At 62.0% G+C, this 57,437-nt stretch carries 52 protein-coding genes and 1 pseudogene (1 of these 53 running past the window's edge); 24 read left to right on the top strand and 29 right to left on the bottom strand.

The window, feature by feature from the left end; translation table 11 throughout:
* The 9 genes from NZ453_RS20960 to NZ453_RS20920 form a co-directional block, all read right to left on the bottom strand.
* Positions 1 to 2,015, bottom strand: the 5' portion of a protein-coding gene (locus NZ453_RS20960) for an EAL domain-containing protein (protein ID WP_263772906.1). Its footprint begins 199 nt before the window's first position; the window shows 2,015 of its 2,214 coding nt (coding positions 1-2,015); its start codon is at positions 2,013 to 2,015; its stop codon lies off the left edge, out of view.
* Between the two features lie 24 nt (positions 2,016 to 2,039).
* Positions 2,040 to 3,659, bottom strand: coding sequence for a sensor histidine kinase (locus NZ453_RS20955; protein ID WP_263772904.1), 1,620 nt, complete (start codon positions 3,657 to 3,659; stop codon positions 2,040 to 2,042).
* On the bottom strand, positions 3,659 to 4,468 hold the full coding sequence (locus NZ453_RS20950; RefSeq protein WP_263772903.1) for a substrate-binding periplasmic protein: 810 nt from the start codon (positions 4,466 to 4,468) through the stop codon (positions 3,659 to 3,661). The genes NZ453_RS20955 and NZ453_RS20950 overlap by 1 nt, the downstream gene beginning before the upstream one ends.
* A gap of 293 nt (positions 4,469 to 4,761) precedes the next feature.
* On the bottom strand, positions 4,762 to 6,381 hold the full coding sequence (locus tag NZ453_RS20945) for a methyl-accepting chemotaxis protein (RefSeq protein WP_263772902.1): 1,620 nt from the start codon (positions 6,379 to 6,381) through the stop codon (positions 4,762 to 4,764).
* A gap of 159 nt (positions 6,382 to 6,540) precedes the next feature.
* Positions 6,541 to 8,517 carry a nitric oxide reductase activation protein NorD gene (locus NZ453_RS20940; RefSeq protein WP_263772900.1) on the bottom strand — a complete coding sequence of 659 codons (1,977 nt, stop codon included), beginning with the start codon at positions 8,515 to 8,517 and terminating at the stop codon, positions 6,541 to 6,543.
* 4 nt (positions 8,518 to 8,521) lie between these two features.
* Positions 8,522 to 9,331 carry a CbbQ/NirQ/NorQ/GpvN family protein gene (locus NZ453_RS20935; RefSeq protein ID WP_338051220.1) on the bottom strand — a complete coding sequence of 270 codons (810 nt, stop codon included), beginning with the start codon at positions 9,329 to 9,331 and terminating at the stop codon, positions 8,522 to 8,524.
* A gap of 3 nt (positions 9,332 to 9,334) precedes the next feature.
* Positions 9,335 to 10,732, bottom strand: a complete 1,398-nt coding sequence (locus NZ453_RS20930) for a cbb3-type cytochrome c oxidase subunit I (protein ID WP_263772898.1) — start codon at positions 10,730 to 10,732, stop codon at positions 9,335 to 9,337.
* Between the two features lie 53 nt (positions 10,733 to 10,785).
* Positions 10,786 to 11,649, bottom strand: a complete 864-nt coding sequence (locus NZ453_RS20925; RefSeq protein WP_263772897.1) for a c-type cytochrome — start codon at positions 11,647 to 11,649, stop codon at positions 10,786 to 10,788.
* Positions 11,650 to 11,662: 13 nt separating this feature from the next.
* On the bottom strand, positions 11,663 to 11,896 hold the full coding sequence (locus NZ453_RS20920; protein WP_263772896.1) for a hypothetical protein: 234 nt from the start codon (positions 11,894 to 11,896) through the stop codon (positions 11,663 to 11,665).
* A gap of 499 nt (positions 11,897 to 12,395) precedes the next feature.
* Between NZ453_RS20920 and NZ453_RS20915 the strand changes: the two genes are divergently transcribed.
* Positions 12,396 to 13,271 (top strand): DMT family transporter, encoded by an 876-nt coding sequence (locus tag NZ453_RS20915; protein WP_263772895.1) that lies wholly within the window; start codon positions 12,396 to 12,398, stop codon positions 13,269 to 13,271.
* Positions 13,272 to 13,613: 342 nt separating this feature from the next.
* On the opposite strand, the pseudogene NZ453_RS20910 reads toward NZ453_RS20915, so the two are convergent.
* Positions 13,614 to 14,054, bottom strand: a pseudogene (locus NZ453_RS20910) (alpha/beta hydrolase); the annotation flags it as partial.
* 222 nt (positions 14,055 to 14,276) lie between these two features.
* A complete protein-coding gene (locus NZ453_RS20905; RefSeq protein WP_263772894.1) occupies positions 14,277 to 14,651 on the bottom strand; it encodes a DUF2784 domain-containing protein in 375 nt (124 codons plus the stop codon).
* A gap of 386 nt (positions 14,652 to 15,037) precedes the next feature.
* Here NZ453_RS20905 and egtD point away from each other — a divergent pair, with 386 nt between their 5' ends.
* The 19 genes from egtD to NZ453_RS20810 all read left to right on the top strand — a co-directional run bounded on the left by egtD (position 15,038) and on the right by NZ453_RS20810 (position 39,617).
* On the top strand, positions 15,038 to 15,928 hold the full coding sequence (egtD, locus tag NZ453_RS20900) for an L-histidine N(alpha)-methyltransferase (RefSeq protein WP_263772911.1): 891 nt from the start codon (positions 15,038 to 15,040) through the stop codon (positions 15,926 to 15,928).
* Between the two features lie 14 nt (positions 15,929 to 15,942).
* Complete coding sequence (egtB, locus tag NZ453_RS20895) at positions 15,943 to 17,190, top strand: ergothioneine biosynthesis protein EgtB (protein ID WP_263772892.1); 1,248 nt, start codon at positions 15,943 to 15,945, stop codon at positions 17,188 to 17,190.
* A gap of 243 nt (positions 17,191 to 17,433) precedes the next feature.
* Positions 17,434 to 18,351 (top strand): GntR family transcriptional regulator, encoded by a 918-nt coding sequence (locus NZ453_RS20890; protein ID WP_263772890.1) that lies wholly within the window; start codon positions 17,434 to 17,436, stop codon positions 18,349 to 18,351.
* Between the two features lie 243 nt (positions 18,352 to 18,594).
* Positions 18,595 to 19,008: an Hpt domain-containing protein gene (locus NZ453_RS20885; RefSeq protein ID WP_263772889.1), complete on the top strand. Its 414-nt coding sequence runs from the start codon at positions 18,595 to 18,597 to the stop codon at positions 19,006 to 19,008.
* Between the two features lie 102 nt (positions 19,009 to 19,110).
* Complete coding sequence (locus tag NZ453_RS20880) at positions 19,111 to 20,238, top strand: response regulator (protein WP_263772888.1); 1,128 nt, start codon at positions 19,111 to 19,113, stop codon at positions 20,236 to 20,238.
* Between the two features lie 22 nt (positions 20,239 to 20,260).
* Complete coding sequence (locus tag NZ453_RS20875; protein ID WP_263772887.1) at positions 20,261 to 20,854, top strand: chemotaxis protein CheD; 594 nt, start codon at positions 20,261 to 20,263, stop codon at positions 20,852 to 20,854.
* Positions 20,854 to 21,663 carry a CheR family methyltransferase gene (locus tag NZ453_RS20870; RefSeq protein WP_263772886.1) on the top strand — a complete coding sequence of 270 codons (810 nt, stop codon included), beginning with the start codon at positions 20,854 to 20,856 and terminating at the stop codon, positions 21,661 to 21,663. The genes NZ453_RS20875 and NZ453_RS20870 overlap by 1 nt, the downstream gene beginning before the upstream one ends.
* Entirely contained in the window at positions 21,660 to 22,181 is a 522-nt protein-coding gene (locus NZ453_RS20865) for a chemotaxis protein CheD (protein WP_263772885.1), read from the top strand. The genes NZ453_RS20870 and NZ453_RS20865 overlap by 4 nt, the downstream gene beginning before the upstream one ends.
* Positions 22,174 to 22,920, top strand: a complete 747-nt coding sequence (locus tag NZ453_RS20860; protein WP_338051216.1) for a chemotaxis protein CheB — start codon at positions 22,174 to 22,176, stop codon at positions 22,918 to 22,920. The genes NZ453_RS20865 and NZ453_RS20860 overlap by 8 nt, the downstream gene beginning before the upstream one ends.
* A complete protein-coding gene (locus NZ453_RS20855; RefSeq protein ID WP_263772884.1) occupies positions 22,920 to 23,756 on the top strand; it encodes an HDOD domain-containing protein in 837 nt (278 codons plus the stop codon). Before NZ453_RS20860 ends, NZ453_RS20855 begins: the two co-directional genes overlap by 1 nt.
* Positions 23,757 to 23,954: 198 nt before the next feature.
* The gene (locus NZ453_RS20850) at positions 23,955 to 24,320 is read left to right on the top strand and encodes a response regulator (protein ID WP_263772883.1); all 366 of its coding nucleotides are present in this window, start codon (positions 23,955 to 23,957) and stop codon (positions 24,318 to 24,320) included.
* Between the two features lie 97 nt (positions 24,321 to 24,417).
* The gene (locus tag NZ453_RS20845; protein WP_263772882.1) at positions 24,418 to 24,723 is read left to right on the top strand and encodes an STAS domain-containing protein; all 306 of its coding nucleotides are present in this window, start codon (positions 24,418 to 24,420) and stop codon (positions 24,721 to 24,723) included.
* A 34-nt stretch (positions 24,724 to 24,757) separates the two neighbouring features.
* A complete protein-coding gene (locus NZ453_RS20840) occupies positions 24,758 to 27,025 on the top strand; it encodes a chemotaxis protein CheA (protein ID WP_263772881.1) in 2,268 nt (755 codons plus the stop codon).
* A gap of 87 nt (positions 27,026 to 27,112) precedes the next feature.
* Entirely contained in the window at positions 27,113 to 28,741 is a 1,629-nt protein-coding gene (locus NZ453_RS20835) for a methyl-accepting chemotaxis protein (protein WP_263772880.1), read from the top strand.
* A gap of 8 nt (positions 28,742 to 28,749) precedes the next feature.
* Positions 28,750 to 29,331, top strand: a complete 582-nt coding sequence (locus NZ453_RS20830) for a chemotaxis protein CheW (protein ID WP_263772879.1) — start codon at positions 28,750 to 28,752, stop codon at positions 29,329 to 29,331.
* Between the two features lie 306 nt (positions 29,332 to 29,637).
* The gene (locus tag NZ453_RS20825; protein WP_263772878.1) at positions 29,638 to 31,254 is read left to right on the top strand and encodes a methyl-accepting chemotaxis protein; all 1,617 of its coding nucleotides are present in this window, start codon (positions 29,638 to 29,640) and stop codon (positions 31,252 to 31,254) included.
* A gap of 161 nt (positions 31,255 to 31,415) precedes the next feature.
* Positions 31,416 to 33,455, top strand: a complete 2,040-nt coding sequence (locus NZ453_RS20820) for a methyl-accepting chemotaxis protein (protein ID WP_263772877.1) — start codon at positions 31,416 to 31,418, stop codon at positions 33,453 to 33,455.
* Between the two features lie 12 nt (positions 33,456 to 33,467).
* A complete protein-coding gene (locus NZ453_RS20815) occupies positions 33,468 to 34,769 on the top strand; it encodes an HD domain-containing phosphohydrolase (protein ID WP_263772876.1) in 1,302 nt (433 codons plus the stop codon).
* 72 nt (positions 34,770 to 34,841) lie between these two features.
* The gene (locus NZ453_RS20810) at positions 34,842 to 39,617 is read left to right on the top strand and encodes a PAS domain S-box protein (RefSeq protein ID WP_263772875.1); all 4,776 of its coding nucleotides are present in this window, start codon (positions 34,842 to 34,844) and stop codon (positions 39,615 to 39,617) included.
* A gap of 117 nt (positions 39,618 to 39,734) precedes the next feature.
* Here the strand turns inward: NZ453_RS20810 and NZ453_RS20805 are convergent, their stop codons facing one another.
* Both NZ453_RS20805 and NZ453_RS20800 read right to left on the bottom strand, forming a co-directional pair.
* Entirely contained in the window at positions 39,735 to 40,394 is a 660-nt protein-coding gene (locus tag NZ453_RS20805; protein WP_263772874.1) for a response regulator transcription factor, read from the bottom strand.
* Positions 40,395 to 40,967: 573 nt separating this feature from the next.
* Positions 40,968 to 41,399 (bottom strand): hypothetical protein, encoded by a 432-nt coding sequence (locus NZ453_RS20800; RefSeq protein WP_263772872.1) that lies wholly within the window; start codon positions 41,397 to 41,399, stop codon positions 40,968 to 40,970.
* Between the two features lie 246 nt (positions 41,400 to 41,645).
* Between NZ453_RS20800 and NZ453_RS20795 the strand changes: the two genes are divergently transcribed.
* Positions 41,646 to 42,386 (top strand): response regulator, encoded by a 741-nt coding sequence (locus tag NZ453_RS20795; protein ID WP_263772870.1) that lies wholly within the window; start codon positions 41,646 to 41,648, stop codon positions 42,384 to 42,386.
* Positions 42,383 to 43,828 (top strand): ATP-binding protein, encoded by a 1,446-nt coding sequence (locus tag NZ453_RS20790; RefSeq protein WP_263772869.1) that lies wholly within the window; start codon positions 42,383 to 42,385, stop codon positions 43,826 to 43,828. Before NZ453_RS20795 ends, NZ453_RS20790 begins: the two co-directional genes overlap by 4 nt.
* 118 nt (positions 43,829 to 43,946) lie before the next feature.
* Here the strand turns inward: NZ453_RS20790 and NZ453_RS20785 are convergent, their stop codons facing one another.
* The 11 genes from NZ453_RS20785 to NZ453_RS20735 all read right to left on the bottom strand — a co-directional run bounded on the left by NZ453_RS20785 (position 43,947) and on the right by NZ453_RS20735 (position 52,239).
* Positions 43,947 to 44,177, bottom strand: coding sequence for a thioredoxin family protein (locus NZ453_RS20785; protein WP_263772868.1), 231 nt, complete (start codon positions 44,175 to 44,177; stop codon positions 43,947 to 43,949).
* 99 nt (positions 44,178 to 44,276) lie between these two features.
* Positions 44,277 to 45,056 carry a pyrroline-5-carboxylate reductase family protein gene (locus NZ453_RS20780; protein ID WP_263772867.1) on the bottom strand — a complete coding sequence of 260 codons (780 nt, stop codon included), beginning with the start codon at positions 45,054 to 45,056 and terminating at the stop codon, positions 44,277 to 44,279.
* A gap of 51 nt (positions 45,057 to 45,107) precedes the next feature.
* Positions 45,108 to 46,175, bottom strand: coding sequence for a permease (locus NZ453_RS20775; protein WP_263772866.1), 1,068 nt, complete (start codon positions 46,173 to 46,175; stop codon positions 45,108 to 45,110).
* 214 nt (positions 46,176 to 46,389) lie between these two features.
* Complete coding sequence (gene trxC / locus NZ453_RS20770; RefSeq protein ID WP_263772864.1) at positions 46,390 to 46,833, bottom strand: thioredoxin TrxC; 444 nt, start codon at positions 46,831 to 46,833, stop codon at positions 46,390 to 46,392.
* 191 nt (positions 46,834 to 47,024) lie between these two features.
* Positions 47,025 to 47,732, bottom strand: a complete 708-nt coding sequence (locus NZ453_RS20765; protein ID WP_263772862.1) for a hypothetical protein — start codon at positions 47,730 to 47,732, stop codon at positions 47,025 to 47,027.
* 37 nt (positions 47,733 to 47,769) lie between these two features.
* A complete protein-coding gene (locus NZ453_RS20760; RefSeq protein ID WP_263772861.1) occupies positions 47,770 to 48,276 on the bottom strand; it encodes a hypothetical protein in 507 nt (168 codons plus the stop codon).
* Between the two features lie 212 nt (positions 48,277 to 48,488).
* Entirely contained in the window at positions 48,489 to 49,082 is a 594-nt protein-coding gene (sigZ, locus tag NZ453_RS20755) for an RNA polymerase sigma factor SigZ (RefSeq protein WP_263772860.1), read from the bottom strand.
* Positions 49,083 to 49,113: 31 nt separating this feature from the next.
* Positions 49,114 to 49,362: a carboxymuconolactone decarboxylase family protein gene (locus NZ453_RS20750; RefSeq protein ID WP_263772859.1), complete on the bottom strand. Its 249-nt coding sequence runs from the start codon at positions 49,360 to 49,362 to the stop codon at positions 49,114 to 49,116.
* A 13-nt stretch (positions 49,363 to 49,375) separates the two neighbouring features.
* A complete protein-coding gene (locus NZ453_RS20745; RefSeq protein ID WP_263772858.1) occupies positions 49,376 to 49,921 on the bottom strand; it encodes a putative zinc-binding protein in 546 nt (181 codons plus the stop codon).
* A 173-nt stretch (positions 49,922 to 50,094) separates the two neighbouring features.
* The gene (locus tag NZ453_RS20740) at positions 50,095 to 50,928 is read right to left on the bottom strand and encodes a DUF6282 family protein (protein WP_263772857.1); all 834 of its coding nucleotides are present in this window, start codon (positions 50,926 to 50,928) and stop codon (positions 50,095 to 50,097) included.
* 9 nt (positions 50,929 to 50,937) lie between these two features.
* Positions 50,938 to 52,239, bottom strand: a complete 1,302-nt coding sequence (locus tag NZ453_RS20735; RefSeq protein WP_263772856.1) for an SLC13 family permease — start codon at positions 52,237 to 52,239, stop codon at positions 50,938 to 50,940.
* 280 nt (positions 52,240 to 52,519) lie between these two features.
* Here NZ453_RS20735 and NZ453_RS20730 point away from each other — a divergent pair, with 280 nt between their 5' ends.
* Positions 52,520 to 53,257: a GntR family transcriptional regulator gene (locus tag NZ453_RS20730; RefSeq protein WP_263772855.1), complete on the top strand. Its 738-nt coding sequence runs from the start codon at positions 52,520 to 52,522 to the stop codon at positions 53,255 to 53,257.
* Between the two features lie 44 nt (positions 53,258 to 53,301).
* Here the strand turns inward: NZ453_RS20730 and NZ453_RS20725 are convergent, their stop codons facing one another.
* From NZ453_RS20725 to NZ453_RS20705, 5 genes are read right to left on the bottom strand one after another with little or no spacing between them, the layout of a single operon-like run.
* Positions 53,302 to 53,874: an RNA polymerase sigma factor gene (locus NZ453_RS20725; protein WP_263772854.1), complete on the bottom strand. Its 573-nt coding sequence runs from the start codon at positions 53,872 to 53,874 to the stop codon at positions 53,302 to 53,304.
* Entirely contained in the window at positions 53,871 to 54,320 is a 450-nt protein-coding gene (gene arsN2 / locus NZ453_RS20720; RefSeq protein ID WP_263772852.1) for an arsenic resistance N-acetyltransferase ArsN2, read from the bottom strand. Before arsN2 ends, NZ453_RS20725 begins: the two co-directional genes overlap by 4 nt.
* Complete coding sequence (gene arsB / locus NZ453_RS20715; RefSeq protein ID WP_263772851.1) at positions 54,301 to 55,374, bottom strand: ACR3 family arsenite efflux transporter; 1,074 nt, start codon at positions 55,372 to 55,374, stop codon at positions 54,301 to 54,303. Before arsB ends, arsN2 begins: the two co-directional genes overlap by 20 nt.
* Complete coding sequence (locus tag NZ453_RS20710) at positions 55,371 to 55,883, bottom strand: arsenate reductase ArsC (RefSeq protein WP_263772850.1); 513 nt, start codon at positions 55,881 to 55,883, stop codon at positions 55,371 to 55,373. The genes arsB and NZ453_RS20710 overlap by 4 nt, the downstream gene beginning before the upstream one ends.
* Positions 55,880 to 56,197: an ArsR/SmtB family transcription factor gene (locus NZ453_RS20705; RefSeq protein ID WP_263772849.1), complete on the bottom strand. Its 318-nt coding sequence runs from the start codon at positions 56,195 to 56,197 to the stop codon at positions 55,880 to 55,882. Before NZ453_RS20705 ends, NZ453_RS20710 begins: the two co-directional genes overlap by 4 nt.
* A gap of 305 nt (positions 56,198 to 56,502) precedes the next feature.
* Between NZ453_RS20705 and NZ453_RS20700 the strand changes: the two genes are divergently transcribed.
* Positions 56,503 to 57,123, top strand: a complete 621-nt coding sequence (locus tag NZ453_RS20700; RefSeq protein ID WP_263772848.1) for a hypothetical protein — start codon at positions 56,503 to 56,505, stop codon at positions 57,121 to 57,123.
* Positions 57,124 to 57,437 lie beyond the last annotated feature (314 nt).

The raw sequence follows: 57,437 nt of genomic DNA, 5'->3' as shown, positions 1-57,437 counted from the left end.
TCACGGCTTTCCGCCCCGCTGATGAATGAGCGGTCGATCTTCAGACGGTCAACATTGAGCTGCCGAACAATATTGAGCGAGGAATAACCCGTGCCGAAATCGTCGATCGAAACCGCGATACCGGCGCCACGCACGGCAGTGAGCTTTTTCACGATCAACTTGATGTTGTCGATAGCCACCGATTCCGTCAGTTCGATCTCAAGCATCCCTGGAAGCGTGCCGAATTCCCGGGCGATTGACACGAGCTTCTCGACGAAATCAGGTTCACGGAATTGCACATGAGAGACATTGATCGCCATGCGCAGACCGGGGTATCCGGAAAGGGCGAGTTGCCGCTGGAACTGCAGGGCCGTGCGCACGACCCATTCGCCGATCGGCACCATCAGACCGGATTGTTCTGCGATGGGAATAAATGTGTCCGGCGGGATAAATTCGCCCTGCTCGGTACGCCAACGAAGCAAGGCTTCGGCACCAACGATTCGCCCACTGGTCAACTCAACGACCGGCTGGTAGACGAGGAACAGCCGCTCCGCCGAAAAGCTCAGACGCAGCCGGTTCAACATTTGCATTCGTGCCCGCGCCGCGGCGGCATGCGCCGCTTCAAAATAAAGAGCCTTGCCGCGGTTGAATGACTTCGCCTGTTTCAATGCAATGCTGGCGTTTTTCAGAAGCTCCACGGCCTTTTCCCGATCCTCGTCCAACCGCAATAGTCCGGTCGTGGCGGACAGGCGCAGTTTTTCGCCGACAATCTCGTACGGCGACAAGAAAACGGCCTCAATGGCGCCGGTGTTCACCTCGTCGTGTGCGCCGAGAATGCCGAACACATCGTTGCCAATACGCGCTATTTCCACTGCGGTGGAGAAACTCTCGCGCAGGCGCTGAGCTACCGCCTTGAGTACCGCGTCGCCAAATTCCTGATCGAGCACGCTATTGATGTCGGCAAAGCCGTCAATATCGATCAAGGCCAGCACGTCGGCCTCAGGCCCCCGCTGGTTTATGCGGGCGACAAAGCTGTTTCGGTTCGGCAGCTTCAATAACGAGTCTTCATAGGCGAGATCGGATATGCGCTTGAGCAGCACCGTGTTGTCGAAAGCGACCGCGATATTGCTGCAGAAAAGCCCAAGCAATTCCAGATCGACGTTGCTCAATTGGTGGTCGACATCGACAAAGGCCGCAATAGATCCACCGTCGGAGGCACTGAAAAACAGGCGTGTCGTTTGACCAAAATGATGTCGGCGGTCAGTCAGCGATCTTTCGAGTTCGACCCGTACCCGTTGATCAGGAACGCTTGCCAGCGACATGCCTATCCATTGCGAGTAACGGCCGGCAGCGGCAAGGATATAGGGAGATTCCCCAGAATGGCCATCGCTGGAATTGGCGGCTGCGCAAACGACGCCCTCTTCGGGAACGGAGAGCAGTGCGCACAATTGCGTGACGATGCCCTCGGCGAAACGCTGCAGTCCCTTAGGCTGGCTCAGATCGGTGCTCGCGGCGACGATCATTTCCAGACCGCGACGATTGGCCTCGAGCTGGTGAATCTGCCAATAGGAGCGGACGGCCACGGTCAGGCTCGTAAACAAGCGGACGCGAGTTAACTCCGATTTCGTCTTGTAATCGTTGATATCGAAAGCTCGGATGGTGTCGATTTCCGGCGCATAGCCAGGCTGACCCGTGCGCAGAATGACACGCAATGCGTGATTGCCTAGTTCTTCCCGCACATAACGGACGAATTGCAGACCGGCATCCGGCGTTTCCATCACCACGTCGAGCAACACGACAGCCAGGTCATCGTGTTGCTCGACACAAAGACGAGCCTGTTGCGCGGAATAGGCGTGGAGGAATTCGACGGTGCGGCCCTCGATAACTACGCCGCTCAACGCAATCTCGGTCGCCTTGTGGACGTCCGGCTCATCATCGACGATGAGCACGCGCCATCGAGGCTTTTCAACGGCCGGAGCGGCATCACGTTCGCCAAGGAACGACATCAACTCTTCGTCTGTTTCTGAGGTAATCATTAGTGACGCCTCCCTGGGCTTTTTTTAGCGCGATGAAAGACCGTCGCTTTCCGGCAAGTAATTCGATCCTTCGTTACACGAGTCGCTACGCACCGCCGGTGCGGCAAGCGGCAGTTCAATGGTGAATCGAGTCCCTGCGCCGACCGCCGATTCGGCACGGATCTCGCCGCCAAGTACGCCGGTGACGAGGTTGTAAGCGATGCTCAAGCCCAAGCCGGAGCCCCCGCTGCCCAGGCGGGTAGTAAAGAAAGGATCAAAGATGCGGGCGAGATGTCGCGTTTCGATGCCTTTGCCGTTGTCCTCGACGGTGATACGCACAAATCCTGCTTCTCTTTCTGCGGCAACGACGACGGCGCAAGACGGGCGGCTTTCGCCCCCATGAATAACCGCATTGTCGATCAGATTGCCGACCACCTGCTCCAACGCGCCCGGGTAGCTGTCGAGGACGATGTCTGGGGGAATATTCATCTCGAAGGTCACGGGTGCATGTTTGTGGCGGAGGCTCACGGCCGCCATCATTTCGTTCATCGTCTCCCGGAGTTCGAATTCGCGTCGCCGTGCGCTGGTCTGGTCAACGGCAACCTGCTTGAAATCATGAACGAGCCGAGCCGCCCGCTGCAGGCTGCTCTGCGCCAGTGCGGCGGCCTGTGCAATATCGTCAAGCATGGTATCGAGCTGAGAACGGCGGATTCCCGCATCAATCTGATGGCGTAGTTCAAGGCATTTGTCGCTGATGGTGCTGACGACGGTAACGCACGTCCCGATCGGGGTGTTGAGTTCGTGTGACACGCCGGCGACCAAGGAGCCGAGCGACGCAAGTTTTTCCGATTGAACGAGATGGGTCTGCATACGCTGCAACTCGTCCAGCGTCGACTGCAAGCGGGTGTTGACTGCCTTGAGCGTGTGGGTACGTTCGTCCACCTGTTCCTCGAGGTGATTCACCGATGCAGACAATGTCTGGCGCATGCTGTCGAGGCGGCCAGCCAACTCGCCAAACTCATCGGGAGCGAGCTTGACCACAGGTGTCTGCAAATCGCCGGCAGCGATGCCCTCCGCGCTTTCCTCAAGCTTGCGCAGCGGAATCAACACTCGCCGGGACAACCAGAGACCAAGGATGGCTAACGACGCTAGAACCTGGGTGGCAATTATGACGAGCAGGCGCCCGGACGCCTCCCAGGCAAAATCCGTAGCTGCCTGAGTAGAATAGCTGAGAGTCACTTCGGCCAGCCGCTCTCCATCATGGCGGACCATCCGGGAAGCAACGACCGTCTGGCTCTCCGAAGAGGCTCCGTTGCGGTAGCTGAAGATGGTTTTTTGCTCCGGATCGATGACATCGATCGCGACAACCGACGGATCGGCGGTGATAGCGCCGATCAGCGGTTGTGCGCTCTCCGGAGTCATGTCCCAGAGCGGCCGTTCCAGCCCGGCTTGGAGCAGGTCAACAAGCTTGTCGCTGCGTTTGCGTACGTCGCTTTCGATGATTTCCTGCCGATTCAAATAGATCATCGTCAGCCCGGCGACGATGCCAGGCACGATCAGCGAAACCATGACGGCGAATACGAGCGCGCGTCGCAACCCCCGTTGCTTCTTGGGCTGTCCCTGCCCCAGCACCTTCGATGGCCGAATAGCGGATTCGGGAAGCATTACGGAACTCGGCCTCCTCGTTTGCCAGTGTCTATGGCCTGATCGACGACCGGGGTCGTCAAATGGTATTCGGTGAAGTAGTGGTCGAATCTACCGCTTGCGTGCAGTGCAGCAAGGCCCTGGTTGAAACGCTCGACGAGCGTCTGGCTGGCCGGATTTTTCCGCGACAGGGTGAGACAAATCAGCGACCGGCTGAGTCTGCGCGGATGGAAGGTGATTTGCTCCGCCTGGCTCGGTGTGAAGGCGGTGCGTAGCAAATAGAGCCCAACCTCCAGATCAATGGCAATCGCGTCGAGGCGGTTGTCGAGCAACTTGCGGAGGTTCTGCTCGTCGAGCGCCACCGATTCCACCTGCAAAACGCCACTGCGCACGGCGGTGTCCCACTCTTCGCCGTACGAGTAGCCGGCCGCCGCTCCCAGGCGCCAGCGTTTCAGATCCTCAACACGGGACCACTCAATCGGTACGGCCTTGCGGTAGAAAAGCACTTTGTCCGCATAGATCACCGGGTCGCTCATGACGAACTCAACGACGCGTACCGAATCCCTCGCCCACCCCACCGAGCCATCCCAAGTGCCGTTGCGGGCGTATTCGTAAGCGCGCTTCCATGGGAAATACCCGTACTCGACTGTGACTCCGACCTGCTTGAAAGCATCCGCGACGACGCGCGAGAGCGGCCCGCCTTGAGGCAGGCTCTGCGAGGTAAACGGCGGCCACTCGCCGTTGGTGATACGCAACGTTTCTGCCCGCAACGATGATGGGCTAGCGATAAGGACCGACAACGTGACAAGCGCGAGTTGGTGAAAACGCATGGCCGTAGGTGTTCTGCCCAGAGGGTGTTCGCCGGTCCCATGTAACATAGGCGTATGACGCTACTATAGATCACCCGCGGAGATTCCCCGGAAAGCCGCCGGAAGGGCTGCGATTGTTAGAGCGAACGGAGTCTCGGTGCGAGCAACGGCGACGAAGCGACGGGCGTTCATGGATTCGGGACCTTGGCCTCGAATGTGCCGAAGGTGCCGCAACGCGCGGGCGAAGCATTCATCGGAGCGGCCCGCCATTCACCCGAACCCAGGCTCACCCAGACCCGGGCACGTACACCCGCCTACAACCGATACGAGGCCAACACCTTGTGAATGTCCTTGGCCATCGTATCGAGCTCGCGTGCCGTCTGCGCGTCGCGTGCCGCGCTCGCGGCCCCGGCGTCGGCCATCTGCGCCATCTGCTCGATAAGCCGCGCCACGTTCTGGCTGGCGCCGCCTTGCGACTTGATCGCGTCGGTGATTTCGGCGACGGAGCTGACGGTGCGCCGGCTGCTCTCGCCGATTCTGACGATGGCTTCGCCCGCCCCCTCGGCGTGGCTCACGGTTTTCTTGACGCAGCTCACGGTCGTCTCCATGTTGCTTGCCACGGTCTGAGCGCTGCCCTGGATCTTGGCCACCGTCGCCGCGATCTCCTCGGTCGACCGAGCGGCGCGTTCCGCGAGCTTGCGCACTTCGTCGGCAACCACCGCAAAGCCGCGTCCCTGTTCACCCGCTCGCGCCGCCTCGATGGCCGCGTTGAGCGCCAGCAGATTGGTCTGGTCGGCGATCTCGCGGATCGTCTGCACAACCGAGCGTATCGTCGTGCTTTGCATCTGCAGCTCGTTAACGAGTTCCGTCGCATTGGTCACAACGCCGGCGATTTCGTTGATGTCCTCAACCGCCTGCGTAATCACGGCCGACCCGGACGTGGCGAGCGCACTCGCCTCCGACGTCGAGGCGTGCGACTGGGTCGCCTGGTCGCCGACGTGGGCGATGCTCACCGAAAGCTCCTGCATCGCCGCCGCCATTCCTGTCGCGGCTTCGCTTTGGTTCTGCGAGTTCGCGGCACTGCGCGTGGCACCGTCGGCCATCTCGGTAGACGCCGTGGCAACGGCCACCGCGACGTTGCGTAGTTGCGTCAGGTTGTTCTGCAATTGTTCGAGCAGCCGATTGAGCGAATCGGCCATGTCGCCCAGCTCGTCGTGCGAAAGGACCGGCACACGCGCCGTGAAGTCGAGATCGCGGCCGATGCGCGCCACGGTTTCCTGCATGCCGCGAACCGCGCCCCCAATGCCACGGACAGTAAACAGCCCGATGAAAACGACTACCGTCCCGGCGATGGCCATCCCGATCCACGAGACGAGATTGCCGACGCTCGCCTGCCGCTCGGATTGCGCGCGCACCGCGTCGGCCTGCCGCCGGTTGTGCTCCGTGTGGTCGAGCATCACTTTCTTGAGTTGCTGGCTGATCGGCCGCAGTTTGCCGAACATGAGCAGCGTCGCCGCGTCAACGTCATAAGCGCGCGAGGCTTCCATCATCTGCTGCGCTACCGGCATATACGACTTGAGCAGCGACTGCTCGGTGGCCAGCATCTTCTTGCCTTCCTCATCGTCGACCAGCTTGGCGAACTCCGTGAATTGCACCTCGAGCTTCTTGTAGGCCGCGTCGACGTTCTGTTGCGCGGAATCCTTGATCGTCGGTTCCTTGGTTGCAATATGGCCCGACGCTTCGACCTCGAGCACGAGAAAGGTGGATTGGATTTCGCCGAGCATCGCGTTGCGCGGCATCGTTTCCTCGATCAGCGAAGACGCCGTACCTTGCGCCGTTCGCGTCGTCCAGCTGCCGATCGCGCCGACACCGAGCAATGCCACGATGCTGACAATGACCATCGCCGACAGGCGGGCCGTGATCGTTCTTCTCATAACGTCTTCCCTCGCACTGTTTTTTGTTTGTGGCGCCAAGCGCCTTCGGCCGCAGGATCATCCCATACGTTTTCGTATGGGCAAAAAACTAATTCAGAACGGTGTCACTCCGACACAAACCCCGTGGCGCCTTGCTTTGAGACGAGCGATTGGAATTGGTCAGGTGGCCAGCAAACGCTTCAACCACTCCGGCAACACGGTCGGCAATCGCTCCGGATGCGACAGCAAAGCGTGATGGCCTTTGCCGAAGACGTACGGCACGTAAGCGGCCGCCTGCCGATCGACCGTCAGGCAGAAAATCGACAGCCCGCGCTGCCGGCCTTCCAGCACCGCCTGCCGCGTGTCTTCCAGTCCATAGCGCCCTTCGTATTGATCGTTGTCGTTCGGTTTGCCGTCGGAAAGCAGGAGCAGCAAGCGATGCCGCGCCCGGCGCTCGGCAAGCAGAGCGCAGGCGTGACGCAGTGCGGCGCCCGCACGCGTGTAGCGCTCTGGCTCGAGGCCGGCGATACGCAAGGCAACCTCATCACCATGATGTTCGTCGAAGCCTTTGACGCGCCGAACAGAAACGCCATGCGCGCCCTCTCCGGAAAACGCGAGGATCGCGTGCGGCTCGCCAAGACTGTCGAGGGCGATCGACAGCGGCAATAGCGCTTCGCGCTCCACGTCGATGATGCGCCGCTGCCCGGATACCCAGCCGTCGGTCGAGCCACTGACGTCCACGAGAACGACGATCGCGGTATCGCGCCGAGCCGGACGACTCTGCCGATACAAGCGTTGCGAAAGAGCGGCGCCGCCGCGCAGGTCGGCACGTGCTTCGATGCACGCATCGATGTCGATCTCGTCACCCTCGTACTGGCGGTAACGGGCGACGCGCCGCACACGCAAGCGTTCGAACTGCCGCCGGATCTGGCCAAGCATCGACCGCTGTTCGGCAAGCGTGCGCTCGACCCACGACCGCGCCCCCGGCATGGCAGTGGTTTCAAACACCGTGGTGCCGGGCTCGCTATACGATTGTCGGCGGTAGTCCCACTCCGGATAGCGCACGCCGCCTCCGCTGGCCGACACCTTTACCGTCTCCAACACGGTTTTCGTTTGCGGAGGGTCGTCGGAAAGCAGCACCTCATGCGCGCGCTGCGACGTACGCACGAGGCGCGCTTCGTTCAGCTCGGAGACGGAATCGGCATACGCTTCCGCCGCGCTATCGGCGTCACGGTCCGCGGGCCGCTGAACACCCATCGGGTCTTCGGCATGTTCATGCGGCTGCGCAGTTTGCACCATGAACGCGCCGGGGGCGGCATCGTCGTCTTCGCCCTCTCGGCGCTGCCGCACACGCGGTCGCCGGTCCAGGCGCGCGCTGCGGACGGGAACATCGTCGAGCGGCGTTTCCCCGCCACCCATGGCCGCCGACGTTCCTTCCTCGCGCGGCCAATCACCCGTCCACCAATCCTTGAACAACGTGCTAGCGGGATGTGGCCATGCGGCCGCCAGCTCCTGTGCTGCGGCTTCCAGCGAAGCGGCGTCGAGCATGCCGGTCCACGCCTCGCTGCGTGCGAGATACCACTGTTCGAGCGCCCGCCGGTGCGGCGGGAAGCGCTCCAGCGGCGGGCGCCGGCGCCGCGCTTCTTCGCGCAGCCGGCGCAGGTCGTCGGCCAAACCCGGCAGGGCACGTCCCAGCGCCGCATCCGCCGCCTCAGCCTCGAGGACAAGCAGAAATTCGCAGGCCAGCGGATCGAGTGGCCCTTGCCGCCCCATCTCTTCCCGCCGCACGGCGCGCAGGCCTTGCTGCAACGCCATGGCGCGAAACAGCGCCGGCGCACGATCAACCGCCACACCCTTCAGCTCGCTCGGCAGCCAAACGGTTCTCCCTGCACAAGATGGCAGCGCGAGGTCTGGCCAGGGGCGTTCCTTGCCACGGAAAACCCGTGTCAGCAGGGTCGGGGGAAGAGCAGGAGGTGCCGCGCGCAACGACCAATGGCCGCCATGCACGGCGGTCAGCAGAAACGCGAGCCGAGCGGCGAGATCGGCGAGGCGCGGTGCACCGTCGCGCGGCGCCTTGCGGTGCCGTTGCCAGAGGGCTTGCCCGTACGCCGTGACGTGCCGTGCGGCGTCGACGATGAGGTCTTCGCCTTCCGCCATGCCGTCAAACGAACGTTGCGTCGACGAGATCGCGCATCGCGTCAACGAGCGTGGCGTCGTCAGAGAGCGGTGCCACGATCGCCGCCATGCATGCCGTTCGCAAATCGATCCCGGCCGCCGCTAAGCGTGCGGCGGCGACGAGCAGCCGCGTACTCGGCACTTCGGCCAAGCCCTTTTCGTGCAGCGCGCGCAGGCGCTGGGCGAGCGTCACCAGCGCCACGGCGTCGGCTTCCGACACGCCGCCTTCGCGCTGCACGATGCGCGTCTCGATGCCGGGGGCCGGAAGATCGAATTCGAAGGCGACGAACCGTTGCCGGGTACTTGGCTTGAGATCCTTGAGCATGTGCTGGTAGCCGGGGTTGTAGGAGATGACGAGCATGAACGACGGCGCGGCATGCAGCGTCTCGCCCGTTTTGTCGATCGGCAGCAGACGGCGGTGATCGGTGAGCGCGTGCAGGACGACGATCGTGTCCGAGCGGGCCTCGACCACTTCGTCGAGGTAGCAGATGGCGCCTTCGCGCACGGCGCGCGTGAGCGGCCCGTCGTGCCACATCGTGCTGTCATGATGGATCAGGTAGCGGCCGACGAGGTCGCTGGCCGACAGATCGTCGTGGCAGGCGATGCTGATTAGCGGACGCCCGAGCCGCCACGCCATGTATTCGACGAAACGCGTCTTGCCGCAACCGGTCGGCCCCTTGAGCATGACGGCGAGTTGGCGCGCCGCGCATTGCTCGAACAACTCGACCTCATTGCCGACCGCGAGATAGAACGGCGGGCTGCCGTCGCCAAGCTCTTCGTTTCCGATCCGATCCACGCGTTACACGGCCCGTATGCGCGAGGCGCCGGTGAGCGCGGCGCCCGCCGGAGCCCCGGCACGCACGGCGGACTCCTCGATCACCTCAAAGCGTGGCCGATAACGGAAGAAATCCCAGATGAAAGCGCCGACGCCCAACGCAAAGATCCCGCCGGTGGCGAGCAGCATCAGAAAGTGCACCTGGATCTTGAGCTGCGTATCGAGATAGCCGAGCCCAAGAATACGTTCAAGGTAAACCTGCCCGATGCCCGCCGTGGCGAACGATAGCGTCATCCCGAACATGCCGCCGATCTGTAGCCAGAACGCCCAATAACCCAGGCTGGAACCTTCTTCGCGGCGGTCGGGCGTCATCGCGGGCAAGGCGTAAGTGATCATCGCCATGACGATCATCGCGTAGGCGCCGAAGAACGCCGCATGGCCGTGCATCGCGGTGATGAGCGTGCCGTGCGTCCATTTGTTCACCGACGGCCAGGTGTGCGCGAGGCCAAGTACGCCAGCCCCGAAAAGCGTGAACACGGCACTGCCGATCGTCCAGTGCAACGCCAGCGTGTTCGGGTGCGCCAGCCCCGTGCGGCGGATCGCGCCGTACGCATACATCGCCATGCCGATCAGCGCCACGGGTTCGAGCGCGCTGAAGAAGCCGCCGATAGGCAGCCAATAGTGCGGCACGCCTACCCAGTAATAATGGTGCGCGGTGCCCAGGATGCCGGCGATGAAGACGAGGCCGACGATCACGTACAGCCACTTCTCCATCACTTCCCGATCCGCGCCTGAGAGGCGGATCAGCAGGTAGGCGAGGAAGCCGCCCTGAATCATTTCCCACACGCCCTCAACCCACAGGTGAATCGTCCACCAGCGATAGAAGATCGCCACCGTATAGTTTTCGAACTCCAGCAGCGCCGGCAGGTAAAGCACTGCCGCCATGCCGAGCCCGATCAGCAACACGCCTTCGCTGGTGGTAAAGCGACCGGCCTTACGGATCGTCATGCCGACGTTGTAGAGGAACATCAACATCACGACAACGACGGTGAGCTTCGACGGCAGCGGCTGCTCGAGCAGCTTGTTGCCGGTGCCGTACCGGAATAAGTAGCCGATGATCGTCGCCACGCCCATCACGGCCCACAGGGCAAGCTGCCAGTACGCAAGGCGCACGCTATACAACTCGGTGCGTGATTCGTCGGGCACCATCCAGTAGGTGGCGCCCATGAAGCCGGTGAGCACCCAGACGACGAGCAAATTCGTGTGGATGACCTTGGTAACATCGAAGGGCAGCACGTACAGCAAGGGGTCCGGCCCGAGGTACTTGGTGGCCGAGAGCAGGCCGAAGACGATCTGCAGGCCGAAGAGCAGCATAGCGACGGCAAAGTACCAGTAAGCGACTTGCTGCGATCGGTATCTCATGGATGCCCTCCTCCCTTTGCTTTCATGTTGGTTCGTACGGGAACGTCATCCGCCTACTTCAAGGTCGCCAGATAAGCCACAAGCTGGTCGATCTGCTCCGAATTGAGCTCCTTGGCGTACGTCGCGGGCATGAACGATTGCCCGTTGGCCGAGTACATCGCGCCCGGGACCACGTACGCGCTGGGATGTTCGATGGACTCGCGGATATAGCCCGCGGCGTCTTTCGCTTGGCCCTTGTAGTCCGGCGTTCCGATGTGCTGTTGCGCCCGCGTCGCGACGCCGGCGAGCGAGGGCCCGGCCATGTTCACGCCCGGCGCCACCGAATGGCAGGCCGCGCACGCCGGCGCCACCGAACGGAACAGCGACTGGCCGAGGGCGATGGGGTCCTGGCCGCTGCCGACCGGCCGAGCGCCGGGAGGTTGGCTGCCGCCCTGCTCGGCCTTGGTCGCCTGCTGTTCGGTGGTGAGATCGGTGCCGGGGATCGACGCGCCTGTCACCAGAATCGGCCGGGGCGGCCATCCCTGGTTATCCACTTTGGAAACCCAGTCGAGGAAGGCGATGAGGTCGGTGATCTCGTTTTCCGCCAGATTCTGCTTGGGCATCAAACGGCGGTGACGCGTCTCGTCGTAGAACTTCGACGGGTCCTGCATGTAGGCGTGAAGATAGGCTTCGCCTCGATGCTGCGCGATCTTGGTCAAATCGGGCGCGTAATAAGCGCCCTCGCCGAACAGCGTATGGCAATTGACGCAGTTGTATTTGTGCCAGACGTCCTTGCCGTGGGCGACGGCCGGGGTAATGTTCTTGGCGTTGGTGAGAGCGTCGAACTGCCGGTGGCTGTCAACCGTCATTCCGAGAAAGGCGACGGCGGCCAATGCGGTGGAGACGACCGCGAAGAGGCGACTTTGGCGTTTGTTCATTTTCGCCCCCGACTCAGACGCCGATGCCGGTCCAGTGCATGATCGCCATATACCCGGAGTAGCACGCGGCGACGATCATGATGAGCAGAACCGCGATACTGACGATTCTGAGAAGTCCGTAAAGCGACTCTGCCTCCATCGCCACCTCCGCTTTGCCGTTGTTGTTGCGGCAGCGGCGGCAACCCCCATGCCCGGCTATGCCGCCGATCACCTGCCCCGGTCTGCACAAAGAGGCGAATCTGCGCACGATGTCGTCTTACCTGCTACCCCAATGCAAGGTGTTCGGCAAATATTGCAGAAGAAAACGGCAAAAAGCTGGGGTGATGATGCGCCGGCGAGGTTCCCTGGCGGGCGGCTCCCGACACCTGGGTGCAATCCAATACCCGCACCGGTGACCGGTCAACTTGAGCCGCACAGCACCTTTTCCTTCTGCGGATCGACAATCCGCCACCCTGCCTTTGTGGTCGGCACCGCGTGTGATACGCTCGCTAAGCCTTGGTCTTGGTTCAAAGAACAAGCGCGCGCCGAATTTCCGCCGCGCTTACTGCACCCTGGCTGCTCCGTTTAGTTCAATTACTTCCCGGTTTTTCTGTGCGCGTTTTCTTCGGCCATCGTTCTTTTCTTGCGGGTTGCAAGCAACCCCGGCCAACTGAAAACATCACGCGCACAGTGTCCAACATCGAGCGGATGCCTCCGTTGCACGACCGCCCACCTGCCGATCAGCGGCGAGCCGGCGCCTTTCCCGAATGACTTCTCCTACGCCAAACCGCCTTCGCGGCTCGCTGCTCTTCATCGGCGCGCTGCTCATTTTTTCCGTCTCCGACGCGACGGCTAAGTACCTTTCGGTCTACTTCGCCGTCCCTCTTCTAGCCTGGGCGCGTTATGCCTCGCAACTCGTCTTCATGTTGACCACGACGGCTCGCCGCGAAGGCTGGAGTATCGTCCGTACCGAGCACCCGCTGCTGATGATTGCCCGTGGCTTGAGTCAGGTGCTGACGACTGTCTTCGTCCTCTTCGCGTTTCGCACATTGCCGCTCGCCGAGACGACGGCAATCGTGTTCATCACGCCCCTGCTGGTGGCGCTGATGGCCAGCCCCATCCTCGGAGAAAAACTGCGGCGCAGCACGTGGCTGGCGACGCTCGGTGGTTTTGCCGGCGTGCTGTTCATCGCCCGCCCCGGCGGGGTCATGGAGGGCATCGGAGTGGCGCTCGCACTCTGTTCCGCGCTGTGCTACGCGATCTACAACATCCTGACGCGCAAGCTGACGGCGACCGAGCCGCCGGCGCGGCAATTGTTTTACATCGCTCTGATCGGCGCAGTGACGATGTCGCTCTTCCTGCCGACGTTCTGGACCGGAACGGTGCCTTCGCTCGGTCAAGGCCTCATGATTCTCTCGCTCGGATTCTGCGGGGGTGTTGGCCACTCCTTGCTCATCCGCGCAATGCACCATGCGCCGGCGTCCAGCTTGTCGCCGTTGCTATACATTCAGCTGATCTGGTCGACGGCGCTCGGCTGGGCCGTCTTCGGCCACCTTCCCGATGCCTGGTCGGTGCTCGGCATGGCGATCATCGGCGTTTCGGGACTGATCCTCGTCCTGCCACGACGCCTGCTCGCGCTGTAACACCGACACCGCACCTGGCGCACCAGAGGCAGCGACCGCCGAGACACGCCCGATGTCCTCAAGCAGGAAACCCATTACTGTTTCCCACCAGTCAGCATCGACTCTTGCCATCCAGTCGTTGTGGTCCGCCGACGGAATGACGAACAGGCGCTTGCTTCCGCTAAGCCGTGCCATGAGTTCCTTGCCGAGCGACGCCGGAACGATGCTGTCGCGCTCTGCGACGATCACCGCGACGCGTCCTTCGTAGCCGTCGAGATTGTCCACGTTGTCGTACCGGTCCTGCAGGAAGAGCCCGACGGGAAGCCACGGGAAATGGTGCTTGGCCACGTTCTCGATCCGATCCCAGGGCGTGATCAGGAGCAACTCGCTCACGTCGGCGGGGCGCGCGATGGCCGCCGCCACACCGGCGCCCAACGACTCGCCGGCGAGCATGATCGGCCCCGGAAACGCCTGGCGAGCCCGCTCAAAAGTCTGCAGCGCGTCCGCCACCAGGGCCTCTTCGCCGAGCTTGCCTTTGCGCGAGCCGTAGGCCGGGTATTCGGCGAGAATCACCCGCACGCCAAAGCGCGAGAGGATTTCCGCGTAGACCGCGCGCTGTCCCGCGTGGCCGGCATTGCCGTGAAAGAGCACCAGTGTCGCGCGAGCCGCTTCGCTCGGTTCGCGAACCAGGCCCCGGTAATCGTGCTCGCTCGGCCATGGCCGCAAACCGTTTTCGCGCGCGGCGTTAACGATCTCCTTGCGCGACGGGTTTTCCGGAAAGTAAATCTGCCGATCCTGAAACATCACCACACCTCCTGCGAGAACGACCAGCACGATCGCCAGCGAGAGCAGCAAGGCGCCGGCCGTACGTTTCTCGTACCCTTTCCCTTTCCCTTTCCCTTTCCCCGCGGGTGCGGACGCTGTGCCAGGCTCGACGCCTCCAGGCCTTTCGTTCTTCTCGTCGATTTCCAATCGCCTATTCATGGCACATCCTTAAGTCATGCGGTGGATGCCGCGGCAACTCGCTTATGCGCCTCGCCGCCGAATCAGCCGGCGTGCAAGCACCAGATAGGCTGTGGCATTGACGGCGAGGACGACCAGGCCCAACCCCGTCTGCATCTCGCGGGTCAAGCCGCCGGGATAGATCAGAGGAACAACCCAGTGCTCGACGAAGCCGCCGGTGTAGCCGCTTTCGCCGCCGAGCCTACGTAAGCGATTCTCAAGCGGTGTGAGCGGACATATGCCTCCGGAAAGCTCGATAGCCGCAGCCCACAGCACAGCGGGGAGATGCAGCCAGATCAAGCGTAACGACCGCCAGACGAGGATTACGCCGCACGCCGCAAAGAGGATGAACGCAAGGTGGATAAGTACGACGACGTCGGCGAGCAAGCTGAACAACATGAGGTCTCGATTTGGGCATAAAGCGCCTGAGCGGCAACTCGCGCGGGCCACTCGCGTGGACGCCCTGCCGGCGGCACGGGACGCCATGAACTGATGATCTAGACCGGGACGAAGGCAGGCAGGTTCCACAGGTTCTGCAGCCACTGAGGAGCGCCAGGCAAGAAGGGAGCAATTCGTGAGCCGGGCCGCCACACCCGGCGCGTCACCTTCATCGGAACCTTTCTTGCCCTCATAGCGACAAATCCCAATCACTTTTCCGGCCTCCGCCGGATTCTCTGCCGGTACCACCTCTGTGGTGTTCCGCATCGGCAACGTCAACCCGACTTGAATGGAGACTCCAATTGCCGACCGACAGCCCCGTTGTTCATCCTGCGCAAGAAGAGATCGTGTCCGGCCTGAGCCGGGAACCGCCCATGATTCCGCCCAAATACTTCTACGATTCCCACGGATCGATGCTTTTCGAGCGCATTACGCGCCTTCCCGAGTATTACCCCACCCGCACTGAACGTTCGATCATGGGCACGCACGGCCGCGACATGGCGCAGCGCATCCCGGCCGAGTCGACGGTGATCGAGCTCGGAGCCGGCAACTGCGAGAAAGCGCACGAGCTCTGTTCGCTGATCCGGCCGGCCTGCTATGTGCCGATCGACATCTCGGCCGACTTCCTGCATGACGCTGCACAGGCCTTGCGCGACGCACATCCGACGCTCGACGTGCGCCCGGTGGTCGCCGACCTCGCCGCCGACATCGATCTCGACGGCGAGGTGCCGGCCGAACGCCGCCTCGTCTTCTATCCGGGTTCGTCGATCGGTAACTTCGAACCCGACGACGCGGCCGGCCTTCTCTCCCGTTCCCGCCGCCTGCTCGACGGCGACGGGGCCATGCTGGTGGGCGTCGACCTCGTCAAGGAGGAATCGGTACTCCACGCGGCGTACAACGACGCCGAAAACGTCACGGCGGCCTTCAACCTGAATGCGCTCGCCCATCTCAATCGGCTCATCGGCAGCAATTTCGATCTCCGCGAATGGCGGCATCACGCGTTCTTCAATCACGCGCGTTCGAGGATCGAGATGCACCTCGAAGCGCTCGTAGACACCACCGTGGCCTGGATGGGTGGCGAGCGCCGTTTTCGTCGCGGAGAGCGCATACACACCGAAAACAGCTACAAGTACGGCATTGAAGACTTCGCCGGCCTGCTTGATCGGGCCGGCTTCTCCAGCATCGTGTGCTGGACGGACCCCCGCCGCTGGTTCGCGGTTTTCCTCGCCCACGCCTGACTCGAAAGAACGACATGGACACCCGTACGCTTGCTCAACGCTATCTCGCCGTGCGCGAGCAGACGCTGGCGCTCGCCGCACCGCTCTCCGCCGAAGACTGTTGTGCGCAATCGATGGCCGACGCCAGCCCGGTCAAGTGGCACCTCGCCCACACCACCTGGTTCTTCGAAACCTTCATCCTCGAACGCTGGCAGCCGGATTTCCGGCCGTTTCACCCCGCCTTTCGCGTCCTCTTCAATTCCTACTACAACGCCGTCGGCGACAAACATCCGCGCCCGCAACGGGGCCTTCTGACCCGCCCCCCGCTGACCGCCGTGCGCGAGTACCGCAATGACGTCGATAGGCGAATCCTCGCCGTGCTCGACGCCGCCGAAGGCGGGGGGAAACGCAGGGACGACGCAGCGTTGTCCGACCTGCTCACGCTGGGTCTGCATCACGAGCAGCAGCACCAGGAACTCATCCTCACCGATCTCAAACACCTGTTCTCGCGCAACCCGTTGGCTCCTGCCTACAGCAAACCGCCGCAAATTTCCGAGCGCGCGCCCGAGCTCTCCTGGCTGGAATGCCCGGGGGGCGTCGCCGAAATCGGCCATCGCGGAGACGACTTTTGTTTCGACAACGAAACGCCGAGGCATCGCGTCTTCATCGAGCCGTTCCAGCTCGCCTCGCGGCTGGTGACGAATCGCGAGTATCTGGAATTCGTCGATGCCGGCGGCTACGCCGATCCCCGTTTTTGGCTATCGGAAGGCTGGGATTGGCGCGTAGCGGAGAATCGCCATCACCCGCTTTATTGGCATCCGGGCGAACGGTGGCAAGAAATCACGCTCGGCGGCTTGTCACCGCTCGATCTGGAGCGGCCGGTCGTTCACGTCTCCTACTATGAGGCCGACGCCTTCGCCCGCTGGGCCGAGGCTCGGCTTCCGTCCGAAGCGGAATGGGAACTCGCTGCCACGACGCAGCCTGTGGAAGAGCATTTCGGCGCGGACGGGGTCTTTCACCCGCGCGCGGCTTCCGATTCCGGCATGAGGCAGTTTTTCGGCGACGCCTGGCAATGGACGCAGTCGAGCTACGCTCCCTACCCCGGCTTCCGCGCCAGCGCGGGCGCGGTCGGCGAATACAACGGGAAGTTCATGGTGAACCAGTACGTGCTGCGGGGCAGCTCTTGCGTAACGCCTCCCGGACACGCCCGGGTGACCTACCGGAACTTTTTCCCCGCTTCGGCATGTTGGCAATTCTCGGGAATCCGCCTGGCCCGCGATTAGCCGACTCGCACCGCAAGGACGCTGCCTGAGCGACAAGCCGAAACGGCGCACCATCCCCACGATCCGCACCATCCACGGCGCCGTGCGCCAAGGTCGCTTTCAGATCGATGGCGCACTGCCCCTTCTAAATAAAGACCGGATTCCGCTCCCGGTGTTGCGCTTTTTCCCCCGGCGGCGCGTACGGCGGCGAATTGCTCACGGACGGCACAATGTGGTCACGTTCGCCATGGTAAACTCGCCCGCATGGGTGCCGAGTCGCAACAGAAATTGACCCCTTTACAAACAAGAGTGGCCAGGGAGATCGTCGCAATGGTTCGCCGGGAAAACCGGCGCGCCGGCGAACACTTGCCCGAAGCCGTGCTCTCGGAACAGATTGGCACATCGCGGTCGCCGATCCAGGCGGCATTGCGCCACCTTCTGAGCCTCGGCGTCGTGCAGCAGGACGCCAACCGAGGCTTTTTCCTCGCCAAGGACGCCCGTGATTGGGATCAAGTCGCGGCGATGTACTCGTCACAGCCGGACGATCCGCTCTATCTAGCCATTGCCGAAGAGCGACACGCCGGCCGCCTCCCGGACGAAGTAAGCGAAGCGGAACTCATGCGCCACTTCAAGGTGGCGCGCAGCACGCTGCGCAAGATTCTCGCGCGCATCAGCGAGGAAGGCTGGATTCGTCAGCGCGTAGGGCACCGCTGGACCTTTCAATCGATGATCGATTCGCCGGAAGCCTACGAAGAGAGCTTCCTGTTCCGGCAGGCAATCGAGCCAATCTGCTTTCTCGGTTCTTCGTTCCGCTACGATCCGGCGCAACTCGTCGCGCTGCGGCGCGAACAGCAGGCGATCGTCGACGGCGGCTACGAGACGATGACCGTCATCGAGCTGTTCGAATCCAACAGCCGTTTCCACGAGATGGTCGCGGAGTGGTCGAACAACCGCTTCATTCTGCACTCGGTACGCCGCGTCAATCGACTGCGCCGTCTCGTGGAATACAAGCAACCGGCGAAACGCAGCGCGCGGCGTCGGCAGGCGCAGGAACACATCGGCATTCTCGACGCGATTGCCAAACACGATCTCCTGCTCGCGGCCTCGTTGATGCGGGCGCATCTCGACGATGCGCGTCAGGATACGGTTCACGGGGAAGCGCTTCCTCCCTCGCTCCCTTAATCCGCTATTTCCTCTTGCCGCCAAAGTCATGTGCGGCTGCCGGCGTAAGGCCTTCTCAGGAACAACATTCCGTTTTTTCGAGTCGCGTGACTCCTGCCCGGCAATGACTACGTAGTTCCCGCAATTTCTTGCACAAAGTACGGATGCACAAGCGTCCGTGACTTTGGGAACATGTTCGCGATCAAGGCGGTACGGGCGTTTCGTCAAAACCGCCGGCTCATCGACGTATGAGGAAACCAGGGAATGAATGCAGTCGAGAATGCGCGTATGACCAATCCTGAAAGCCGTACTGAACAGCCTGAGGGCGTGTTCGCCATCCGTAACGTACGCGCGCAGGAAGCGCTCGCCCGCTTCGCCGGAGACCGCGAGCGCTACGCGCACTGGCTGTTCGATTTCACGACGCACGGCCCGGCCGCGGCATCGCAAATCCGGCAGGCCATCGCCAACGGATCGCACGAAGCAGCCGTCAACCTGACGCACGCGCTCAAGGGCCGTACGGGCATGCTGGGAATGACCGAGTTGCACTCGATCGCACTCTCGCTCGAGATGACGCTCAAGAATGGCGAACCGGCCGTCTTCTGGCTCGATGAACTCGAGCGCACGGCCGGCGAGATGAGCCGTGAAATTCTCTCCGTCCTGGGAAAAGACGACACGTAGAAAGCTTGGCATAGCTCGCTATTCGACGACAGATCCGGACGGCTCCTCCAAAGGCAGACAGATCGGCGTGCGCACCGAAAAACACAGGCATTGAGGAACAGCATGACTTCGTCATTCAAGGTGTTCGTCGTCGACGACGACCCCGTCGTACTGGATATCATCCACGCCACGCTCGAACCGGATTGCCAGATCCATACGTTCATGAGTGCCGAGGAGTGTCTAGCGCGGCTGGAAACCGAGAAGCCGGATTTCTTCCTCCTCGACGTGAGTCTTCCGGGGATGGACGGCTACTCGCTTTGCGAGCACATCAAGAACGACCCGAGTCTGCACGGCACCCCGGTGACCTTCGTCTCGGGGCGCGACACGATCGAGGAACGGGTCCGCGGTTATGACGCTGGAGGCCAGGACTTCATCGTCAAGCCGTTCGATCCGGAGGAACTTCTGCGCAAGCTGCTGGTGGCGCAGACGATGGTCATCAGCCAGCGCTCGCTGGCCGTGCAGATCGAAGAAGCGGAAATGCTTTCGTCGCTGGTCATGGCCAACATGGACGAGACCGGCATCCTGTTGCAATTCATGAGCAAGCTGATCGCCATGGAGAGCGCCGAGGAAATTGCCTCCGAGCTGCTTGATTTGCTCAAGCGCTACCGCCTCGACGGCGTGGTGCAGACGCGCATCGGCGGTGACACGCAAACCCGGAGCGCGGCCGGCAACAATTTGCCGCTGGAAACGTCGGTCATCGAGCACGTACGCTCGCAGGGCCGGATCTTCGAATTCCGGCGCCGCAGCGTACACAACTTCGAGCGCATCACGCTGATGATCAACAATCTGCCGATCGACGATCCCGAGTATTGCGGCCGCCTCCGCGACCATCTGTCGGTCGCCGCGCAGGGCGTCGATTCGCGGCTGAAAGCCATCCATACCGAGCAGGCACACCGTAGAGCGCAACAAGGCATTCTCGCCGCGCTGGAAAGCGTCGGCAATACGATCATGGAACTGCGCGACGCGCACCAGGAAACCACAACGGTGAGTTCCAAGCTGATCGTCGACCTGCAGGAAACCTTGCTCAACTCGTTCTTCAAACTCGGGCTCACCGAGAACCAGGAAAAGTTCCTCCAGGACATGGTCGGCGATTTCATGACCCGCATGGTGGAAATGCTCAATCGCGGCGCGCAGACGCAGGAGACGCTGCAGCGGCTCAACGGCAAGCTGAGCCAGTTGCGCAACGTCTAGCGACCGGCGCGGAGAGGACCCGTTGGACTATGCCAGTCTTCCGGCCAGGGACATCGAGCGCCACGCGCGGAACGTCCAGCCCGGCGCATGGAGCGTGGATGATCGGCAGCCGCTGTCGACGCTGCTCGGTTCCTGCGTCGCCGTTTGCCTTTTCGACCCGCAACTGAAGATTGGCGGCATCAACCACTTCATGCTGCCCAATATCGGGCGCAGCAAGCACGGCGATGTGGATTCATTGTTGTCCGGCAACTTCGCCATGGAGGCGCTGCTCAACGCGCTGCTCACCCGCGGCGCCAAGAAGCCCCGATTGCAGGCCAAGGCGTTCGGGGGCGGCACGATCATCGATGCGGACGCCGGCTCGTTGACGATCGGCATGCGCAACGCCAGCTTCACCAAGGAATGGTTGGCCCGCGAAGGAATCCCGCTGCTCTCGTCCGACTTCCTCGGGCCCTGGTCGCGCAAGGTGCTCTTTCTTCCCTTCAACGGCGAAGCTTTTTGCAAGCGGCTGGTCACCAGCATGGCGACCGCTACGGTCATCGACCGCGAAGAAAAAGCCTACGCGGCGACGTTGGCGCAGCAGCCGAAATCGACCGACAAGAAAATTGAGTTGTTCTGATGATCGACGCCGGAATCAGCGACGGAGAATATGCGCTCTTCCAGCGCCTCATCTATCGGATAGCTGGTATCAGCCTTTCCGAAGCGAAGAAAGTGCTGCTCGTGGGGCGGCTGACGAAGCGCCTGCGCGCCTACGATCTTGCGAGTTTCGGCGACTACTACCGAATGCTGGCGCGCGGCGATCATCCCGACGAACTGCAAACGATGGTCGACCTGCTGACGACCAACGAAACCTATTTCTTCCGGGAGCCTCAGCACTTCGAGTTCCTGCGTACCGAGGCCGCCGGAGCTCGCGCACGTTCGACGGCTTTCCGCGTCTGGAGCGCGGCAAGTTCCAGTGGCGAGGAAGCCTATTCGATCGCCATGACGCTCGCCGAAACGCTGCCGGAAACGCCCTGGGACGTGCTGGGCACCGACATCAGCACGCGGGTGCTCGCCCGCGCGCGTTCCGGCCACTACACGATGGCCCGCGTCGAGGGGATTCCGCCGGGCTACATGCGCAAATACTGCCTGAAAGGCGTGCGCTCGCATGCCGGGAGCTTCCTGATTGCGCCCGAGTTGCGCCGCCGGGTTGCCTTCCACCAGGTTAACCTGATGCAGCCGGCCCCCGCCGATCTCGGCGAGTTCGACGTCGTTTTCCTGCGCAACGTGATGATCTACTTTGACCCGGAAACCAAGACCCGCGTCGTGCACAACATCCTGCCCCGGCTCAAACGCGGCGGGCACCTCATCGTCGGTCATTCGGAAACGCTCAACGGCATCACCGACCGGGTCGCCACCGTACGTCCGACGGTTTATCGCAAACCATGACCGGGCGCACCGCCAACACCGACGACATCATCCAGGTCGTCCTCAAGCCCGGCGACTTTCATTTCGGGGGCGGCAGGACGCGCATCTCGACGCTGCTCGGGTCTTGCGTTTCGGTCACGCTTTGGCACCCGAAAAAGCACATCGGCGGCATGTGCCACTACATGCTCACCGAGCGCGACCGGCCCTCCGGCGTTCCGCTCGATGGCCGGTATGCCGCGGAGGCCTTTGCTTTGTTCCTGCAGAATGTGGCCGCCGCAAGTACGCGACCCTGCGAATACCAGGCCAAGCTCTTCGGCGGCGCCAATATGTTCAACTGGAACCAGGGCGACGGTTCCGACATCGGCGCGCGCAACATCGAATACGCGCATCGCATGCTGGCCGCCAACCACATCACGCTCATGGCGGAGCACGTCGCGGGCAGCGGGCGACGCAAGCTGCATTTCGACGTTTGGAGCGGCGAGGTGTGGCTGGCCTTTCCCGACGGCGAAAACGCACGGATCAGGAATCCCAATGGATGACAGGCGGCGTTCGCGGTGGCCGAAGCGTGAGGATCGTGAGGATCGCGAGCATCGGGCTTTGACCGTCACCAACCGCCCTTTGCCGCCCGGCCAGGGCGTGGAGCCGTTGTTCGGCCGCGCCTTACGCCCGGGAATGGCCGCCTCGGGCCAGCCCATTGTGGCCCTTGGCACATCGACCGGCGGTACGCAAGCCCTCGAGTCGATCCTCACCCGGCTGCCCGAGAATTCCCCGGCCATCGTCATCGTGCAGCACATGCCGCCTGTATTCACCGCCATGTTTGCCGACCGCCTGAACAATCTCTGCCGCATCGAGGTGCGCGAAGCGCGCCAGGGTGATCGCTTGCGCCCCGGCCTGGCCCTCGTTGCTCCGGGTGGGAAGCAGATGCTGGTGAAACGGTTTGGCGGCGAGTTGAGCGCGGCCATCACCGACGATCCGCCCGTTAACCGCCACCGTCCGTCCGTCGACGTGCTCTTCCGCTCAATCGCCGTTCTTGGCAGCGCGAAGGCGCTCGGCATCATCATGACCGGCATGGGTGACGACGGCGCCCGCGGCCTCAAGGAAATGCACGACGCCGGCGCGCGGACGATCGCCCAGAACGAGGCGAGTTGCGTCGTTTTCGGCATGCCGAAGGAAGCCATCCTGCGCGGCGCGGTCGACCTGACCCTGCCGCTCGACCAGATTGCGCCGGCGATCGTCGCCTTCGGCAAGAGTTCTTTTTCAGGTACTGGAGAAGCTTGATGGACGTAAACGCGACACTGAATACGATTGCGGCCGACGTCGAGCGCGGCAACATCGTTTTTCCAACCCACGCCGAGATCGCGCTGCGCGTGCAACGCCTGCTCGACGACCCCGATTGCTCGCTATCGGCGCTTGGCAAGGTCGTCGCCGCCGAACCGGTGCTGCATGCGCGCGTGCTGTCTGTGGCCAATTCGATCGCCTACAACCCCGGTGGCCGGGCGATCACCGAGATCGGCGCCGCCATCTCGCGTCTGGGGTTTGGCACCTTGCGTGCGCTCGCCGCGGCAGTCGTGGTACGGCAGATGAAAGAACTGCCGCGGCTTCCGGAACACCGCGCGCTCGCCGGCGCGCTCTGGGAACACACGGCGCATGTAGCGGCGCTTGCACGTACGCTGGCGCGCAAAGTCACGCATCAAAACCCCGACGCCGCCTTCTTCGGCGGCATCGTGCACGAGATGGGCGGCTTCTACCTGATCGCCCGGGCCGCTTCTTATCCCGGCCTGATCGAAGGCGATCTCGAGGCGTGGCACGGCGACGGAGAGGCGCGCATCGGGCACGCCGTACTCAGTGCGCTGGATACGCCCCCGGCCATCCTCGAAGCCTTGCACATCATGTGGACGGGCTACCTCGCCATGCCGCCGGCGTCGCTCGGCGATACGCTGCTCCTCGCCGACCAGCTCACGCCGACCGAATCCCCGCTCGATGCCCTCGCCGGCATGAGCCGCAAAGGCATGAACGTTGAGCTGCAGATGCTCGTCGACGATGAAGAACTGAGCGAAATCCTCGCCGAATCGGCCGACGAGGTCGCGTCGCTGGATGCGGCGCTCAAGGCATGACCGCCCTCTGGGCCGCGGCTTTCCGCCCAATCCATCAGGGGTGCGACAGACGGTCGGCGCCGGGGTACGTAGTTTCCGCAGTTTTCTGCGGATTTCACGGATGCACAAGGCGCCGCTTCTTTGAGAGCATGCATTGCTGTTTCGTAACGAACGACACCGGAACGCGACTCCGGCGGGAGCCGGAAACCGGGAGGAAAAATGAGCACGATCATGTTGGTGGACGACTCGGCCACCATCCTGTTAAGCATATCAAGCATTCTTACGAAGGCCGGCTATTCCGTTGAAAAAGCCTCCAATTCGGAAGCCGCGCTGCAGAAGTTCAACGCCAACGTCAAGGTCGACCTGCTGATCACCGACCTCAACATGCCGGGAATGAACGGCATCGAGTTGATTCGCGAGGTGCGCCAGCTGCCGCCTTATAAATTCATGCCGATCCTTTTCCTGACCACGGAGTCCCAGCAGGCTAAACGCCAGGAGGCAAAAGCGGCGGGGGCCTCGGGCTGGATCGTCAAGCCGGCGACGGCCGACGAGCTCCTCAATACGATCAAACTGGTGTTGAGGTAGGCATGTTAGGCGTCTTCGGTTCCGTGCCGTCGTTACGGCACCCAGCACACCCCGCTTCCCTGTATTCCGACCCGGGCCACGCCACGGAGCATCTGAGATGACAGAGAGCCGCCGCCTTGCCCTGAGCCAGAACCTCACCATCTACCAGGCGCTGGAGCAGAAGCACGAACTGCTCGACGCCCTTGCCGACGCCGACGAACTCGAACTCGATCTCGCCCAGGTGGCCGAGATCGACGCCGCCGGTCTACAACTGCTGATCCTGCTCAAGAAGGAAGCGCAGCATGCCGGCAAACGCGTTTCCATCGTTGCGCATAGCCAGGCCGTGCGCGCCGTGATCGATTTCTGCAATCTTGCCGCCGAACTCGGCGACCCGCTTGTCATACCCGCCTGCGAAGCGTCGTAGGACACCAAGACTACGCATCGCACGGAGAACCAGTATGGACGAACTGACCAGCGTATTCATTCAGGAAAGCCGCGAGCAACTGGCGGAAATGGAAGCCGGCCTGCTGCGCCTCGAGCAAACGCCGGACGACGCCAGCGGAATTGATACCATCTTTCGTGCCGCGCACACGATCAAAGGCGCTTCCGGCGTCATCGAATGCCAGTTCATCGAGACCTTCATGCATCGCGTCGAAAACATCCTCGACGCGCTGCGCAACGGCGAGGCCGACATTTCCGCCGCGCTGACGACGCTCCTGCTTGAATGTTGCGATCACCTGGGCTCGCTGCTCGATGTCCTGGCCGCGCAGGCCAGCGAACCAAGCGCCGATGTCGCCGCCCGCGGCGAGGCTCTGAGCGAGCATCTGGAACAGTTCCTCTCAGCCATCGTTCCGACGCAGGAACCAGCCGCGCGCACCAATCTCGCCGCGCAGGACGATGACGGCGAAGTGGAAAGTTCAGGCGGCGGTGTCGTCAACACCGATAGCTGGCACATCTCGGTCCGCTTCGGACCCAACGTCATGCGCGGCGGCGTCGATCCCCTGTCGCTGCTTCGCTACCTTGGTGGCCTGGGCGAGATCATCGGCATCGAAACCGTCTCGGACGGTCTGCCACCAGCGGCCGACATGGACCCCGAATCATGCTACCTCGGCTTCGAAGTCCGCCTGCAGACAAAGGCTTCGAAAGCGGACATCGAGCGTGTCTTCACTTTTGTGAGCGACGAGTGCGACCTGCGCATCCTGCCGCCGCACAGCAATGTCGCCGACTACATTCGTCTCATACAAGAATTGCCTGAAGACGACATGCGAATCGGCGAGATCCTCGTCCGTTGCGGCGCGCTGACCCAGGCCGAGGTTGACCACGGACTGCAGGCGCAACACGAAGTACTGCTTGCTCAGGGAGAAAGCTCCGGCGGCGCGGACACAACCGCCGCGTCGCCGGCACCGCTCGGGGCCATCCTCGTCGACAGCAAGGTCGTGCACAAAGAGACCGTCGAGGCGGCGATCGCCAAGCAAAACCAGGTGGTGGACAAACGAGCGCGCGAAGCGCAGCTGGTGCGCGTGCATGCCGACAAGCTTGACAAGTTGATCGACCTCGTCGGCGAACTCGTCATCGCCGGCGCATCCGCCAACCTGCTGGCTCTGAAGAGCCGGCAAACCGATCTCGTCGAAGCGACTTCCGTTCTGTCGCGCCTCGTCGAGGACATTCGCGACTCGGCATTGCAACTGCGCATGGTGCAGATCGGCGATACCTTCAACCGCTTCCATCGCGTCGTACGCGACGTGTCGAAAGATCTCGGCAAGGAAATCGAATTGTCGATCAGCGGTGCCGAAACCGAACTCGACAAGACGGTCGTTGAGAAAATCGGCGACCCGCTCATGCATCTCGTGCGCAATTCGCTCGACCACGGCATCGAACCGGTCGCCGTCCGACTCGAACGCGGCAAGCCGGCTTGTGGGCGCGTTTCGCTCAACGCCTATCATGATTCCGGGAGCATCGTGATCGAAGTCTCCGACGACGGCGGCGGCCTCAATCTGGAAAGAATTCGCGCCAAGGCCATCGAGCGCGAGTTGATCCAGCCGGGCGACACGCTCAGCGAAAGCGACATCCAGAATCTCATCTTCGAGCCGGGCTTCTCGACCGTCGAAACCGTCTCCAAGCTTTCCGGCCGCGGCGTCGGCATGGATGTCGTGCGGCGCAACATAACTGCCCTGCGTGGCACGGTCGATGTCGCCTCGGTTGCCGGTGAAGGCGCGACTTTCACGATCCGGCTGCCGCTGACGCTAGCGATCATCGACGGCTTCCTCGTCGGTGTCGACAAGGCCGCCTACGTCATCCCGCTCGATTCGGTGGTCGAGTGCATCGAACACAAGGACATCTCGGGCGGACGCAATTTCCTGAATCTGCGCGGCGAGCCCCTGCCGTTCATCCGTTTGCGCGAACTGTTCGAGGTGGGCGGCCAGGCACCGGCCCGCGAAAGCATCGTTGTCGTGCAATTTGGCGGCCAACGCGCGGGCATTGTCGTAGATCAGTTGATGGGCGAGTTCCAGACAGTCATCAAACCACTCGGCCGCCTGTTCGCGAAGCTGCGCGGCATCGGCGGCTCGACGATCCTCGGCAGCGGGGAAGTGGCGTTGATCCTGGACGTCGCCGCGCTCGTGAACATGGTCTCGCGCAGCGAGGAAACGTTGCTTTACGGACACCGCGTTGCGTCGCCGTTTGCACTGTCTGGCAGCAACACCGTCATAAGGGGGAATGAGCACTGACATCGCCAACCTCTGACGTAGAGACATGAATGCGCCACGCGGCGCCTGAAGCTGCTGTTCGATCCACCGCTTTTTGGAATTGCCTCAATGCTGAATCATCTGAAACTCCGCACCATGCTCCTCGGCGGCTTCATCATCATCGCCGCGTTCTCACTGATTGTCGGCCTGATCGGCGTGCGCAACATGGGCACCATCAACGACATGGCTGACCGCCTGTACGAGAAGGAGTTGCTCGGCCTCTCATACGTCAAGGAAGCCAACATCAACCTCGTTTACATGGGCCGCGATTGGCGGACGGTCGCGTTGGCCACGACGCCTGAAGAGCGCGCGAAAGCGACGAAGGCCTTCAACGACCACGCACGCGCCGTGCGCGATTACATTGATAAATCGCGCACCTTGTTCTACAGCGAGGAAGGCCTCGCCGGCCTAAAGAAGGTAGACGCGGTATTTCCAGCCTATGTGCAAAGCACCGAGAGAATGCTTGCATTGATCGAAAAAACCCCAATGGCATCGCGCTCTGAGGAAATGTCGCGTGTGAACAGCGAAATGCTCAGTACGGGCAACGCAGCCGACGACTTGCTGACCGAGCTCACCAAGATCAAGGAAAACGTCGCCAAGAAGGCTTCGGAAGAAAGCATGGAGATCTACCTCAGCAGCCGGGTTCTGATGATCGGCCTTTCCGTCGGCAGCTTGCTGATCGGCGTTCTTCTCGGTTACTTTCTGACCCGGCGCGTCGAGAAACAGCTCGGCGGCGAGCCGGCCTACGTCACCGAAGTCGTGCAACAAGTGGCCGATGGCGATCTCACGGTGCAGATCGAACTCAAGGGCAACGACAACAGCAGCATGCTGGCCGCCATCAAAGCCATGATCGGCAAACTGACGCAGATCATCGGCGAAGTGCGCAGTGCGGCCGACAACCTGACCAATGCGGCGAACCAGGTTTCGGCCACCGCGCAGACGCTTTCGCAGTCCTCCTCCGAACAGGCCGCTTCCGTCGAGGAAACGACCGCGTCGATCGAGGAAATGACGGCGTCGATCGGCCGCAATACCGAAAACTCGAAGGTCACTGACACCATGGCGACCAAAGCCGCCCGCGAAGCCGCTGAGGGCGGCGATGCCGTGACCCGCACGGTCGATGACATGAAGAGCATCGCCGGCAAGATCGGCATCATCGACGACATCGCGTATCAGACCAACCTGCTCGCCCTCAATGCCGCCATCGAGGCGGCCCGCGCGGGCGACCACGGCAAGGGCTTTGCCGTCGTCGCCGCCGAGGTGCGCAAGCTCGCGGAACGTTCGCAGATTGCGGCGCAGGAGATCGGCAGTCTCGCCAGCTCCTCCGTCGAACAAGCCGAACGGGCCGGTTCGTTGCTGGTCGAGATGGTTCCGACAATCCGCCGTACCTCCGAACTCGTTCAAGAAATCACGCTTGCCAGCGAGGAGCAAACGACCGGGGTGGCGCAGATCAACAGCGCCATGGGGCAGCTCAATCAGGCGACGCAGCAGAACGCGTCGGCTTCCGAGGAATTGGCTGCAACGGCTGAAGAGCTTGGGTCCCAGGCCGAGCAACTGCAGCAGACGATGACCTTCTTCCGCATGGATGAAACCCGGCGTAGCCATGCCGCCAGCGCCCACGCGAGAACACCGGCGCGCTCGGTCATGGGAACGCGCGCATCCACGGTGCAGATCAACGAAAGCGACTTCGAACGCTACTAGGAGCGACTATGGGAGAGCTCGTTCAGGCAACAGGCAGAACCCAGCGCGCCGCTGCGACGCCGAAGGGCGCCGTAGCGGTGCGTTCGGAACCTCCGCCTCAATATCTGACGTTCACGCTCGGCGGGGAGATGTTTGCCGTCGGCATATTGAACGTCAAGGAGATCATCGAGTACGGCAATCTCACCACGATACCGATGATGCCGAGTTTCATCCGCGGCGTGATCAACTTGCGTGGCAGCGTCGTTCCGGTCATCGATCTGTCTGCCCGTTTCGGCGGCAAACCGACCGAGGTCGCGCGCCGCACATGCATCGTCATTCTTGAAGTGGCGGACACGGAGAGCGAGGACGACGTACACCACGACGTCGGCGTCCTCGTCGACTCCGTATCCGAGGTACTCGACATCCCGGCCAGCGAAATCGAGCCGCCCCCCTCGTTCGGGGCAAGAATCCGCGCTGATTTCATTTCCGGCATGGGTAAGGTGGCCGGCAAGTTCGTCATCCTGCTCAACATCGGCAAGGTGCTCTCGGTCGAGGAAATCGCCCTGCTCACCGAAACGGGGACGATGGCGGAGTCCGCCGCCGCGGTGTGACGACAGTGACAAGACATTGGCAACAACAGGCGCAGAGGATGTGCGGACTCCCTGGGTTACGGGAAGCCGAAACCGTATGACTCGCAGTAACTATTCGATGGGGTAGGAAGGGTGGCTTCCGCATCCTGCTCCGGCGGCAACGCCGGAGCAGGCGGGAAACCGGGAAAGATGGAGTAGGTAGCGAATTCTGAACAAGAAATAACGGAATCACGCTGATAACGACCCGACGTGGCACCGCCTTCTTGCCGGCATTGGCGGAAGGCCAAACCGGAACCCGGTAGCCGCGGCGGCACAAGGAGAATGAGAATGAATTTTCGCTCCGTATCGATTCGCAACCGCCTGATCGGGCTCGTCGCACTCGCCGTGATTCTGCTCGCCGCCGTGGCCGGCTTTGCGCTGATCATGGAACGGAATCAGATGCTGCGTGATCGCCAGGAGAAAACGCGCAGCGTCGTTGAGATCGCCGACACCGTCGTCGCCTACTACGGCAGCCAGGCAAGTGCCGGCAAGCTCAGCCTTGCAGACGCGCAGGAGCGCGCGCGGCTCGCCATAAGGCACATGCGCTTCGAAGGCGACAATTACATCACCATCATGGACACCGACGCGGTGGTGGTCGAGCATCCGATCAAGCCGGAAATGAACGGCAAGAATTTCTCGGATTTCAAAGACGAGAACGGCGTTCATCTCTTTACCGAAATCGTCGCCGCGGCGAAACGCGGCCGCAACGAGACCACCGAATACCTGTGGCCGAAGCCAGGCCATTCCGCGCCGGTGGAGAAAGTCGCCGCGAGCAAGCTGTACGCCCCCTGGGGCTGGGTATTCACGGCCGGCGTCTATCTCGACGATGTGCAAACCGAATTCAACCGGCTTGCGTCGATCATGGCCGGCGTCATCGGCGTCGCCCTCGCCTTGTTGATTGCGCTCGCCGTGCTCATCACACGCTCGGTCACACGACCGCTCACCGAAGCCGTCGCAGCCGCCGGCCGGCTTGCCGAAGGCGATCTTTCGGTGCAACTGGAGACGACGAGTCGCGACGAAGTGGGCACACTGATGACGGCGATGCAGAACATGATCGGCCGTCTGACGCAGATCATCGGCGAAGTGCGCGACGCTGCCGACAACCTCACCAACGCCGCCGGCCAGGTCTCGTCGACCGCCCAGGCCCTCTCGCAATCGTCCTCCGAACAGGCCGCTTCGGTCGAGGAAACCACTGCGTCGATGGAGGAGATGACGGCGTCCATTGCCAGCAACACCGACAACGCCAAGGCCACCGATGGCATGGCGGCCAAGGCCGCCAACGAAGCGGCCGAGGGTGGCCAGGCGGTCAACCAGACCGTCGAGGACATGAAGAGCATCGCCGGCAAGATCGGCATCATCGACGACATCGCGTATCAGACCAATCTCTTGGCCTTGAATGCTGCCATCGAGGCGGCCCGCGCCGGCGACCACGGCAAGGGCTTCGCCGTCGTCGCCGCGGAGGTGCGCAAGCTCGCGGAACGTTCGCAGATCGCGGCTCAAGAAATCGGCAGCCTGGCCGATTCTTCGGTGAAGCAGGCGGAACGCGCCGGCCATCTGCTCACCGAGATGGTGCCGTCGATTCGCCGCACGTCGGAACTCGTGCAGGAGATCGCGTCGGCGAGCCAGCAGCAGACGACCGGGGTGGCGCAGATCAACAGCGCCATGGGGCAGCTCAATCAGGCGACGCAGCAGAATGCGTCGGCTTCGGAGGAGCTGGCGGCCACGGCGGAGGAACTCGGGGCGCAGGCGGAGCAATTGCAGCAGACGATGACCTTCTTCCGCCTCGGCAACGAGGGACGCCGTTCGGCGTCGGCGGCCCCCGCCTCGCCAGCCGCACGCAAACCCGTGACCCGCTCCCCAACCTCCTCCCTTCAAATCAACGAGGGCGACTTCGAACGGTATTGAACGACATCATGTTCCGGCCATCCTTTCCGGCGCACCCGCCGGTTTTCACGTTCACGATGACGTACCGACGGTCTATGGAGCGCGTCGCTCGCTGCATAGCTCTACGGTCGTCGGTGGCGACCAGCCAACTCAACAATTATTAGAAAAGCAGGGAAATCCAGATGAAGACGCGCACGCTTTCCTTCCGCGACTGGCCGATAGCCCACAAGCTGAATCTCGTGCTATTTGCGGCGGCCATCGTTCTTTTCGCCGGCATGACGTACTTCCTCAGCGGCTACGTGGCGCGCATGCTCAAGGAAGACAGCCTCGCCAGCCTGCAAAAGATCGCGCGGCTCAACATCGATATGATCGACGCGTACGGGTTGAGTCTCAAGGCGAATATCAACAGCCTCAGCCAGGTCTTCGCGGCGGACTTTACCGAACCGTTCACCCTTGACGACAAGACGCGTATCACCATCAACGGCCGCTCGACGCCCGCGCTGCGCAATGGCAAGACCGTGTTGAATCAGGACTTCGCGGCCGTTGATCGATTCCGTGCCGCCAGCGGCGCCATCGCCACCGTGTTCGTCCGGGACGGCGAGGATCTCGTACGAATCACTACGTCATTGATGAACGAGCGCGGCGAACGCGCCCTTGGGACCGTTCTCGATCATGGTCACCCCGCGTACGCCAAGACCTTGGCCGGCGAAACCTACGTCGGCAAGGCTAATCTGTTCGGCCGGGAGTACATGACCAAGTACCTGCCGATTCGCGACACGGCCGGCAAAGTCATCGGGGCGCTCTTCGTCGGCATGGATTTCACCGACGAACTCAAACATCTGAAGGACAAGATCCGGCCGACCAAGATCGGCACCACAGGCTATCTTTACGTCCTCGACGCGGCCGAGGGCAAGAACCTCGGCACGCTCGTCATCCACCCCGAGAACGAGGGCCAGAACCTGGTCGGCGCGCGGGACGCCGACGGCCGCGAGTTCATCCGCGACATGACGACGCGCAAATCCGGCGTTTCCGAATACCGTTGGAAGAATCCGGGCGAGTCGACGCCGCGCGAAAAGATCGCCGTCTTCGAGCATTACCCGGAGTGGAATTGGGTCGTCGTTGCCGGAAGTTACCTCGATGAGTTCACCGCGCTCAGTCGCAGCGTCCGCAACGGGCTCGTGGTTTCGGTGGCGCTGACCATCGCCGTTCTCATGGCCCTGGCGTTCTTCGGTCTGCGCTATTGGGTCGCGCGCCCGATACAGCTCGCGCTCGCGGCGGCGACGCGCCTCTCGGAAGGTGATCTTTCGGTGCAACTGGAGACGACGAGCCGCGACGAAGTGGGCACACTGATGACGGCGATGCAGAACATGATCGGCCGTCTGACGCAGATCATCGGCGAAGTGCGCGATGCCGCCGACAATCTCACCAACGCCGCCGGCCAAGTCTCGTCGACCGCCCAGGCCCTCTCGCAATCGTCCTCCGAACAGGCCGCTTCGGTCGAGGAAACCACCGCGTCGATGGAGGAGATGACGGCGTCCATCGCCAGCAACACCGACAACGCCAAGGCCACCGATGGCATGGCGGCCAAGGCCGCCAACGAAGCGGCCGAGGGTGGCCAGGCGGTCAACCAGACCGTCGAGGACATGAAGAGCATCGCCGGCAAGATCGGCATCATCGACGACATCGCGTATCAGACCAATCTCTTGGCCTTGAATGCCGCCATCGAGGCGGCCCGCGCCGGCGACCACGGCAAGGGCTTTGCCGTCGTCGCCGCGGAGGTGCGCAAACTCGCGGAACGTTCGCAGATCGCGGCTCAAGAAATCGGCAGCTTGGCCGATTCTTCGGTGAAGCAGGCGGAACGCGCCGGCCATCTGCTCACCGAGATGGTGCCGTCGATTCGCCGCACGTCGGAACTCGTGCAGGAGATCGCGTCGGCGAGCCAGCAGCAGACGACCGGAGTGGCGCAGATCAACAGCGCCATGGGCCAGCTCAATCAGGCGACGCAGCAGAATGCGTCGGCTTCGGAGGAGCTGGCGGCCACGGCGGAGGAACTCGGGGCGCAGGCGGAGCAGTTGCAGCAGACGATGACCTTCTTCCGCCTCGGCAACGAGGGACGCCGTTCGGCGTCGGCGGCCCCCGCCTCGCCGGCCGCACGCAAACCCGTGACCCGCGCCCCAACCTCCTCCCTTCAAATCAACGAGGGCGACTTCGAACGGTATTGAGGATTCGGCCCGGTGACGGCCGACGAAATTTGTAACTTGCCGGCCGATGTGCTTTTTGTCGAGCGGACCATTGGAGAAATGATGACAGACGAACACGCCCGAAGAATCCGGGGATATCAACGAGCCGAAAGCTCGGCCACCGTGTCGATGTCATCACGCGCTCTCGGCTCGGGATCCTCACTGCTCGCCGACCTTCAGCCGCCCGCGCCGCTGCGCCGAAGGGCCACCGACAATGAGGTCATCCTGCTCGTCGATGACTCGCCCGAGAATCTCAGCGTTCTCGGCGAGCTTCTGCAAAACGCCGGCTACCGCGTCAAGGTCGCCAATTGCGGGCGTACCGCGCTGCACCTCGCCATGCAGGAACCGCGCCCTTCACTGATCATGCTCGACATCGTGATGCCCGACATGAGCGGTTACGAGGTTCTGCGCGACCTGCGCAACAACGGCGTCGCGCGCGATATTCCGGTGATCTTCCTCACGGCAAAAGATAACGACGAAGACGAAGAGCGGGCATTCAGCGAGGGCGTGTCCGACTACATCATCAAACCCTTCAAGCCGCTCGTCGTGCTGGCGCGGGTACGCAATCAGTTGCTGGTGCGCAACGCGCGTCTGTGGCTCGTCGACCAGAACCATGCGCTGGAGGCCGAAGTCGCCCGGCGCATGCGCGAGAACGAACAGATCCAGGCCGTAAGCATGCGTGCGCTGGCGCACCTGGCCGAGACGCGCGACAACGAGACGGGCAACCACATCCAGCGGACGCAAGGTTATGTGCACCTACTGGCGACGCGGCTGGTCGATCACCCGCGTTTCATCGACACGCTGAGCGCAAAGTACATCGAGACGCTGGTACGCTCGGCGCCGCTGCACGATATCGGCAAAGTGGGCATCCCCGACCACATCCTGCTCAAACCCGGCAAGCTCTCGCCGGATGAGTGGGAGATCATGAAAACGCATACGCTGCTTGGCAGCGAAGCGATCACGCTCGCCGAGCGCGACGTGGATGCGTCGGTGGAATTTCTCGCGCAGGCAAAGGAAGTCGTGCGCTGGCACCACGAACACTGGAACGGTGCCGGTTACCCGGACGGACTCGCCGGTGACGCGATTCCTCTCTCCGCACGTTTGATGGCGTTGGCCGACGTGTTTGACGCGCTGATCTCGAAACGCGTTTACAAGGAAGCGATGCCGTTCTCTCAGGTGTGGGAGATTATCGCCGACGGGCGCGGCAAGCAATTCGACCCGGACATCACGGATAGTTTTCTTGCCGGTCGCAAGGAGTTCGAGGCGATCGCCCTTCACTACGGAATCGAACGCTGAGTGCCGGCGGCGCTCGCTGGAGTCAGGCGCGAGCCGCGAGAGAATAGGCTAGCAAGGGAGTTTGGACGTCACATGCCACCACTGCCCGAATCGAACAAAACGTCCGGTTTCATGCGTAACCTGGGGCCCGTCGGAATCACGCTCGCCTACGCGTTCGTCGCGGTGCCGTGGATCATCGGTTCGCACATCTTTTTCGGACAGCACGCCGGAGCGCCGGACCAATGGGCGGAATTGTCGTTGCACGCCCTGTTCGTATTCGTTTCCGGTGTTCTGCTCTATTTGCTCCTGCTTTACCACGCCAGAGATGCCCAACGCAGTACAACGTCGTCCGCGGCCGTGACGCCTCCCCCGTACCGCACGCGTTACCTCGCGCTAATCTTTCTTGCGCTGTCGCTGTTTGTCCCGCTGCTCGGTTGGGTTTACGTCAAGCTGCAAGTGCCGCAGATCGAGCGGGACACCTACAACAGCCTGGAGGCCATCGTCCGCCTGCGCGCGCAGCAAGTGGAACTGTGGTTGAAGGAACGCAAGGCCGACATCGACCTGTATTCGACCCGGGCGGTGATCACCGACGAGGTCGAACGCCTGCAGAAAAACGACAAAGACCACGCGGCACGCGATTCTCTTGTCAAACACCTGCGCGGATTGAGACTGACGCAGGGTTACGGATCGGTATCGCTGTTTTCGCCGCACGGTGAGTTGCTGCTCAACGAGGGGGAGATACCTCGCCTACCGGACGACGTGAAAGCCATCTTCGACAAGGGCACATCGCCGCGCTGGGCACAGCAAAGCGAGCTGTCGTTGACGGAGGGTGGTCAGCCGGTCATGCACTTCGTGGCCCCCATCCTCAAGGGCGGTGCTGTGCCCGGAGCGGCCGCCGCCCCCGTCGGCTACCTCGTGACGAGCGTGGACTTCGGTGCCGGAGTCCTCTCGCGCCTCGGCCATTGGCCCACGCCGAGCCGAAGCGGCGAAACGATGATTGTCCACAGCCAAGGAGATGAGGCAGTCTATCTCGGCCCGCTCAAGGAAATAGGGGCTTTCGGTTCGGTTCGTGTGCCCTTGGCGCAAACCGGCCGACCCGCTGTGCGCGCGATCCTCGACAACCAGCCCGGCACGATGAGTGGTCTCGACTACCGAGGCATCCCAGTGTACGCCGCCTACCGTCCGATCGAGGGCACACCGTGGCAATTGATCGCGAAGATCGACCGGGATGACGTGCTGGCGCCGATGTGGCGTACAGGGCAGTGGATCGGCGCCATCGGCTTGGCCGCCGTCATCGCCATCATGGGCGCTCTGTTCCTCCTCTGGCGGCATCGCGAACACGCGCAGCAACTCTCGTTGCTTGCCGAACAATCGAAGGCTGACGAACTGCTGCATAACTTTTTCAACCTGCCGTTCGTCAGCATGTTCGTCATGGAAGCCGAGACGCGCCATTTCCTGCGCGTCAACGACCATGTTTGCGCGCTCACCGGTTATCTACGCGAAGAACTGCTGGAAAAAACGCTGCGCGACATTACCCACGCCGACGATTTCGAGCACGTCTCGGCCGAGATCCGTCGCATCTGCGATGGCGAGCACGATTCGGCGGCGTTCGAGCAACGCGTCGTGCGCAAAGACGCGTCCATCGTCTTTATCGGCATCGACGTCAAAGGCGTGCGCAAGACCGATGGCCGACTCGACTACCTCTTCTGCACCGCGCAAGACATCACCGAGCGCAAGATGCACGAAATGGCGCTCAACATCGCCAACGCGCAGCTGAAGACGAACCAGGCCGAATTGCGAGCGCAGAACGAAAGCCTGCGCGAAACCAAGACCGAACTCGAGGAGTCGCGCAGTCAGTACGTCAACTTGTACGAGTTTGCGCCGGTGGCTTATCTGACGCTTTCTCCGCAAGGCGAGATCCAGCGCATCAACAACACCGGCGCCTCGCTGCTCGGCTTGCGCCTCGATCTCATCGCCGACCGCAAATTTGAATCTTTCGTCGCCCCCGATGGGGTAGATCGCTGGCGCCGCTTCCTGGCGTTGTCGATGCAAGGCGGCGATCGCCAACGTGATGAATTCGCCTTGGTGCATAGCGATGACACCCTGTTCTTCGTTAATGCGGAAAGCTCGCTGCAGGCCCACGCCGACGAAGAACCCGTCATCCGCCTGGCGTTGACCGACATCACCGGCCGCCGCCAAGCCGAGATGGCATTGCGGGCCAGCATCGAACGCTACGAGGCGGTGACGCAATCGTCGAACGATGCGATCATCACGGTGAACAGTGGTGGCTCGATCATCGCCTGGAACCCGGCCGCCGAGCGGATCTTCGGCTACACCACGGTTGAAATCACCGGGCGATCCGCCCGCCTGCTGGTGCCCAATCGCCACCACGCGCGCTTCCGCTTCTGGCTCGACAAGGTGCTCGCCAGCAGTGAAGGCCATGACGCCGACCACGGCGTCGAGACCAATGGCTTGCGCAAGGACGGCACCGAATTCGACATGGATGTGTCAATCACGCGCTGGAAGGTCGCCGACGGCGTTTACTTGACGGGAACCGTGCGCGACATCACCCAGCGCAAGAAGACCGAACAGACGCTGCGCATCCTGTCCGAAGCCGTTGGGCAGAGTCCGGAAGCGGTGGTCATCACCGATACGAACGCGTGCATCGAGTATGTAAACGAAGCCTTCGTCGCGCATACTGGCTACAGCCGCGAGGAAGCGATCGGGCAGAACCCCCGCCTGCTCAACTCCGGCCGGACGCCGCCCGAGACCTATCGGACCATGTGGGCGGCACTGACCCGCGGCGATTCGTGGCGAGGCGAGTTCTACAACAGGCGCAAGGATGGCAGCCTGTTCATCGAGTTCGCTGTCATTGCCCCGATCCGCCAGGTCGACGGCACGATCACGCACTACGTCGCCATTAAAGAAGAAGTCACCGAGAAGAAACGGCTCGCCGAGGAACTCGAGAACTATCGCTATCATCTCGAAGAGGTGGTCGAACAGCGCACGGCGCAGCTTGCCGACGCACGCATTCAGGCCGAGGCGGCGAACGTCGCCAAGAGTTCCTTCCTCGCCAACATGAGCCATGAGATCCGCACGCCGATGAATGCCATCGTCGGCCTCACGCACCTGCTGCGCAACAGCGGTCCGACGCCGCGCCAGCTTGATCGGCTCGACAAGATCGACAAGGCCGCGGCGCATCTCCTGTCGCTGATCAACAACATTCTCGATCTCACCAAGATCGAATCGGGCAAGATGGAACTCGAGGAGACGGACTTCTCCTTGACGGCGATTCTCGACAACGTTCGCTCGATGATCATGAACCAGGCGCGCGAGAAACGGCTGCCGATCATTTTCGACGTCAGCGGCGTTCCCGTCTGGCTACGCGGCGATCCGACGCGGCTGCGCCAAGCACTGCTCAATTACGCCGCCAACGCGGTCAAGTTCACGCAAGAAGGCCGCATTACGCTACGCGCCATCCTGATCGAAGAGAACGAGCAAGGCCTGCTGATTCGCTTCGAAGTCGAGGATACGGGGATCGGCATCGCGCCCGAAAAACTGCCCGGACTCTTCAAGGCCTTCGAACAGGCCGACACCTCGATTACGCGCAAGTACGGCGGCACCGGGCTCGGCCTCGCAATTACGCGCCGGCTGGCACAACTCATGGGCGGCGAGGTCGGCGTCGCAAGCGAACGCCACCACGGCAGCACGTTCTGGCTCACCGCACGCCTGAAGCGCGGCGTGGGCATCATGCCGAACGTCGTAGAAGCGGTGATTGAGCATCACGAAGACGAGTTGCGCCTGCACTATGCCGATGCCCGCATCCTGATCGCCGACGACGTCGAGGTAAACCTGGAGGTCGCACAACTGCTGTTGCACGGTGCCGGCTTGCAGGTCGACTCGGCGAGAAACGGGCGCGAGGCCGTGGACAAGGCACGCATCACCCGCTACGACCTGATCCTCATGGACATTCAGATGCCGGAGCTGAACGGACTCGAAGCGACGCGGGCGATCCGCCAGCTCTCCGGCCGTTCCGACATCCCGATCCTCGCCATGACGGCCAACGCCTTCGACGAGGACAGACGCAGCTGCCTAGAAGCCGGAATGAACGATTTCGTCACCAAGCCGGTGGATCCGGACACCCTCTACTCGGTGCTGCTCAAGTGGCTACCGCCCACGGGAAAACCACAATCGCCGACGCCTGGAAAACCGGAAACCGCACGGCCTCAGCCCCCCGCGCTGAAGCACACGCTACGCGAGAAACTCGCCGACGTGACCGGACTCGACGTCGAAAATGGTCTGGCTCGGGTGCGCGGCAACGAGGACAAATACAATCAAGTGATCGGCCTCTTCCTGACCGGCCACGAGCACGACGCCGAGAAAATTGCCGAGGCGGTCAAGGCCGGCGAGTTCATCGTCGCCGAGCAGTTGGCACACGCTTTGAAAGGTTCCGCCGGGCTGATTGGCGCCGGCGTCGTGGCCGAGCGTTCGGCGGCGCTGCTTGACGCGATCCGCGAGAAACTGCCGGCGGAGAAGATCGAGTCCACCGCTGCCGCGCTGAGCCCCGCCCTGCGCAGCCTCATCGACGGGCTCAAACGCGCCCAGGAAGCGCCGCGGAACGGAGCTTCGGAGGCCACCATCGACCGCAATCGTTGCGAGGACATTCTGTCCCGGCTTGAGTACATGCTCGAAAACGGCGACATCGCGGCAAGCACGCTGGCCCGCGCCGAAAAGTCGCTGCTCTGCGCGGCTCTCGGCATTACCGGGCAACAAATGCTGGCGGCGATTCAGGTCTTCGATTTTCAGGGGGCTTTGATGCTGCTGCATACGGCGCGCGAGACGCGACTGCCCACCATGCTCGCGTCGTGAACCGGCGCGAGCGTTGAATGGAGTAGCTGGGTGCGTCGATCGGCTCCGCCAAGGGGGGTTTCGGAACGGCTTATTGAGAATGTGCTTGCCGGGACGAGAAGGCGGCTGCTCGCGCCGTTATTCGCGGACGTCAGCGCTGAACGAACGGTGCTCGGGCATCGCTTCGATCACGAAACGGACGAGTTCGGCCACGGAACCCGCCTGCAGTTTCTGCATGATGAGTTGCCGATAGGTTTCGGCCGTCCGTACACCGATGCCGAGTTCCTCGGCGATCACCTTGGTCAGTTTGCCTTCGAAGATGCCCTGCAGGACTTCTTTTTCGCGCGGGGTAAGCTGAGCGATGCGTTCGCCCATGCGACGGTTGCGCGCCAATAGTTCGGCACGTTCGCGGTCGATACGCAGCCCGTCCTGGATGCGTTCGATGAGTTGTTGCGACGAAAACGGTTTCTGGAAGAAATCGAGCGCGCCACCGCGCATCGCCCGTACGACGGACTGCACTTCCGCGTAAGCGGAAACAAAGATGATCGGCAGGTTCACGCCGCGCTTGTGTAACTCGTCCTGCAGTTCCAGGCCGCTCATTCCCGGCATGCGCAGGTCGGTGACGATGCAGCCTTCGAGTCCCTCAACGCCGTGATCGAGAAACTTCACGGCGCTTTCGTAAACCTCGTAAGGCAGATTGACGGATTCGGCCAGGTCGACCAGAAGAAACGTGACTACCGGATCGTCGTCGATCAGATAGACCTTTGGCACTGCTCGCTCGGACTGTTTTTGATTCATATATATGCCGGGCAACAGAGGTTGGTCGGGAGGATAACGGCCGAAAAAGATGATACAAGTTCGAGATTGTCGTTGCAACAATATGAATTCACGTCACCTTCTCGCGCCAGAACGATGAGTTTTTGACCTTGCGCAACGACTCGGAACAGGAATCGTTCGCGGGTATCGCTGAAACCACAGGGAAAGCGAGCAAGCGCTCACCCCTCTTCCCGGCCATACCAAAAGGAGCGGCCACCAAAACTCCGGTAGCTGATCCAACATTCCTGAAAGCTCGCGCGCGACAAACGGCGCGTTAACAACATTGCTGCCGACAGGCACGAATATCTTGCTGAACAGCGGTCGTCATGCCCTGCGGCTAAAGCCGGCGTGCGAATCTGCTGGCCCGCATGCGAATCTGATTATTCGACCGGGCGAAATGTAAAGCGTTCGCTCCATCCGCTCTCCTTCTCCGGACTTCCATGACACTTGGGCCAAATCGGAAATGTGAATCGCCAGGCCGGGTGACGGAGGAAATGAAGATTCCTCCGCCACCTTACACCAGCCGGCGGTCTCGCGAACCGTCAATTCGTTGCCTTACTGGATGATCCCGCGCGCCTTCATCCGATCGCAGGCATTCTGCCGAGCGATCGGCAAGGTAACGCCTTTCTCCTTGGCACGCGCTTCCATCGCGGCGTGCTGTTCAGCCTGTACGGTCTTGCATTCGTCGTAGGTTTTGACACCGCGCATCTTCGCCTGGTGTTCGGTTCGCTCCTGCGGTGTCATCAAGCCCCAGCCGCGCGTATTGTTCTGGTTGAACATCATCCCTCGCCCCTGCCCGGCCTGGCCGCCACGCATGCCACGGCCACCCGCTCCCGGACCCATACCTTGGCCTCGGGGCGTCGGCGTCTGCACGGCGGGATCGCTGCCCGCGGCTGAACCCGCGGAACCTTGAGCCAATACCGGGGCAGCAAGCGCCGCACCAAGCAGCACGACGGCCGTCATTGCTTTCAATTGAATCGTTTTCATAGCATCTCCTGTACGTTGATGGTGATGGTCAAGGACGCCGGTCACCGCTCGTCCTTGGCTACAATTAAAGACGTCAGATGTAAGCGGGGTGTTGCCGGGAGCCACCGATTTGCATCGCCGCGTTGCGTGCCCGGGGAGCGTTACACTGGGTTACAAACCCGGCGCCGGGAAACGGAAAAAAGCGGTTTAATCATCCTGTCGCGCTAGGCGCAGGCAAAAGAACGTAGACCCAACGTAGGCCGAGTGATGGACAACCCCGATTGCATACTTATCGTAGACGACGACCTGGAGATCCGCCGGTTGCTCGTGGATTACCTCGCGCGCAACGGTTTCGAAGCGATCGCCGCGCGCGACGGCCGCGAGATGTGGCAGACGCTCGAACGCCGCGTCGTGGATCTGATCGTGCTCGACCTGATGCTGCCGGGAACCGACGGTCTGACGCTCTGCCGCGACCTGCGTGCTCGGCAAAATCTCGCGAACATTCCCGTCCTGATGCTCACCGCGCGTGGTGAGGAGACCGACCGCATCATCGGTATCGAGATGGGCGCCGACGACTACCTTGTCAAACCGTTCAACCCGCGCGAGCTTCTGGCCCGCATCAAGACGATCCTGCGCCGCACGCGGGCACTGCCGCCCAATCTTCGTCCCGAACCCGCCCGCTGCCTGTGTTTCGCCGGGTGGTGCCTGGATACCGCCGAACGCCTGCTCACCGCGCCCGATGGCGTCGCGACCCCGCTCTCCGGCGGCGAGTACCGCCTGCTGCGTACCCTGCTCGACCACCCGAACCGCGTGCTCAATCGCGACCAACTGATGGAACTCATCCACGGACGCGAAGCGGAACCCTTTGACCGCTCCATCGACGTGCAGGTGAGCCGGCTGCGGCAACGCCTGCGCGACGACAGCCGGGAGCCCCAACTGATCAAGACCGTGCGCGGCGAGGGTTACGTACTCGCCTCGGCCGTCGAGTCTCGCAGCACCTGCCCGTGAAGACCGCTCGCTTTTCGCTCATGCCGTCGAGCCTCTTCGCGCGCATGGCGCTGATCCTGCTGGGCGGCCTGCTCGCCGCCCAGCTGACAAGCCTCTGGCTGCAATGGGACGAGCGCGCCGCCGTCGTCTCTCAGGCGCGCGGGCTCCATGTGGCCGACCGCATTGCCGAGGCCGTACGTGTTCTCGAAGCCACCGAGCCGACGCGCCGCGAGGGCGCTCTGCCCGCCCTGCAGGGGGCGGACATGAAGCTCATGCTGATCGGCGAGAACCAGGTATCGCCGACGGTTCCTCACGGCACGATCCAGAACGCCGTCTCGGCGCGCCTGGGCAGCGAACGCGAGATTCGCTCGTTCGGCGCCGGTCAGGGAAGAGGAATGGGCGGCGGCATGGGCGCCGGGATGGGCCGAATGGGCGCCGGCTCATCAACCGGACAAACGCCGGGGCCAGGCCAAGGACTGGGACGCGGCATGGGTGGCATGGGTGCTGGCCCGATGGGCTGGCGTACCTTCGACGTGCGCCTCAACGACGGCCAGTGGGTACGCGTTTCCGCGTTGCGCGATGCCGAAGCGGCACCGGCGTTACCGAACGATTTGCTGCTCCAACTGGCGTTGACGCTGTTGGCCACGCTTGCCGGCGTGACGATCGCCGTACGACTGGCCACGAAGCCGCTGCAGCGGCTGGCCCACGCGGCCGACGCGCTGGGCAGCGACCTCGACGCTCCTCCACTCCCTGAAGACGGGCCGGCCGAAACGGCGCTGGCCGCCCAGGCGTTCAATCGCATGCAAACGCGAATCAAGCGCCTGATCGACGAACGGGCGCGCGCCCTCGCCGCCGTTTCGCACGACCTGCGTACGCCACTCACCCGCTTGCGCCTGCGAGCCGAACTCGTCGACGACGACACCCTACGCGAACAGATGGGCGCCGACCTCGAGGCGATGGCGACGATGATCGACGGTACGCTCGACTACTTGCGCGGATTGCAGGAAAGCGAACCGACACGCCCCATCGACGTCAACGCCCTGCTGCAAAGCCTGGCCGAAGATGCGGCGGTCCTCGGTCGCCCGGTCAGCGTCGAAGGCGCCGCGCAAAAGCCATACACCGGCCGCCTCTCGGCCCTGCGCCGCGCGCTGCAGAACCTCGTCGACAACGCGATCAAATACGGACGGTGCGCCCGCCTGCATGTCGAAGATGACGGCCAGACGCTGCTTATCGCCGTCGACGACGAGGGTGAAGGTATCGCCCCCGAAGAACTTGAGAAGGTGACCGAACCCTACTATCGTCCTGACGCCTCGCGCAACAGGGATACGGGCGGTGTTGGCCTGGGCCTCTCGATCGTCAAGGACATCGCCTTGCTGCACGGCGGCGATCTCAAACTCGAAAACCGCCGCGAGGGCGGCCTGCGCGCGGCACTCGTCCTACCCCGCGGCTCGCACGCCGCCTGAGATGATGTGAGCGCTACGCCGCGTGGATGACGTCGTGGACGCTCTGCTTTGACAAGAACGCCTCGCGCGGAGCCCCGAGGAAATCAAGGCCTCGCCGCGTGAAAACCAGAGCCGAGACTTAGAACCAGCTTTCGACCTTGTCGCGCGACGGCACCCCGCCGGCATGCACGACCTTGCCGTCGATGACCACACCGGGTGTCGACATCACGCCATAGCTCATGATCGACGGCAGATCCTCGACCTTATCGAGCTTGATCGCGGCGCCTTTCTCGCGCGCCACCTGTTCGACGAGGGCCACCGTATTGCGGCAGTTGGCGCACCCGGTGCCCAGTACTTTGACTTCTTTCATTCGTATTTCCCCTTTTTTTGTGTGTCGTAAAGTCGATATTTTTCTCCGCGGCTGGCGGAGAGTCCGTACGCAGTTCATCCCCGTGCGGACCTGGCCTCGTCAGCTCGTCAGCTTGGCGTGCATCGCGCCGATCCTGCTTTGCAGCATACCGACGATTTCGGCCTCGCTTTCCGCCAGCGGACGCACGGGGACGAGGTCGAGTGCGCGCTGCCGCGGCACATCGCTGGCGAACAGCAGATCGACCGTACCCTGCAACATGGCGTGCATCGCCGCACGCGAGGCATCGGGGTCGAGCCCGAACGATTGCGCGAGCGCATCGACGGTCGCGAACTGGAAGCCGAAATACGTCGGTCCCATGGCGCTGATCACCGCATAGGTTTCCAGTCGGTCTTCAGGAACTTCGGGCATCTGACCGAGGGGCTGGAGAAGTTCGAAAAACGCATGGCGCGCCGCGGCCGGCAGCCCCTCCCCGAAGGCGACCGGATTGTAGCCGTGGCCGATAATGCTCGGGGCATTCGGGTTCATGCGTACCACGCGTGAGAATCCGCCGAGCCGCTCCTTCAGGGCAGCCAGTTTCACCTTGGGCGCCAGCGAACAGACGATGGTGTCCGTGCGTAACTGCCCGGCGATACGGTCCAGTGTCTCGCCCATGACCGGCGGATGGACAGCCGCAAAGACGACGTCAGCCGCCGCGGCCTCCTCCAGCGCAGCGGCCTTTACCGCCGGGAAAGCCGCCTGCAGGGCCGCGATGGCGACCGAGTTGGCGTCGTACGCGACGACGTTCGCCGGCATCTTTTTCGCACGCGCCCAGCCACCGAGCATGATATGGGCGACCCTTCCGGATCCGATGAAACTCACGGTTTGATTCGATTGAGCCATTTCTTCCTCCTTGTTTGTTTGGATCGAGCGATCTGGAGTTTTGGAAAGCGGTTATCCGAGGATCACCGACTGGAATACCGCGTTGAAGACATACCCCACCAACATGATTCCTGATGCAACAACACCGACAAAGGTCGCGATCAGCGCCGGACGCAGAGCCTTGCGCAGGATGATGAGTTCGGGGGCGGAGAGTGCGATCACGGCCATCATGAACGCGAGCACGGTACCGAGCGCGGCCCCCTTGCCGAGCAGCGCCTGGACGATCGGGATGATTCCCGCGGCATTCGAATACATCGGCACACCAAGGAGCACGGCGGCCGGCACCGCCCACCATACGTCGCGCCCCATGAATGAGGCCATGAACGATTCCGGCACGTAACCATGGATTCCAGCGCCAAGGGCGATGCCCATGAGCACGTACACCCACACCTTGCCGACGATCTGACGCACATGCCGGGTGCCGGACTCAAAACGTTCCACCCAATGCAGCGACTCCGCGTCGGAAGCAATCGCGGGCGAGGCCTGGATCTTCCGCACCCAGTCTTCGAGATGCTTTTCCATTCCCAGGCGGCCGATCACCAACCCCGCAACGATCGCCACCAGCAAGCCCATCGCCAGGTAAAGCGCGGCCACCTTCCAGCCGAACAGGCCGAAGAGGAGCACGAGAGCCACTTCGTTCACCATCGGCGCCGAGATCAGGAACGAGAACGTCACGCCGAGCGGCACGCCGGCCGAGAGAAAGCCGATGAACAAAGGCACGGCCGAGCACGAACAGAACGGCGTCACGATGCCGAGCGTCGCCGCCAGAACGTTGCCGATTCCGAGGCGGCGCCCGGCAAGCAAGGTGCGCGTGCGCTCCGGGGCAAAGAAGGTCTGCACTACGCCCATCACGAAAACGACGGCGACGAGCAGCAGGAGCACTTTCGGCGTATCGAAGACGAAAAAGTGAACCGCCTCGCCGAAATGTGTGTTCCGGTCGAGCCCGAAGGCCGTTACGACACTGTCGGCAAATACGTCAAGCCGGCTATACGCGAAGAACCAGAGCAGCGCCGCGCCGGCAAGGCCGGCCAACCAGCGCTTCTGCGCCGTGGCCGGCAAGGTGATGGATGAATCTGTCACGAAATCCCCCGAGTTGTGTTGGTCTCAGAGGGGGAGACGAACGAGGGACAAAAAGGATGCAGGGTCCGGGCCGGAGTTTTCGGAGCCGGTACCGCCTATACGCACATGCCAGCGCCGGAGGCAGCTTAGGCCCGACGGCGCCGTAAGCAACTACACCGCGCTCAAGGCAGAACGTGCGGTCGACGAGAGACCGCCGATCGCCGAAGGTTAAAACTTACAGCCCGGTGGTGGCCCCGCGCACCCACTCGGTAAGGCTCGTCAGATCACTGGCGCCGACGCGCTGAGCGACCACCTTGCCGTGGTGAAAAATCGCGAGCGTCGGGATGGAGCGAATCGCGAACCGCGCGGCGATTGCCCCTTCGGCCTCGGTGTTGAGCTTGGCGACCCGCACCCGCCCGTCGAGCGCCTTGGCGGCGGCGGCAATCACCGGCGTCATCGAACGGCACGGCCCGCACCACGGGGCCCAGAAGTCGACCAGTACCGGCAGGTCCGAATTGCCGACGTGGCGATCGAAGTTCGCGGCGGTGAGTTCGAACGGTTCGCCGGTCAGCAGCGGTGCCTTGCAACGGCCGCAGACCGGGTTGTCGTCCATACGCTCGCGCGCCACCCGGTTGGCGGCATCGCAACCGGGGCAAACGAGTTGCAGGGTATCGGACATTGTGCGCTCCATTCCATAAGAAATAACTAATGTATGGCCGACCGACGGTATTTCAATGGACGGTTGGAGGTCCGCCCGTACCCTGCGTGGGCAGGGAGCGCGCCGCTCTCATTATTCGCTCGCGCATTGTCGGTCAGCACGATCCAGGACTGTGGCGCACCTGCTTCAGTACCTCGGACGGTGCCAAGCGCTTACCCGAACTTCACGAACAGTTTCGAGTACGGCGCTTTCACCTTGCCGAGCGCGTCCTTCATTGCGGCGGCATCGTGAGCGCGCAGCGCCGCCTTGAGATCGGCCATCGATTTCTCAACGTTTGCCAGCAGCGCGAGAAACTCGTCGTTCTTCAGGTATTCAACCGGCGCTTCGGCCTTCAGGCGACTCGCGAGATAGTCCAAAGCCCCTGCCTGCAACGCGAAGTCCGTTTGCCCCTCGGCGCCAGCAAGCAGACTCGGACCGTCGTCGAGCAACCGTTCCATTTGCGCGTGATAGGCGTTCATGTGGTCGCTGAAGGTCACCACCTGATTGCGGCGGCGCAGGTCGGCGACCAGATCGCGCACTTCTTCCAACGTATCGTGTGCGGCGGCGAGTTGATTGGCGGCAACCTGTTCGCTTGCCCGCGCGTATACGCGTTCCACGTCCGAGAGGGTCCGGGAGAACCGATCGTCGCCCGCATACGGCACGGAGGGTGCGGCGCCGTAATCGGCCGCAACACGTGACCAGCCCTGCCACGCCTCGGCGACGGCCTGCGCCGCTTCGGCTTGCGACTTGCCGTTGGTCTTGAACAGTGCCACGCGATACGGCGCATAGGCACGCTGCATTGCCTCGGTGATAGGGTCAGCGGCAGCCGCCGATCCGGCGAGCGCAAAAAGCGACAGAGAAATCAGCAGGGGCTTGAACATGGTCGTGCTCCGCATGCAAGGTGTCTCGTTACGCGGCTTACTGGATCAATCCGCGCGCTTTGAGGTTGTCGCAGGGATTGCCGCGCGGCGCGAACAACGCGACGCCTTTCTCCTTCGCACGCTTTTCCATCAGGGTGCGGTGTTCCGTCCGCACGAGCTTGCACTCGTCGTAGCTCTTGACGGCGCGCATCTTCGCCTGCTGAGCGGTCTGTTCTTCAGGCGTCATCAACGCCCGACCCGGGGTACCAGCGGCACCGCCCATCGTTCCCCGGCCCGGGCCCATGCCGGCGGCCATACCGCGGCCCATCCCCCGACCCATACCTTGGCCCATGCCCGCTACACGGCCAGCGCCCATGCCGCGCATGCAGCCAGCGCCCGCGCCGCCTTGCGCTGCGACGCACCCCTGCATGCGTGGGCCGCCGCCAGGCCCCATGCCCCATCCACCGCCCATTCCCGGGCCCATTTGCGCCATTGCCGGCGTTGCCAAGGCGGCGCCGAGCAGAGTCACTTGGAAGATACGTTTGACGATCGATTGCGTTTTCATGGCGGTCTCCTCGTTGCCAGTGTCTGAACCGAAACGGAATTCGACGAACTCCGTTTCCATGGCGACATTAGAGGCGCGACGTGTAAGCGGCATGTTGCTTGAGCACGCCGTTTTGCATCGCTCGGTTGCAGAACGGCGATGCGTTACACAGCGTTACAAATGGAGGCGGCTGGGAGATCGGGCAGGCCATGCGCGACGGCCCCAACCGGCAACTACGATTTCTGGGAAGGTTCGAGAGACGAGTCGAGAGGCGCCTGCAGCGGCGGACGTGGAACGAAGCAGCAGACTTTCCCCGCTTCGTCGAACGTGACCTTGCACGCGCTGACCAATTGAGCCTGCAAGCGCTGCCGAGCCCGCTGCACGCGCGACTTCGCTCCGGGCAGCGATATTCCGTGGCGATCGGCGAAGTCTTTCTGGGTCACGCCTTGAATGTCGCAGAGCACGATGGCTTCGCGATCTTCGGGCGAAAGCTCCGACAGTACGCGCGGCAGACAGTGGCTCAGCAGATCGACGGGGGCGACCTCCCCGAGCGGCTCGGCGGCCACGTCGTCAGGCAGCGGCGCATGATCCTTTTCGAGCCGCAAGCGATCGACGAGCAGATTGCGCGCCACCTGAAAGAGCCATGCCCGCCGGTTGTCGATGTCGCAGAAGCCCCTTCCTAGCATGAGCGCCTTGAGAAAAAGCTCCTGCAGGAGATCGTCAGCCGCCGCCGCATCGCCCATGCGGTGCACAAGAAAGCTGCGAATCTCTTTCTTGTGCGCTCGCCAGGCCTTGTTGAGGCATTGATAGTCGGTCTTGCCGTCCATGGCTCATTCTTGCACAACGCCAGCCCTTCGGTCAGCCGCAGCCGCATCCGCTTGGAGCGCAGGCGGATGCGGCTTTCGCGAGGACATCGACGACTTTCTTGTCCATCGCCGCACCTGCGCCACGGCGAACCTGCTTGCCGACCTCGACCGCTGCGCTGATGTCTTCGTCACTGACACCGTGATTTCTCGCACTCGCCACGTGATGATCGAGGCACGGCTGGCAGTTGGCCGTTACCGACGCACCGATGGCAACCAGATCGTTCGTTCTTTCGTCGAGCATTTTGATTCTCCTCTCAGCGGGTTTTTTCTACGGCGGCGCAAACGGAAGCGCAATCGCGGTGCGTAACATCCGGTTTCGACGAGGTACCGCGATCCTTCAAGAGACCGAGAATCTTCTCGGCGACGCTTTGTGCCGTGTCGCGCCGCTCGGCTTCGGCGACGTCATCCATGTGGAAGACCTTCGAGAACCGCTTGTGCAAGGGGAGCGCATCGATGTGCACAACTCGCTCGCGATCCACGAGGTTGTTCACCACGCGCCCGATGCATTTGAGGAAACAACCATCGATGACAACCACTTCTTCGGCTTGCTTGACCCAACGGGCCATCGCGGAGTGCGGCACGAGGATCGTTTCCGCATAACACGCTCGCGCGTACGGCGGCTGTCTGGCCACGAGATTGGCCGAAAGGCGCGCAATCTCGCCCCGAATGCACGGGCCTTCGCACGAGAGCACCGGAACGGCACCGCGGGCGATCTTGTCTTCCGCCCAGGCTTCGCCCGAGGGACAGTATCCGGCCACCGCATCGACATCGAGCGAGAACCGGTCGTTCGCATCCTTCATTGTTTCGTCCTTTCTTTGGTGGGCTAGCGGAAGGCATGCGGCCCCTTCCGCGAGGTGTGCACTGTTGGCACACCGGTTGGACGAATCAGCCTACAAAAAGGATACGTCGGTGGAGAAAACGTGCGCGGCTCGCCCGTGACTAGGCCACCCTCAGGGCAATGGCAAGTACCGTGTTAGCTCAATCCCAGAACGCGCGCTGGATTGGCCTTCGTCATCCGGTCCAGGGCTGCCGACGGTACGCCGGCCTGTCTCAGGAAACGTATGTATTCAGCCAGCGCTTCACTCCACATCGGATTTTCAACCTGGCCACCATCGGTCGCAACGATCGTCGATTCGAAACCGATGGCCTCCATCGCTTTCAGATTGCGGTGGAAGTTCTTCTCGTACGCACCGCCGACGTTACGCGCGTAACAACGCTCGAAGAACACGTCGAATTGCGCGAGCCGCTTCTGGTCGTCAATCGACATATCAATCGTTGTCCATTCGGGATGATTGACGATGATTTTTCCCACTCCCTGTTTCCTGGCCTCCTCGACGACAACCAGTATTTCCGCTGGCGTCCCGTGCCCGGTGCCGAGCGCGATATCGGCCTCGGCCACCATTTTCAGGATCGGAATCAGCGCTGGGGCGGCCTTGCCGCCCATCACCGTCTCGATCCCGTCGCTCTTGCCCTGCCGTTTTCGTTCGTTGGCAGAAAACGATGTCGGCAGCCAGACGATCTTTGCACCCAGCTTGATCGCCGTATCGACTGCGACGGCATTAAGGCCGCCGACATGCGGATTGAGGACGATGCCTCCGAACACGTCGATGCCCGGTACAGCTTCGCGGGCAATCGTCGCCCGGTCCATGGTCGTTACCAGATGGGACTTGATGACGATGGCCCGAGCCCCGACCCGCCGTGCTTCGGCGGCGAGCTGCAAGTCGGAGAGGCGCCGGAGGCGTATGTCCGGATTGGTGTGGATGTGGATGTCGACGACGCCTTGCAACAAGGTTTCCGATGTGCTCATGACAATTATCTAGAAGACGAAGAGGAGCCCGATGGAAAGCAACAGCGCAGCCACGAATCCGATCGGCACGGCTCGGAACAACAGCTGCGGGAACAATTCACTACGCCCTTCTTCCGTCACGCACGCCCCAAGCACGAGGCTACCGCCAGAGGAGAACGGTGAAATCGCTGACGCTTGGGCGCCTACGACGATGGCGATGAACAGGAGCATCGGCTCGATCCCCAGTGACGAGGACAACGACGGTACGAGCGGGAACAGCGCGGGCGTGACCACACCGAGCGTGCTCGAAAACAGCGACATGATTGCCGCCACCACGCACATCGCGAGCGGCACGAGAATCTTCGGCAGGCTGGTTCCGATCCATGCCGCCAGTTGGTTGATTGTTCCAGCTTTGATAGCCACCGAGATCAACATACCGACGCCGCAGATCATGATCAGCGTACTCCACGGCACCATGGCGATGACCTTCTTCTCGTCGCCTAGCTTCAACAGCAAGGCGATGACCACGAACACGCTGGCGACGAGGCCGATGTCCATCTTCGAATTGACGAAAGTGATCGTCTTGTTGGCAGGCAGCGCCAAGTGCAGGAGCGGAGCGGCGAGTACGATTCCCATCATCAGCGCGATCAGAAACAGCGTCGTCTTCTGGTGGCGGTCAAAGGGCGCGGGACGTTCGGAAAGCGCGACGCCGTTGCTCATCGTCTTCCGGTGGTCGGTGAAGAACACGAGGAAACCGAGAACGAGGACCGGAATCACCATCGTGCTTACGAAAATCCCGATCGAATCGACAAACGCCGCGTCAGCCGATAGGCCGGCCGTTTGCATAAGACCGCGGAAGATCAGACCGCTCTGGCTGGCCATGAAATTCGCACCCGCCAGCGCACCATAGTTGACCGCCATCGCGCCAATCATCTTGCCCATGCCGGTCTTCTCACACAGCAATAGCGTGATCGGCGCCATGAACGCGAGCACCGTGTAGAAACCGGCACCCATGCCGGCGATCAGCGTCGCCGCCAGGAACACGGCGAATGGCAGCATGTGCGGGAACTTTCGGCAACCGTACATCAGGTGCCCGGCGAGCTTCTCCAGCGTGCCATTCACCAGGGCAAAGTTGTAGAAGATCGACACTGCGAAGATGACGAAGAAGATGCTGATCGGCCACATCTTCACGATGTCTGGAGCCTTCACGTCCATCGCGAAACATCCGATCAGGTAAGCGAACGCAATGGCGAAGAAACCTGTGTTTATCTTTGTTCTATAACCCAGCGCGATCGAGATCACGATCGCAACTACGACGACCAAACTCATCATGACTCTTCCCCCTGTTATCTTCTAGCTATATGTACGTACGATCGTCGTCCGGCGAGCCCCACAACGACAACGACCGGTTTGTTTCGGGAACTGAGACTATCTTTCTCGTTTTCGACATCCCCGACACCGACGACCGATTCATCTATTCATATATATGAATTGAAGCGCATGCTAGGCGCACGGAATCGGGATGTCAAGTGACTCCGAAGCAACGCCGCGATTGGACTTATTGCCCCCATGCAGATAGAGTTGTCAGCCTTCTGGACATCCGGACGGCTGTATGAATTCAGGCATGCTGGCGCAAGATGAACGCCTCCCCCTCTACCAACGGTTACGCGACGAAATGGCGGAAAAAATTACCGCCGGGGAGTGGCGCCCGGATCAGGCAATTCCCACCGAGGCCGAGCTCACGAAAATCTACGGCGTCGCCGTGGGAACGATCAGGAAAGCCGTAGACGTGCTCGTCGCAGAAGGTCTACTGGAACGCGCGCAAGGTCGCGGCACCTTCGTGCGGCGGCCAAGTTTCGACGGATCGCTCTTCCGCTTTTTCCGTCACCTAACTAGCGAAGGCGGACGCACGGTGCCCGAGGGGAGAGTTCTCTCGCGTACCGTCGAGCCCCCCCCCGAGCACGTCGCGGCGGAGTTGGGTCTGACAGCAAAGTCCAAGGCAATCCGTCTCGACCGGTTGCGCCTGATCGACGGTCTGGTCGTCCTCGTCGAGGAGATTTGGCTTCCGAAGGCACGCTTCGCCTCGTTGTTGAACATCGAACTCGCCGACTTCGAAAATCTGCTCTACCCGTTCTACGAGTCACGTTGCGGACAGGTCATCGCCTCGGCGAAAGAAACGCTGACGGTCGACTCGGCCAATGCCGCCGTTGCCAAGGCGCTCGGGATCAAGGAAGGCAAACCCGTCGTCGTCATCGAGCGGCTTGCCTTGGGATTCGACCGTAAGCCCATCGAATGGCGCCGTTCGCACGGCGCCGCCGATACCTTCCGTTATCAGATCGACATCTGCTGACAGCGCTACGCTAGGCTGGTCCGCCTCGAAAAAAATAACAGGGTTTAGCTCGGAATTCTGTTTTTTGGAACGCACCGACATACGCCATCGGCTTCCTGAAGCACCTCGCAGTGTTTTTCCAGCACCGATTTCATCGCCCGCCGCGCACGATGCAAACGTATCTTCGCGTTGCCGGTCGTTATCCCTTCATCTTTGGCAATTTCCGCAACTTTGCGGTCGTGCATGTCCGCCTGGGCGAGAACGTATCGTTGTTCGGGCAGCAGCCGCCCCATGAGTTCCTGGACGCATTGGCTCATCTGGCGACGTTCGATGTCTTCCGTATCGTCAGCCTCGATAGGAATGTCGGCGCCCGCGCCATCGTGGGCGCTATCCTCAACCGAAACGCAAGGTTGCCGCTGCTGCTTGCGCAGGAGATCGTAGGCAAGATTCATCCCGATCCGATGCAGCCACGTGGATAGCGCTGCGTCCTCTCGGAAATCGCCAATCGCTTTTGTAGCGCGCACCAACGTCTCGTCGGCTACATCTTCGGCTTCGGTGGGGCCGACCAGACGCGAGAGGCTGGCGACCAATTGCTTGCGACAAGCGGGATACAGGCGCAGCAGATCGTCCTGCGTCATGTCAGTTGCTTACGCAGGCACTTGGCGCTTGCCGGGCAGAGTCCCCGAAATTGAGGATGGCCGGAAATGGAAGCCGGCGCTGACTCTCGCGGTACGTCGTCGTATCCGCGCCTGCGGAAATAGTCCGCCGCGGTCGTCGTCAGCAAATAGAGCGCCGTCACGCGGTCCCGTCGCGCCTGGTCTTCGCACCAGTCGACCAACCGCGCCGCCAAGCCGCGGCCGCGCCTTGGCGGGGCGACAGCGAGGGAGCGCAGCAAGCCGTTTGATCCGAACATCTCCACGCCGGAGACGCCGACGATCTCGCCATCGACCTCGCCGATGCAGAACGAACCGGGAAGCGATTCAGCGAGGTCGCCGGTCGGCAAACTGCAGCTTTCGAGCAACGCCCTGATGGCAGGTAGATCCGCTTCCTGGGCGCGGCGCAACTCAAGCGTTTCTTCTTTCATACCAATCCTTGCTGGCATTAACGACCTTCACCACTCCGAGCATCACCGGCACTTCAATCAGCACGCCCACCACCGTCGCCAGCGCGGCACCGGACTCGAAACCGAACAGGCTGATCGCTGCCGCGACGGCGAGTTCGAAGAAGTTCGACGCGCCGATCAGCGCTGACGGACAGGCGACGTTGTGCTTTTCGCCGAGCGCGCGATTGAGCCCGTAAGCAAGCGCCGAATTGAAGAAGACCTGGATCAGGATCGGCACGGCGAGCAGCGCGATGACGAGCGGCTGGTCGATGATGGCCTTGCCCTGAAAGGCGAACAGCAGCACGAGCGTGGCGAGAAGCGCCGTGATCGACCAGGGGCCGATCTTCTCCATCGCCGCATCGAACGCCGCCTGCCCGCGCGAGAGCAACGACTTGCGCCAGAACTGCGCGAGGATCAACGGAATCACGATGTACAGGACGACCGACGTAAACAAGGTATCCCAAGGCACAGTGATCGCCGAAATACCGAGCAGGAAGCCGACCAGGGGCGCGAAGGCGAAGATCATGATCGTATCGTTGAGCGCCACCTGCGACAGCGTAAAAAGCGGGTCGCCATTCGACAACCGGCTCCACACAAAGACCATCGCCGTGCACGGTGCGGCGGCGAGCAGGATGAGTCCCGCGATGTAGCTGTCGATCTGCCCCGCGGGAAGATGCGGCGCAAAGACCTGGCGCACGAAAAGCCACCCGAGAAAGGCCATCGAGAACGGCTTGACCAGCCAATTGACGAACAACGTAACGCCGATCCCGCGCACGTGTTGACGCACCTCGTGCAAGGCGCCGAAATCCACCTTGACCAGCATTGGGATGATCATCACCCAGATCAGGAGCCCGACGGGCAGATTGACCTGCGCGACCTCCATGCGCCCAATCGACTGAAACAACACGGGCAGCATTTGTCCCAGCACGATACCGGCAACAATGCAGAGAAAGACCCAGACGCTGAGATAACGCTCGAAGACACTCATCGGCGCTCCGGCCGCCGCCTTCGCGGTGATTTCACATTGCGCGCTCATTCGACCTCCGATGCGGCTTCGTGGATCATCCGCGCCGCCATGACGACATCCTTGCAGGACAACACGCTGAGATCGAGCGCGAGGAAGGCCCGGATACGCTTCTCCAACGAGCGGAAAGCCCTCTCGAATGCCTCGCGCCGCGCCTCCTCCGGTTCAATATGCGCCGGGTCTGCAATACTCCAGTGGATCGTCGCGGGATGCCCCGGCCAGACCGGACAGGCCTCGCCCGCTGCGCTCGCACACACCGTGAAGATGTAATCGAAATGCGGCGCTCCTAGCGCAGCGAATTCATCCCACGATTTGCTGCGTACATCAGCGGGAGCTTGAATGCTATGACGCGCCAGCGTTTCCAGCGCCATGGGGTTAACGATTCCCGCCGGGTGGCTGCCGGCCGAGTAAGCCCGCACGCGACCCGCACCGAGATGATTGAAGAGCGCCTCGGCCAGAATAGAGCGGGCGGAGTTGCCGGTGCACAACACCAGCACGTTGATGAACGGACGGGAACTCATGAGCTGCCTTTCGTAGAACAACGTTTTGGATTTCCTCGGCAGCAGTCCTCTTTAAGGAAGGCTACCAGGGCATCGACCCCGGCAAGCACCGCGCGATAACGAACATACCGCCCTTCCTGCACCATGCTTACGAGCCCCGCCTGCGCCAGCGTTTTGAGATGAAACGACAGCGTCGGCGCCGGCATCTCCAGCTGCTCGCCGATCAACCCCGCGGTCAATCCCTCGGGAGCATTACGAACAAGCAGCCGGAATACCGCCAGGCGGCTTTCCTGGGCCAACGCGGCCAAAGCAAGAACAGCGTCTTTCGTTTCCATTATTCCAATAATATGGAAATGACGGGATGTTGGCAAGAGGGAAACTCATATTATCGTCCGCAGCTTAAGTTGAGACTTTCGCAGCTTAAGTTGAGACTCTTGAAATGCCGACCTTCATTGTGCTTCGAATTCGATTTATGAACTTTGTGTCAGCAGGCTCTTTCCACGATGCCTACGACTCTAGTTCGCCCGAAGCCGACGTTGCCCCATCTAGTCAGAAGGGGCCAAAATACAGCAATTGATGCCAACGAAGTGACATGGCACTATCATTCCGACTCACTTCATTTGCGCACGGCAGATACGGAATGAAAATAACAACTTGCCTCCTTTTGTCCCTGTGTTTCTTTTCCGGGTCCGCACTGGCCCTCAATGTCACGCTAGTAGCCAAAGCCGACCGCGGAAGCAAGCCCACCATTACGGGGGTGACAAACCTTCCGGACGGGATTGATCTCATGATCACTATCTCTCGAAAGGAAAGTCAGTATATGGCTCAAGACAAAGTAAAGGTCAAAGCAGGCACGTTTCGCTCTGCTGAGTTTTCGCAGAAGGGAAATGCACTAAATCCAGGCAAGTACACAATTGAGATGTCCATGCCTATTGCAGCCGTGCAGCCTCCCAATACTTGGCCAGTAATCGGTAACGATGGCGCAAAGCTGGAAGGCCCTTTGGTGAAGAAGAATTCGTTTGGCGGCAAGGTCGTCGAGTACAAAACTTCTATGGTTATCGGCTCGGGGGAAGCCTCTTCAGAACGCGACAACATGGCACGCGAGCAAGAACAAAAGGACAAGCACGAGTGGTGGCTTCGCTCCTGTACCGACACCTGCAGAATGACACAGGGCATCGCACAGAAACGAGGCGAGGCATTTAACTGGGACCGTTGTTACTACAGGTGCGTGGCTGACGAGCCAAACATGAAATCACCATAGAGGGAGAATTCATGACTGTTCGGTTCAGTAAATCAAACATGTTGGCGCCGAAACGACTTGGCCCCCGTGCGGCTCTATCGGGATCGGCAATCGAGGTCTTTTCTCAACGTTGGCATTCCCCGAACTGCTCTCTATTCTCGTCAGTCCCTAGTTGGCAGCAGCAGTATGCCGAGGCAGCAAGCCAGCGTTTCGCTTACTATTAACCCGGCAACAAATTACCAAACAGCTCAGGCGGCATAGCGAATTTTTTCGTGTTTGAAGTACGACCGAATCCGTTCAGGCTGTTTTTGCAGGCTTCGCAGATGCCCGAGCAG

The sequence above is a fragment of the Propionivibrio soli genome, assembly GCF_025770765.1.
GTDB classification, from domain to species: domain Bacteria; phylum Pseudomonadota; class Gammaproteobacteria; order Burkholderiales; family Rhodocyclaceae; genus Propionivibrio; species Propionivibrio soli.
Note: the sequence above shows the minus strand (reverse complement) of the source record. Positions and strands in the feature narration are given on the sequence as shown.

What these genes read in the sequence shown, in the direction of transcription:
- NZ453_RS20750 (WP_263772859.1), bottom strand. Translation starts at nt 49,362, where the DNA reads ATGCTCGACGAAAGAACGAACGATCTGGTTGCCATCGGTGCGTCGGTA.
- NZ453_RS20810 (WP_263772875.1), top strand. Translation starts at nt 34,842, where the DNA reads ATGCCACCACTGCCCGAATCGAACAAAACGTCCGGTTTCATGCGTAAC.
- NZ453_RS20855 (WP_263772884.1), top strand. Translation starts at nt 22,920, where the DNA reads ATGGACGTAAACGCGACACTGAATACGATTGCGGCCGACGTCGAGCGC.
- NZ453_RS20800 (WP_263772872.1), bottom strand. Translation starts at nt 41,399, where the DNA reads ATGAAAACGATTCAATTGAAAGCAATGACGGCCGTCGTGCTGCTTGGT.
- NZ453_RS20825 (WP_263772878.1), top strand. Translation starts at nt 29,638, where the DNA reads ATGAATTTTCGCTCCGTATCGATTCGCAACCGCCTGATCGGGCTCGTC.
- NZ453_RS20710 (WP_263772850.1), bottom strand. Translation starts at nt 55,883, where the DNA reads ATGAGTTCCCGTCCGTTCATCAACGTGCTGGTGTTGTGCACCGGCAAC.
- sigZ (WP_263772860.1), bottom strand. Translation starts at nt 49,082, where the DNA reads ATGGACGGCAAGACCGACTATCAATGCCTCAACAAGGCCTGGCGAGCG.
- NZ453_RS20950 (WP_263772903.1), bottom strand. Translation starts at nt 4,468, where the DNA reads ATGCGTTTTCACCAACTCGCGCTTGTCACGTTGTCGGTCCTTATCGCT.
- NZ453_RS20745 (WP_263772858.1), bottom strand. Translation starts at nt 49,921, where the DNA reads ATGAAGGATGCGAACGACCGGTTCTCGCTCGATGTCGATGCGGTGGCC.
- NZ453_RS20795 (WP_263772870.1), top strand. Translation starts at nt 41,646, where the DNA reads ATGGACAACCCCGATTGCATACTTATCGTAGACGACGACCTGGAGATC.
- NZ453_RS20905 (WP_263772894.1), bottom strand. Translation starts at nt 14,651, where the DNA reads ATGTTGTTCAGCTTGCTCGCCGACGTCGTCGTACTTATCCACCTTGCG.
- NZ453_RS20880 (WP_263772888.1), top strand. Translation starts at nt 19,111, where the DNA reads ATGACTTCGTCATTCAAGGTGTTCGTCGTCGACGACGACCCCGTCGTA.
- NZ453_RS20730 (WP_263772855.1), top strand. Translation starts at nt 52,520, where the DNA reads ATGAATTCAGGCATGCTGGCGCAAGATGAACGCCTCCCCCTCTACCAA.
- arsB (WP_263772851.1), bottom strand. Translation starts at nt 55,374, where the DNA reads ATGAGCGCGCAATGTGAAATCACCGCGAAGGCGGCGGCCGGAGCGCCG.
- NZ453_RS20735 (WP_263772856.1), bottom strand. Translation starts at nt 52,239, where the DNA reads ATGATGAGTTTGGTCGTCGTAGTTGCGATCGTGATCTCGATCGCGCTG.
- NZ453_RS20760 (WP_263772861.1), bottom strand. Translation starts at nt 48,276, where the DNA reads ATGAAAACGCAATCGATCGTCAAACGTATCTTCCAAGTGACTCTGCTC.
- NZ453_RS20740 (WP_263772857.1), bottom strand. Translation starts at nt 50,928, where the DNA reads ATGAGCACATCGGAAACCTTGTTGCAAGGCGTCGTCGACATCCACATC.
- NZ453_RS20830 (WP_263772879.1), top strand. Translation starts at nt 28,750, where the DNA reads ATGGGAGAGCTCGTTCAGGCAACAGGCAGAACCCAGCGCGCCGCTGCG.
- arsN2 (WP_263772852.1), bottom strand. Translation starts at nt 54,320, where the DNA reads ATGAAAGAAGAAACGCTTGAGTTGCGCCGCGCCCAGGAAGCGGATCTA.
- NZ453_RS20890 (WP_263772890.1), top strand. Translation starts at nt 17,434, where the DNA reads ATGGGTGCCGAGTCGCAACAGAAATTGACCCCTTTACAAACAAGAGTG.
- NZ453_RS20705 (WP_263772849.1), bottom strand. Translation starts at nt 56,197, where the DNA reads ATGGAAACGAAAGACGCTGTTCTTGCTTTGGCCGCGTTGGCCCAGGAA.
- egtB (WP_263772892.1), top strand. Translation starts at nt 15,943, where the DNA reads ATGGACACCCGTACGCTTGCTCAACGCTATCTCGCCGTGCGCGAGCAG.
- NZ453_RS20940 (WP_263772900.1), bottom strand. Translation starts at nt 8,517, where the DNA reads ATGGCGGAAGGCGAAGACCTCATCGTCGACGCCGCACGGCACGTCACG.
- NZ453_RS20780 (WP_263772867.1), bottom strand. Translation starts at nt 45,056, where the DNA reads ATGGCTCAATCGAATCAAACCGTGAGTTTCATCGGATCCGGAAGGGTC.
- NZ453_RS20840 (WP_263772881.1), top strand. Translation starts at nt 24,758, where the DNA reads ATGGACGAACTGACCAGCGTATTCATTCAGGAAAGCCGCGAGCAACTG.
- NZ453_RS20945 (WP_263772902.1), bottom strand. Translation starts at nt 6,381, where the DNA reads ATGAGAAGAACGATCACGGCCCGCCTGTCGGCGATGGTCATTGTCAGC.
- NZ453_RS20860 (WP_338051216.1), top strand. Translation starts at nt 22,174, where the DNA reads ATGGATGACAGGCGGCGTTCGCGGTGGCCGAAGCGTGAGGATCGTGAG.
- NZ453_RS20805 (WP_263772874.1), bottom strand. Translation starts at nt 40,394, where the DNA reads ATGAATCAAAAACAGTCCGAGCGAGCAGTGCCAAAGGTCTATCTGATC.
- NZ453_RS20765 (WP_263772862.1), bottom strand. Translation starts at nt 47,732, where the DNA reads ATGTTCAAGCCCCTGCTGATTTCTCTGTCGCTTTTTGCGCTCGCCGGA.
- NZ453_RS20850 (WP_263772883.1), top strand. Translation starts at nt 23,955, where the DNA reads ATGAGCACGATCATGTTGGTGGACGACTCGGCCACCATCCTGTTAAGC.
- NZ453_RS20835 (WP_263772880.1), top strand. Translation starts at nt 27,113, where the DNA reads ATGCTGAATCATCTGAAACTCCGCACCATGCTCCTCGGCGGCTTCATC.
- NZ453_RS20785 (WP_263772868.1), bottom strand. Translation starts at nt 44,177, where the DNA reads ATGAAAGAAGTCAAAGTACTGGGCACCGGGTGCGCCAACTGCCGCAAT.
- NZ453_RS20925 (WP_263772897.1), bottom strand. Translation starts at nt 11,649, where the DNA reads ATGAACAAACGCCAAAGTCGCCTCTTCGCGGTCGTCTCCACCGCATTG.
- NZ453_RS20700 (WP_263772848.1), top strand. Translation starts at nt 56,503, where the DNA reads ATGAAAATAACAACTTGCCTCCTTTTGTCCCTGTGTTTCTTTTCCGGG.
- NZ453_RS20885 (WP_263772889.1), top strand. Translation starts at nt 18,595, where the DNA reads ATGAATGCAGTCGAGAATGCGCGTATGACCAATCCTGAAAGCCGTACT.
- NZ453_RS20845 (WP_263772882.1), top strand. Translation starts at nt 24,418, where the DNA reads ATGACAGAGAGCCGCCGCCTTGCCCTGAGCCAGAACCTCACCATCTAC.
- NZ453_RS20725 (WP_263772854.1), bottom strand. Translation starts at nt 53,874, where the DNA reads ATGACGCAGGACGATCTGCTGCGCCTGTATCCCGCTTGTCGCAAGCAA.
- trxC (WP_263772864.1), bottom strand. Translation starts at nt 46,833, where the DNA reads ATGTCCGATACCCTGCAACTCGTTTGCCCCGGTTGCGATGCCGCCAAC.
- NZ453_RS20820 (WP_263772877.1), top strand. Translation starts at nt 31,416, where the DNA reads ATGAAGACGCGCACGCTTTCCTTCCGCGACTGGCCGATAGCCCACAAG.
- NZ453_RS20865 (WP_263772885.1), top strand. Translation starts at nt 21,660, where the DNA reads ATGACCGGGCGCACCGCCAACACCGACGACATCATCCAGGTCGTCCTC.
- NZ453_RS20955 (WP_263772904.1), bottom strand. Translation starts at nt 3,659, where the DNA reads ATGCTTCCCGAATCCGCTATTCGGCCATCGAAGGTGCTGGGGCAGGGA.
- NZ453_RS20915 (WP_263772895.1), top strand. Translation starts at nt 12,396, where the DNA reads ATGACTTCTCCTACGCCAAACCGCCTTCGCGGCTCGCTGCTCTTCATC.
- NZ453_RS20930 (WP_263772898.1), bottom strand. Translation starts at nt 10,732, where the DNA reads ATGAGATACCGATCGCAGCAAGTCGCTTACTGGTACTTTGCCGTCGCT.
- NZ453_RS20870 (WP_263772886.1), top strand. Translation starts at nt 20,854, where the DNA reads ATGATCGACGCCGGAATCAGCGACGGAGAATATGCGCTCTTCCAGCGC.